This window comes from Caballeronia catudaia, assembly GCF_001544755.2.
Classification (GTDB): Bacteria; Pseudomonadota; Gammaproteobacteria; order Burkholderiales; family Burkholderiaceae; genus Caballeronia; species Caballeronia catudaia.
The window spans coordinates 113,217-170,373 of the sequence record NZ_FCOF02000005.1; the positions used below are offsets into that span (position 1 = coordinate 113,217).

53 protein-coding genes (2 of these 53 only partly in view) are annotated in these 57,157 nt (G+C 64.3%); 20 read left to right on the forward strand and 33 right to left on the reverse strand.

The window, feature by feature from the left end; genetic code table 11:
- Window positions 1-173, forward strand: the 3' end of a protein-coding gene (locus AWB75_RS07415; RefSeq protein ID WP_061123434.1) for an NAD(P)-dependent oxidoreductase. The gene continues 442 nt to the left of window position 1, outside the view; only the last 173 of its 615 coding nucleotides appear in the window; its start codon lies beyond the left edge, outside the window; it ends in the stop codon at window positions 171-173.
- 68 nt (window positions 174-241) lie between these two features.
- Here the strand turns inward: AWB75_RS07415 and AWB75_RS07420 are convergent, their stop codons facing one another.
- The 5 genes from AWB75_RS07420 to AWB75_RS07440 all read right to left on the reverse strand — a co-directional run bounded on the left by AWB75_RS07420 (window position 242) and on the right by AWB75_RS07440 (window position 5,666).
- Window positions 242-706, reverse strand: a complete 465-nt coding sequence (locus tag AWB75_RS07420; RefSeq protein WP_235012014.1) for a DUF3331 domain-containing protein — start codon at window positions 704-706, stop codon at window positions 242-244.
- Window positions 707-1,268: 562 nt separating this feature from the next.
- Window positions 1,269-2,108, reverse strand: a complete 840-nt coding sequence (locus AWB75_RS07425) for an ABC transporter permease (protein ID WP_061123436.1) — start codon at window positions 2,106-2,108, stop codon at window positions 1,269-1,271.
- Window positions 2,109-2,114: 6 nt separating this feature from the next.
- Window positions 2,115-3,386 (reverse strand): ABC transporter permease, encoded by a 1,272-nt coding sequence (locus tag AWB75_RS07430; RefSeq protein ID WP_200822941.1) that lies wholly within the window; start codon window positions 3,384-3,386, stop codon window positions 2,115-2,117.
- Between the two features lie 63 nt (window positions 3,387-3,449).
- Window positions 3,450-4,484: an ABC transporter substrate-binding protein gene (locus tag AWB75_RS07435; protein WP_061123437.1), complete on the reverse strand. Its 1,035-nt coding sequence runs from the start codon at window positions 4,482-4,484 to the stop codon at window positions 3,450-3,452.
- Between the two features lie 69 nt (window positions 4,485-4,553).
- Window positions 4,554-5,666, reverse strand: a complete 1,113-nt coding sequence (locus AWB75_RS07440; RefSeq protein WP_061123438.1) for an ABC transporter ATP-binding protein — start codon at window positions 5,664-5,666, stop codon at window positions 4,554-4,556.
- 173 nt (window positions 5,667-5,839) lie between these two features.
- Here AWB75_RS07440 and pdxR point away from each other — a divergent pair, with 173 nt between their 5' ends.
- A complete protein-coding gene (pdxR, locus tag AWB75_RS07445) occupies window positions 5,840-7,333 on the forward strand; it encodes a MocR-like pyridoxine biosynthesis transcription factor PdxR (RefSeq protein WP_061123439.1) in 1,494 nt (497 codons plus the stop codon).
- A gap of 170 nt (window positions 7,334-7,503) precedes the next feature.
- Here the strand turns inward: pdxR and AWB75_RS07450 are convergent, their stop codons facing one another.
- Window positions 7,504-8,088, reverse strand: coding sequence for a TetR/AcrR family transcriptional regulator (locus AWB75_RS07450; RefSeq protein ID WP_061123440.1), 585 nt, complete (start codon window positions 8,086-8,088; stop codon window positions 7,504-7,506).
- A gap of 88 nt (window positions 8,089-8,176) precedes the next feature.
- On the opposite strand from AWB75_RS07450, the gene AWB75_RS07455 reads away from it, so the two are divergent.
- Entirely contained in the window at window positions 8,177-8,644 is a 468-nt protein-coding gene (locus tag AWB75_RS07455; protein WP_061123441.1) for a nuclear transport factor 2 family protein, read from the forward strand.
- A 40-nt stretch (window positions 8,645-8,684) separates the two neighbouring features.
- Here AWB75_RS07455 and AWB75_RS07460 read toward each other — a convergent pair whose 3' ends face one another.
- Together AWB75_RS07460 and AWB75_RS07465 are read right to left on the reverse strand one after the other, a co-directional pair.
- The gene (locus tag AWB75_RS07460) at window positions 8,685-8,864 is read right to left on the reverse strand and encodes a CsbD family protein (RefSeq protein WP_061123442.1); all 180 of its coding nucleotides are present in this window, start codon (window positions 8,862-8,864) and stop codon (window positions 8,685-8,687) included.
- A gap of 74 nt (window positions 8,865-8,938) precedes the next feature.
- A complete protein-coding gene (locus AWB75_RS07465; protein ID WP_061123443.1) occupies window positions 8,939-9,961 on the reverse strand; it encodes a transporter in 1,023 nt (340 codons plus the stop codon).
- Window positions 9,962-10,227: 266 nt separating this feature from the next.
- Here AWB75_RS07465 and AWB75_RS07470 point away from each other — a divergent pair, with 266 nt between their 5' ends.
- The 3 genes from AWB75_RS07470 (at window position 10,228) to AWB75_RS07480 (ending at window position 11,649) form a co-directional block, all read left to right on the forward strand.
- Window positions 10,228-10,569 (forward strand): hypothetical protein, encoded by a 342-nt coding sequence (locus AWB75_RS07470; RefSeq protein ID WP_061123588.1) that lies wholly within the window; start codon window positions 10,228-10,230, stop codon window positions 10,567-10,569.
- Between the two features lie 65 nt (window positions 10,570-10,634).
- On the forward strand, window positions 10,635-11,066 hold the full coding sequence (locus AWB75_RS07475; RefSeq protein ID WP_061123444.1) for a response regulator: 432 nt from the start codon (window positions 10,635-10,637) through the stop codon (window positions 11,064-11,066).
- Window positions 11,067-11,373: 307 nt separating this feature from the next.
- Entirely contained in the window at window positions 11,374-11,649 is a 276-nt protein-coding gene (locus tag AWB75_RS07480; RefSeq protein ID WP_061123445.1) for a hypothetical protein, read from the forward strand.
- Between the two features lie 108 nt (window positions 11,650-11,757).
- On the opposite strand, the gene AWB75_RS07485 is transcribed toward AWB75_RS07480, so the two are convergent.
- Window positions 11,758-12,768, reverse strand: coding sequence for a chemotaxis protein (locus AWB75_RS07485; RefSeq protein ID WP_061123446.1), 1,011 nt, complete (start codon window positions 12,766-12,768; stop codon window positions 11,758-11,760).
- Window positions 12,769-13,075: 307 nt separating this feature from the next.
- Between AWB75_RS07485 and AWB75_RS07490 the strand changes: the two genes are divergently transcribed.
- From AWB75_RS07490 to AWB75_RS07500, 3 genes are all read left to right on the forward strand, one after another.
- On the forward strand, window positions 13,076-13,516 hold the full coding sequence (locus AWB75_RS07490) for a CBS domain-containing protein (RefSeq protein ID WP_061123447.1): 441 nt from the start codon (window positions 13,076-13,078) through the stop codon (window positions 13,514-13,516).
- A 143-nt stretch (window positions 13,517-13,659) separates the two neighbouring features.
- Window positions 13,660-14,664, forward strand: a complete 1,005-nt coding sequence (locus tag AWB75_RS07495; RefSeq protein ID WP_087086526.1) for a diacylglycerol/lipid kinase family protein — start codon at window positions 13,660-13,662, stop codon at window positions 14,662-14,664.
- Window positions 14,661-15,506 carry a metallophosphoesterase family protein gene (locus AWB75_RS07500; protein ID WP_061123449.1) on the forward strand — a complete coding sequence of 282 codons (846 nt, stop codon included), beginning with the start codon at window positions 14,661-14,663 and terminating at the stop codon, window positions 15,504-15,506. The genes AWB75_RS07495 and AWB75_RS07500 overlap by 4 nt, the downstream gene beginning before the upstream one ends.
- Here AWB75_RS07500 and AWB75_RS07505 read toward each other — a convergent pair.
- Window positions 15,490-15,885 carry a PPC domain-containing DNA-binding protein gene (locus tag AWB75_RS07505; RefSeq protein WP_061123450.1) on the reverse strand — a complete coding sequence of 132 codons (396 nt, stop codon included), beginning with the start codon at window positions 15,883-15,885 and terminating at the stop codon, window positions 15,490-15,492. The two genes, AWB75_RS07500 and AWB75_RS07505, sit on opposite strands and share 17 nt — an antisense overlap.
- A gap of 101 nt (window positions 15,886-15,986) precedes the next feature.
- Here AWB75_RS07505 and AWB75_RS07510 point away from each other — a divergent pair, with 101 nt between their 5' ends.
- Complete coding sequence (locus AWB75_RS07510) at window positions 15,987-16,376, forward strand: MAPEG family protein (RefSeq protein ID WP_061123451.1); 390 nt, start codon at window positions 15,987-15,989, stop codon at window positions 16,374-16,376.
- Between the two features lie 16 nt (window positions 16,377-16,392).
- A complete protein-coding gene (locus AWB75_RS07515) occupies window positions 16,393-17,067 on the forward strand; it encodes an alpha/beta hydrolase (protein ID WP_061123452.1) in 675 nt (224 codons plus the stop codon).
- Here AWB75_RS07515 and AWB75_RS07520 read toward each other — a convergent pair.
- The 19 genes from AWB75_RS07520 to AWB75_RS07605 all read right to left on the reverse strand — a co-directional run bounded on the left by AWB75_RS07520 (window position 17,056) and on the right by AWB75_RS07605 (window position 40,676).
- Window positions 17,056-18,021 (reverse strand): nucleoside hydrolase, encoded by a 966-nt coding sequence (locus AWB75_RS07520; protein WP_061123589.1) that lies wholly within the window; start codon window positions 18,019-18,021, stop codon window positions 17,056-17,058. The two genes, AWB75_RS07515 and AWB75_RS07520, sit on opposite strands and share 12 nt — an antisense overlap.
- Complete coding sequence (locus AWB75_RS07525) at window positions 18,018-20,030, reverse strand: hybrid sensor histidine kinase/response regulator (RefSeq protein ID WP_061123590.1); 2,013 nt, start codon at window positions 20,028-20,030, stop codon at window positions 18,018-18,020. Before AWB75_RS07525 ends, AWB75_RS07520 begins: the two co-directional genes overlap by 4 nt.
- 253 nt (window positions 20,031-20,283) lie before the next feature.
- Window positions 20,284-20,442, reverse strand: coding sequence for a hypothetical protein (locus AWB75_RS37635; RefSeq protein WP_157696177.1), 159 nt, complete (start codon window positions 20,440-20,442; stop codon window positions 20,284-20,286).
- Between the two features lie 147 nt (window positions 20,443-20,589).
- On the reverse strand, window positions 20,590-23,385 hold the full coding sequence (locus tag AWB75_RS07530; RefSeq protein ID WP_061123453.1) for an Hsp70 family protein: 2,796 nt from the start codon (window positions 23,383-23,385) through the stop codon (window positions 20,590-20,592).
- The gene (locus tag AWB75_RS07535) at window positions 23,386-25,272 is read right to left on the reverse strand and encodes an Hsp70 family protein (RefSeq protein ID WP_200822942.1); all 1,887 of its coding nucleotides are present in this window, start codon (window positions 25,270-25,272) and stop codon (window positions 23,386-23,388) included.
- Entirely contained in the window at window positions 25,269-25,877 is a 609-nt protein-coding gene (locus tag AWB75_RS07540) for a DUF2760 domain-containing protein (RefSeq protein WP_061123592.1), read from the reverse strand. Before AWB75_RS07540 ends, AWB75_RS07535 begins: the two co-directional genes overlap by 4 nt.
- Before the next feature lie 271 nt (window positions 25,878-26,148).
- Window positions 26,149-26,634 carry an adenosine-specific kinase gene (locus AWB75_RS07545; protein ID WP_061123454.1) on the reverse strand — a complete coding sequence of 162 codons (486 nt, stop codon included), beginning with the start codon at window positions 26,632-26,634 and terminating at the stop codon, window positions 26,149-26,151.
- A 45-nt stretch (window positions 26,635-26,679) separates the two neighbouring features.
- Entirely contained in the window at window positions 26,680-27,801 is a 1,122-nt protein-coding gene (locus AWB75_RS07550; protein WP_061123455.1) for a CmpA/NrtA family ABC transporter substrate-binding protein, read from the reverse strand.
- A gap of 15 nt (window positions 27,802-27,816) precedes the next feature.
- A complete protein-coding gene (locus AWB75_RS07555) occupies window positions 27,817-28,428 on the reverse strand; it encodes an ANTAR domain-containing response regulator (protein ID WP_407642133.1) in 612 nt (203 codons plus the stop codon).
- Window positions 28,400-29,167, reverse strand: coding sequence for a uroporphyrinogen-III C-methyltransferase (gene cobA / locus AWB75_RS07560; RefSeq protein WP_061123457.1), 768 nt, complete (start codon window positions 29,165-29,167; stop codon window positions 28,400-28,402). The genes AWB75_RS07555 and cobA overlap by 29 nt, the downstream gene beginning before the upstream one ends.
- A gap of 261 nt (window positions 29,168-29,428) precedes the next feature.
- Window positions 29,429-30,544 (reverse strand): aspartate-semialdehyde dehydrogenase, encoded by a 1,116-nt coding sequence (asd, locus tag AWB75_RS07565; RefSeq protein WP_061123458.1) that lies wholly within the window; start codon window positions 30,542-30,544, stop codon window positions 29,429-29,431.
- Window positions 30,545-30,608: 64 nt separating this feature from the next.
- Window positions 30,609-31,856 carry an ATP-grasp domain-containing protein gene (locus AWB75_RS07570; protein WP_061123459.1) on the reverse strand — a complete coding sequence of 416 codons (1,248 nt, stop codon included), beginning with the start codon at window positions 31,854-31,856 and terminating at the stop codon, window positions 30,609-30,611.
- Window positions 31,857-31,892: 36 nt separating this feature from the next.
- Window positions 31,893-32,669, reverse strand: coding sequence for a thioesterase II family protein (locus tag AWB75_RS07575; protein ID WP_061123460.1), 777 nt, complete (start codon window positions 32,667-32,669; stop codon window positions 31,893-31,895).
- A gap of 8 nt (window positions 32,670-32,677) precedes the next feature.
- The gene (locus AWB75_RS07580) at window positions 32,678-33,961 is read right to left on the reverse strand and encodes an MFS transporter (protein WP_061123461.1); all 1,284 of its coding nucleotides are present in this window, start codon (window positions 33,959-33,961) and stop codon (window positions 32,678-32,680) included.
- A 112-nt stretch (window positions 33,962-34,073) separates the two neighbouring features.
- Window positions 34,074-34,838, reverse strand: coding sequence for an FkbM family methyltransferase (locus AWB75_RS07585; RefSeq protein ID WP_061123462.1), 765 nt, complete (start codon window positions 34,836-34,838; stop codon window positions 34,074-34,076).
- Window positions 34,839-34,865: 27 nt separating this feature from the next.
- Window positions 34,866-36,671, reverse strand: a complete 1,806-nt coding sequence (locus AWB75_RS07590) for a non-ribosomal peptide synthetase (protein WP_061123463.1) — start codon at window positions 36,669-36,671, stop codon at window positions 34,866-34,868.
- 195 nt (window positions 36,672-36,866) lie between these two features.
- The gene (locus tag AWB75_RS07595) at window positions 36,867-38,456 is read right to left on the reverse strand and encodes an MBL fold metallo-hydrolase (protein ID WP_235012015.1); all 1,590 of its coding nucleotides are present in this window, start codon (window positions 38,454-38,456) and stop codon (window positions 36,867-36,869) included.
- Window positions 38,456-39,751, reverse strand: coding sequence for a diaminopimelate decarboxylase (locus tag AWB75_RS07600; protein ID WP_061123464.1), 1,296 nt, complete (start codon window positions 39,749-39,751; stop codon window positions 38,456-38,458). The genes AWB75_RS07595 and AWB75_RS07600 overlap by 1 nt, the downstream gene beginning before the upstream one ends.
- Before the next feature lie 73 nt (window positions 39,752-39,824).
- Window positions 39,825-40,676, reverse strand: a complete 852-nt coding sequence (locus tag AWB75_RS07605; RefSeq protein WP_200822943.1) for a fatty acid desaturase family protein — start codon at window positions 40,674-40,676, stop codon at window positions 39,825-39,827.
- Window positions 40,677-41,389: 713 nt separating this feature from the next.
- On the opposite strand from AWB75_RS07605, the gene AWB75_RS07610 reads away from it, so the two are divergent.
- From AWB75_RS07610 to AWB75_RS07650, 9 genes are all read left to right on the forward strand, one after another.
- Entirely contained in the window at window positions 41,390-42,715 is a 1,326-nt protein-coding gene (locus AWB75_RS07610) for an MFS transporter (RefSeq protein ID WP_061123466.1), read from the forward strand.
- Between the two features lie 12 nt (window positions 42,716-42,727).
- Window positions 42,728-45,268 (forward strand): nitrite reductase large subunit NirB, encoded by a 2,541-nt coding sequence (gene nirB, locus AWB75_RS07615; RefSeq protein ID WP_061123467.1) that lies wholly within the window; start codon window positions 42,728-42,730, stop codon window positions 45,266-45,268.
- Window positions 45,269-45,285: 17 nt separating this feature from the next.
- Complete coding sequence (nirD, locus tag AWB75_RS07620; protein ID WP_061123468.1) at window positions 45,286-45,630, forward strand: nitrite reductase small subunit NirD; 345 nt, start codon at window positions 45,286-45,288, stop codon at window positions 45,628-45,630.
- Window positions 45,627-46,901, forward strand: coding sequence for an NAD(P)/FAD-dependent oxidoreductase (locus AWB75_RS07625; protein ID WP_061123469.1), 1,275 nt, complete (start codon window positions 45,627-45,629; stop codon window positions 46,899-46,901). The genes nirD and AWB75_RS07625 overlap by 4 nt, the downstream gene beginning before the upstream one ends.
- Window positions 46,898-49,636: a nitrate reductase gene (locus AWB75_RS07630; protein WP_407642134.1), complete on the forward strand. Its 2,739-nt coding sequence runs from the start codon at window positions 46,898-46,900 to the stop codon at window positions 49,634-49,636. The genes AWB75_RS07625 and AWB75_RS07630 overlap by 4 nt, the downstream gene beginning before the upstream one ends.
- A gap of 662 nt (window positions 49,637-50,298) precedes the next feature.
- The gene (locus tag AWB75_RS07635) at window positions 50,299-50,649 is read left to right on the forward strand and encodes a hypothetical protein (RefSeq protein ID WP_061123470.1); all 351 of its coding nucleotides are present in this window, start codon (window positions 50,299-50,301) and stop codon (window positions 50,647-50,649) included.
- 123 nt (window positions 50,650-50,772) lie between these two features.
- Window positions 50,773-51,120 (forward strand): hypothetical protein, encoded by a 348-nt coding sequence (locus tag AWB75_RS07640; protein ID WP_061123471.1) that lies wholly within the window; start codon window positions 50,773-50,775, stop codon window positions 51,118-51,120.
- Window positions 51,121-51,264: 144 nt separating this feature from the next.
- Window positions 51,265-52,278, forward strand: a complete 1,014-nt coding sequence (locus AWB75_RS07645) for a hypothetical protein (RefSeq protein ID WP_061123472.1) — start codon at window positions 51,265-51,267, stop codon at window positions 52,276-52,278.
- A 168-nt stretch (window positions 52,279-52,446) separates the two neighbouring features.
- The gene (locus AWB75_RS07650; protein WP_061123473.1) at window positions 52,447-53,073 is read left to right on the forward strand and encodes a hypothetical protein; all 627 of its coding nucleotides are present in this window, start codon (window positions 52,447-52,449) and stop codon (window positions 53,071-53,073) included.
- 10 nt (window positions 53,074-53,083) lie between these two features.
- Here AWB75_RS07650 and AWB75_RS07655 read toward each other — a convergent pair whose 3' ends face one another.
- From AWB75_RS07655 to AWB75_RS07670, 4 genes are all read right to left on the reverse strand, one after another.
- Complete coding sequence (locus tag AWB75_RS07655) at window positions 53,084-54,589, reverse strand: heavy metal sensor histidine kinase (protein WP_087086518.1); 1,506 nt, start codon at window positions 54,587-54,589, stop codon at window positions 53,084-53,086.
- Window positions 54,586-55,299 (reverse strand): heavy metal response regulator transcription factor, encoded by a 714-nt coding sequence (locus AWB75_RS07660; protein ID WP_061123475.1) that lies wholly within the window; start codon window positions 55,297-55,299, stop codon window positions 54,586-54,588. The genes AWB75_RS07655 and AWB75_RS07660 overlap by 4 nt, the downstream gene beginning before the upstream one ends.
- 146 nt (window positions 55,300-55,445) lie before the next feature.
- Window positions 55,446-56,894: an efflux transporter outer membrane subunit gene (locus AWB75_RS07665; RefSeq protein ID WP_061123476.1), complete on the reverse strand. Its 1,449-nt coding sequence runs from the start codon at window positions 56,892-56,894 to the stop codon at window positions 55,446-55,448.
- Window positions 56,891-57,157: the 3' portion of an efflux RND transporter periplasmic adaptor subunit gene (locus tag AWB75_RS07670; RefSeq protein WP_061123477.1), read on the reverse strand. The gene runs 951 nt beyond the window's last position; the window shows 267 of its 1,218 coding nt (coding positions 952-1,218); the start codon falls outside the window, past its right edge; its stop codon occupies window positions 56,891-56,893. Before AWB75_RS07670 ends, AWB75_RS07665 begins: the two co-directional genes overlap by 4 nt.

The following is a 57,157-nucleotide window of genomic DNA, read 5'->3' on the forward strand; positions in this document are numbered from 1 at the left end:
CGGCCGAATTCGTGCCGGGCGCGCGCACGCAGCGGTTCCGGCTCGGCGTGGACGAGTTGCTTGTCGACGGCGGCGGGCGTAGCTGGATCTCGTTCGAAGACTACGCGATCGCCTTCCTCGACGAGTTCGGCCGCGGCGCCCACATCAGGCAGCGGATCACGATCGGATACTGAGCGCGACAGAGCCCACCGGCATCGCGAACCGAGGCCGGGGTGCGTCGCCGCTCCGCTCGGGCGAAAGCTCAGCCGTGCACGTCTGCTTCCACTTCCTCGCTGCTCCTGGGCATCGCGGCGGCGAGGATCATCGCGGAGGCGTTCTGCGGCTTCGGATCGCGCTGCGACGGTCGATAGACCTGATCGCCGCGATGAATGGGCATCCCCGAGAGCGAGCACACGCCCTCGGACGTCGCCGTGGTCGCGCGCCAGCCCTGATAACCGTAATGGCACGTTCCGGGATCGGACCAGTAGACGAGCGCCGTCGCGCTGCTCGGACGCTCGATCACGCGCACGATCGCTTGCGGGAACGGAACGCGATCATCGGAATGCGGATGCGTGCGATTCCAGTCGCGCGTCAGGCGTTCGAGAAACGCGCTTTCGGCGCGCGCGGTTTTCTGGGATGGGGCAGTGCGGGCGATATCCTTCGGCATCGCCTCGAGCTGGTGAACCGTCTGTGACCACGGGTCCGCTCTTTTCGAAAAAGCTGTCATGGCATTGTTCCAGGCTTGACTCGACCTAGAACGTACGCCATTAAGCACATTCCGATAAATACTGCATCAGTGAATACACTATCCCGCTGTTACGAATAATCGGTTGGACGCCTTTGTGAGCCTTGCGTGGCGGGCGGGTGGCTCTTTGCACGGCCCTGATCGTTTGCTTGGCTGGCGGGCGTTCCGGGCAGTTCGTGGGGTTAATGTCGGACCGGATGTGAGGGCTTCGCGCGGTGTCCGTTTCGTACGAGACCGCGATCAGTCAACCTCAACGACCGGAACGCGCCAGGCAGGTCGTCGACGCACACGACGGCCCCACTCGGAACGAGGCTGGACAAGGGCTGAGAACGGTCCGCGCAATCGATCGAGGCCGCGTCTCAGGCCACCTCCACGCACTGTCGCATGCGATGGAGCGACTGGCCCGCGCGCGAGAGATCGTATCGGACGATAGCGCGCCAGAACCAAGTGCGTCAGTCCAGCCGCCGATTCAGGTGATGGCCCCACGCCGAGGCCTGCTGAGCAAGCTCTCCGCCCGGTTCGAGCACCCGCCCGCGGTCCAGTCTTACCCCGCCACCGCACGCGCCGCCGCACGGCCACGCAGCCATTCGAGCGCCAGCAGCAAGCTCGTCGAAAACACGATGAGGATCGTCGCAAGCGCGGCAATCGTCGGGCTGATGTTTTCGCGAATGCCGGTAAACATTTGCCGCGGCAACGTCGTCTGATCGGCGCCGGCGAGAAAGAGCGTGACCACGACTTCATCGAACGAGGTGGCGAACGCGAACAGCGCGCCCGAAATCACGCCCGGCGCGATGACCGGCAGCGTCACGCGAAAGAAAGTCGTAAGCGGGCTCGCGCCGAGCGATTGACTTGCGCGCACGAGGTTGGTGTTGAAGTTCTGCAGCGTCGCGCCGACGGTCGTCACGACGAACGGCACGCCGAGCGCCGCGTGCGCGAGAATCAGCCCGAAATACGTATTCGCAATCCCGAGCGGCGCAAAAAACAGATACATGCCGACGCCGACGACGATCACCGGCACGATCATCGGCGAGATGAGCACGGCCATCAGAGCGCTCTTGCCGATGAAATTGGCCTTCGTCAGCCCGACGGCGGCGAGCGTGCCGAGGATCGTCGCGACGATGGTTGCGGAAGGCGCAACGATGAAGCTGTTCTTTGCAGCCATGCGCCATTCCTGCGACATGACGAGGTTGTGATACCAGCGCATCGACCAGCCCGGAATCGGATAGACGAGAAACGTGCTCGACGAGAACGAGAGCGGCACGATGGCGAGCACCGGCAGGATCAGATACAGGAGCGTCAGCACGCAGAGAATGCGCAACGCGAAATAGCAGATGCGCTCGATACCCGACGTATGCGGCGCGAACAGCGGTTTGGCGAGTTTCATATTTCCTTACCCCAGACTCACGTTCGAGCGCGTGAAGCGTCCGTAGACCACGTACAGCAGCAGCGTGGCGGCGAGCAGCAGTGCGCCGAGCGCGCAGGCCATGCCCCAGTTGATCGTCACGTTGGTGAAGTAGGCGATGTAATAACTGACCATCTGATCGTTCGGCCCGCCGAGCAGCGCCGGCGTGATGTAGTAGCCAATCGCGAGGATGAACACGAGCAGCACGCCCGCACCGATGCCCGGATAGGTCTGCGGCACGTACACGCGCCAGAACGCGGCGAACGGATGGCTGCCGAGCGACACGGCTGCGCGCTGATACGTCGGCGGCACGGATTTCATCACGCTGTAGAGCGGCAGGATCATGAACGGCAGCAGGATGTGCGTCATCGAGATATAGACGCCCACGCGGTTGAACAGCAGCGCGAGCGGCGAGCCGATCAGCCCCGCGCCGATCAGCGCCGTGTTCACGAGCCCTTCGCTCTGCAACAGCACGATCCACGCGGCGACGCGCACCAGAATCGAGGTCCAGAACGGAATCAGCACGAGCACCATCACGAGATTGGCGCGCCGTTCGGACAGCGTCGAAATCCAGTAGGCGAGCGGATAGCCGAGCAAGAGCGCGAACAGCGTCACGCCCACGCCGATCACGAACGTGCGGGAAAAGACGTTCAGATAGATGGACTGATCCGGACCGGCATGGACGATATTGCCGAAGCCGTCCTGCTTGTGATCGAGCGACGCGAGGATGTAGAACGGCGAATAACGGCCCGCATTTTTCGCAATCGCTTGCCAGTAAGCGGGATCGTTCCAGCGGTCGTCGATCTCGAGAATCTTCGCCTTGATTTGGGCCGCGGGCAGCGGCTTGCCGTCGTCGCCCGCCATCGGCATCGCGCGTGCGGTTTTCGCGACGAGCGAACGGTAGCCCGGAATTTCGGTGTTCAGTCGGCGAGCGAGCGCGCCCATTGATTCGCCTTCCGCCATTGCCGTGAGATCTTGCGCGAGCGCGGCATAGGCTTCGTCCGATGGCGGCGCCTTGCGGTCCCATTTTGCAAGCGCGGCGCCCGTGTGCGGCAGCGCGTTCGCCACTTCGGGATTTTCGATCGCGCGCGTGAGCAGCGCGCCGATCGGCACCACGAAAATCAGAAACAGAAAAATGGCGAGCGGTGCGATGAGCGCGAGCGCCATCGCGCGCTTTTTCGCATCGGCGATCTTCAGTTCGCGCTTCAGACGCGCGCTCGATTCGCGCGAGTCTTCCGCCGCGATCGTCATGGTGTTCACGCTGGTGTCTCCTTCCTTGCGGTCGCGCTTTTCAAGAAGCGCGACCGTCACCCTGCAAAGTGCTTACTTCGATGCCCAGGCGGTGAAGCGCTGTTCGAGCTCGTCGCCGTGGTCGGTCCAGAACGCCATGTCCTGCAGCACGGCGTTTTTGGCGTTGTCCGGCGAGTTCGGCATGTCGGCCTTGGTCTTCGCGTCGAGCGCGGAGATCGCGGCCTTGTTCACCGGGCCGTACGCGATGTGCTGCGCATAGACTTCCTGCGGCTTCTGCGACACCGAATACGCGATGAACTGCGTCGCCACGTCCTTGTTCGGCGAGCCCTTCGGAATCGCCCAGTAGTCGAGATCGTAGATGCTGCCGTTCCACACGACCTTCAGGTTCTTGCCTTCCTTGCGCGCCGCGTCGATGCGGCCGTTGTAGGCGGTCGACATCACGACATCGCCCGCGACGAGGAATTGCGGCGGCTGCGCGCCCGCTTCCCACCATTGGATCGACGGCTTGAGTTCGTCGAGCTTCTTGAACGCGCGGTCCGCGCCGGCCTTCGTGCCCAGCACCTTGTAGACGTCCTTCGGCGCGACGCCGTCGGCCATCAGCGCGAATTCGAGGTTGTAGCGCGCGCCCTTGCGCATGCCGCGCTTGCCCGGGAATTTCTTCGTGTCCCAGAAATCGGCCCAGCTTGCCGGGGCGGCCTTGAGCTTGTCGGCGTTATAGGCGAGCGCCGTCGACCACACGAAGAAGCCGACGCCGCACGTCGCCGGCGATTCGGGCACGAGGTCCGACTTCTTCGCGATCTTCGACCAGTCGAGCTTTTCATAGAGACCTTCGTCGCAGCCGCGGCCGAGATCGCCCGATTCGACTTCGACGACGTCCCAGTTCACGTGCTTCGCTTCGACCATCGCCTTGACCTTGGCCTGCTCGCCGTTGTACTCGACGGCGGTGACCTTGTTCTTGGTCGATTGCTCGAACGGCTGATTGAACGCGACTTTCTGCGCGTCGCCATTCGCGCCGCCGAAGTTGACGACGGTGATTTCCGCCGCGAGCGACGCCGCCGATGCGCATGCGAGCGCGGCCGCCATGGAACACAGTGCGAACTTCTTCATGATGGTTTCCTCTCTTCTTTGACTTGGTTTTGTCAGTGGACCTGCTGCCGATAAAGATGAACGCGTGTTTCAGGCGAATACACGCAGATGCTCGGGCGCGAACTCGAGCGCGATAGGCGCGCCGGGCGTGAAACCGTCGAGCGCCGCCGTGCCGAGCGGCACCTTGACGAAGCACTCGTCCTGTTCGCGCACGCCGCAGCGCATGCGTACGTGATCGCCGAAATAGATGAGGCTTCGGGCTTCGCCGGCGAGCGCATTGCGTCCGTCCCCGTTCGCCTGACCATTCGCGTGACCGTTCGCCGCCGTGAGCTTCATGCGCTCGGGCCGGATGCACGCGATGGCCGGCGCGCCCGGTTGCGCCTTCGCGACGTTGAGGCCGGACAGCCGCGTGCCGTCGGCGAGGCGGATCGCACAGTAATCGCCCTGCGCGTCTTCGATGGTGCCGCGCAGCCGGTTGCTGTCGCCGATGAAGTTCGCGACGAATTCGTTGCAAGGCGCTTCGTAGAGGTGACCGACGGTGTCGAGCTGCTGCACGATGCCCTTGTCGAACACCGCGACGCGGTCGGACATGGTGAGCGCTTCGCCCTGATCGTGCGTCACGTAGACGAAGGTGACGCCGAGCTTCTCGTGCAGCGCCTTGAGCTCGATCTGCATGTGCTCGCGCAACTGCTTGTCGAGCGCGCCGAGCGGCTCGTCCATCAGCACGAGCTTCGGTTCGAAGACGAGCGCGCGGGCGAGCGCGATGCGCTGCTGCTGACCGCCCGAAAGCTGCGCCGGATACCGCTTCGCGAAGCTTTCCATGCGCACCATCTTGAGCGCGTCGTTGACGCGGTGCGCGCGCTCTTCGGCGGACATCTTGCGTACCGTCAGCGGATAGTCCACGTTCTGCTGCACCGACAGATGCGGAAAGAGCGCGTAATTCTGGAACACCATGCCGATGTCGCGCTTATGCGGCGGCACCTTGTTGAGCAGCTTGCCATCGAGCCAGATCTCGCCGCCGGTCGGAAACTCGAAGCCCGCGAGCATCATGAGGCAGGTCGTCTTGCCGGAGCCTGACGGCCCGAGCAGCGTGAGGAATTCGCCCTGATAGATATCGAGATCGAGCGATTTGACGACAAGCGTTTCCCCATCGTAAGTCTTTCGCACGCCGCGAAAACTGACGATGACCTGATCGGATTTCATCTTCCGTGTCTCCTTCGGAAAGATCTTGAACCTTCCGAGAGTCTCACGGAACGCTCGGAAATTTTTTCCACTGATTGGGCTAACTATATCCTGAAAGGGTTCTAGAATGGGGAACCATTTCAATAATCAGGATGGAGCCACTCGATCCGGGTGGTTCCCGCCGGGAGCACTTCATGGATACCGTCATCCTGGCCGACTGGCTGCACGCGCGGCTCGATCGCACGGCCGCCGAGCCGATGTACCGGCAAGTGCTGGAACTGATGCAGCAGGCCATCCTGACGGGCCAGCTCGCGCCGGGCACGAAGCTGCCGAGTTCGCGCACGCTTGCGATCGACCTCGGGATCGCGCGCAATACCGTGCTGCACGTCTACGATCAGCTCACGGCCGAGGGCTATGTGGTGTCGACCACCGGCAGCGGTACTTACGTCGCCGACACCGCGCCCCGCGACGGCGCCGCCAGGCAGGCGAAAGCCGAAGAAACGAAGACGCCGTGCATGATCTCGCGCCGCGGCGAGCGCCTGATCGCGCAGGCGGGCGTGTCGCCGAAACAGTGGGGCGCATTCATGCCCGGCGTGCCGGATGTCGCCGAATTTCCGGCGCGCACCTGGAGCCGCCTGCAGGCGCGGCTCTGGAAGCGGGCGAGCCCCGATCTGCTTACGTATGCGCCCGGCAGCGGTTATCGGCCGCTGCGCCGCGCGTTGTCGGACTACCTGCGCGTCGCGCGCTCGGTGAAGTGCCAGCCGGACCAGATCATCATCACGACGGGCATTCATCAGTCGATCGACCTGACCGTGCGCCTGCTCACCGATTTCGGCGACCGCGCGTGGGTCGAGGAGCCGTGCTACTGGGGCGTGCGCAGTGTGCTGCAATCGTCGGGCTTGACGCTCGTGCCCGTTCCCGTCGACGAAGAGGGGCTCAATCCGGCCGCACGCGACATGGCCGCGCCGCCGCGCATCGCGCTGGTGACGCCGTCGCATCAATATCCGCTCGGCATGGTGATGAGTCTCGCGCGACGCCGCGCGCTGCTGGAATTCGCGCGCCAGCACAAGGTATGGATCATCGAGGACGATTACGACAGCGAATTCCGCTACGGCAGCCGGCCCCTGTCATCGCTGCAAGGTCTCGACGATGCCGGACAGGTCATCTATGTGGGCAGTCTCGGCAAGATGCTGTATCCCGGCTTGCGCATGGGCTATATGGTCGTGCCCGAACATCTCGTCGACACGTTTCGCGTCGGCGTGGCGGAGCTTTATCGCGAAGGACAGTTGATGCAGCAGGCCGTGCTGACCGAGTTCATTCTCGACGGGCATCTCACATCGCACGTGCGGCGCATGCGCGGGCTTTACGGCGAGCGCCGCGAGTTGCTGATCAACGCGATTCGCGCGCGTTTCGGCGATGCGCTCGCCGTGCGAGGCGACGAAGCCGGTCTGCACTTCGTGCTGGAACTGCCTCCTTTTGCCGATGACCGCGCGGTCGCCGCCGACGCGCTCGCAGCGAACGTGGTGACTCGGCCGCTCGTCAACTACTACATGGATCGCACCAACGCGCGGCCGGGATTGATGCTCGGCTACGCATGCGTGCCGAACGACGAGATCGCGCCCAATTTCGCAAAGCTCGCCGATGTGATCGAACGTGCGCTCTTACCTATGGCCGAGCCACAGTCGTAAACCCGATCTGTCGATTCAACCGTGGCGATTGAAAACCTCGATTTCACTTATGGACATTTATGTCGCACTCTTAAATTCCCTCTCGGGTTGTGTCCTCCCCGGCTCAACCTTTTGCACCGGCCTCGCGCCGGTGCTTTCTTTTATGGCCTGGAAAAGCATGTGTCCTGCGTCTATCGAGGTTCGGCCGCGCCGCGCTTGATGGCCCGCACCACGCGCGCGAGCGCCTTCAACGCGTCGGCGGGCGAATCCGCGAATTGCGCCGCGACGATCGCGCCATCCACCGCCAGTGCGAGCGCCTGTGCATCCGCCTTCGCCGTGCGCGACGCCGGCATGAGTGCGCGGATCGCCGCGGTCATGTCGCGTTTGTGACGCCGCGAGATGTCGACCGCTTGCGGCAGCGTCGCGCCCACTTCCACGACCGAATTGATGAACGCGCAACCGCGATAGCTCTCGCTGCCGAGCCATTCCGCGAGCGCCGGCACGAGCGCGTTGAGCGTGCCGCCGTGGCGCGCCAATGCATCGCGGAACCACGTCATCCAGTTATCGTGGCGGAAGTCCAGAAACGCGACGATGAGATCGTCCTTGCTCGGAAAATATCGATAGAACGTTTTCTTCGCGACACCCGATTCGGCGATCACGCGGTCGACGCCCGTGGCGCGGATGCCGTCGCGATAGAAGAGATCGTGGGCGGTGTGCAGGATGCGTGCGTCCGGCGCGGGGTCCGCGGCATTGGGAAGTGCAGTCGATGTAATCATGCGGTAGATTGTAGACAGGTTTGTCTACCTGCGCTAGAGTGCGCTCGGTAGACAGACCTGTCTACCAATTCTCCCGAAGAGGACACTCATGGAATCCAAGCCGCCGTTCCCGCCGTTCGATGAAGAATCCGCCACGCTGAAAGTCCGTCTCGCCGAAGATGCGTGGAATACGCGTGAACCCGAGCGCGTATCGCTCGCCTATAGCGTGGACACACAGTGGCGCAATCGCGCGGAGTTCGCAAACGGGCGCGAGGAAGTGGTCGCGTTCCTGCGGCGCAAGTGGTCGCGCGAACTCGACTATCGGCTGATCAAGGAGCTATGGGCGTACAAGGAAAATCGCATTGCCGTGCGCTTCGCGTACGAATGGCATGACGATGCCGGCAACTGGTATCGCAGCTACGGCAATGAGAACTGGCAATTCAACGAAGCAGGGCTGATGACGCATCGGCATGCATCGATAAACGATCTGCCGATCAAGGAAGCAGACCGCAAATATCACTGGCCACTGGGCCGCCGGCCCGACGATCATCCGAGCCTGAGCGATCTGGCCTTCTGATGTTTGTGCGTGCCGGCAGGCGGCATGAGCGGCGCAGCGGCTATTTCTTGACGCGCCTGACGGCGTCGGCAGCCGCGCCGAGTTTCGCCTGCATTTTGCCCGCCATTTTTTCGGCCGCCCCGCGTATTTGCGTGCCACGGCTGCCGGTGACCTTGCCAACGGCTTCGCGGACGATGCCTTTCATCTGACGCGCCGTGCCTTCGATGCGGTTCTTGTCCATGATGTCCTCCGGAGGGTGTGATCCTCATCGGCAGAAACGCATCGAATGTGCCCGATTCATGCTACCGATTCATGTCATATATCGCGCCGGCGGCGGAACGCCCACCATCCGGCGAGCGCGGTGAAAGTGGCGACGATCGCGACGAGCAGCCAGAACCCGTGATGATTCTCCGCGAACGGAATGCCGCCCACGTTCATGCCGAAAAAGCCCGCGACGATGTTGATCGGCAACGCGAGCACGGTCACGAGCGTCAGCGTGAACAGCGTGCGGTTGCTTTGCTCGCCGAGGCGCGTCGAGACTTCTTCCTGCAGCAGCTTGATGCGTTCGACGAGCCCCGCGAGATCGTTGAGCACGAGCGAAAACTCTTCGGTCGCATCGCGCAGATCCTGAATGTCGTGGGAATGCAGCCAGCGCGGCGGCCGCGCCAGCAGCCGGAACACCGAACCGGGTTCCGGCGCGAGCAGACGCTGCAGCCGCACGAGCACGCGCCGCAAGCCGCCGAGATCGGTGCGCATGGTGGCGCCGCGCATCGACAGAAAGCGATCCTCGATGCCGTCGACCTCGACGCTCGTGCGCCGCACGATATGCACGAGCAGATCGGCCTGATCGCGCAGCAGATGTGCGAGCAGTTCGGCGGGCGAGCGAAACAGTTCGCCGCGCTTGACCGACTCGCGCAGCGAATCGACGGAACGCAGAGGCCTCAGGCGCGCCGTCACGATCAGCTTCTGATGCGTGTATACCCACAGCGTCGCGATCTCCGAGGGCGTCAGCTCGAAGTTGAACATCACGTCGTTGATGACGGCGAAGAGCGCGCCTTCCTGATGCTCGAGGCGCGTCGAGTGCGAGCCTTCGTTGAGCGTGTCGAAGAATGCGTCGGGCAGATCGAGGCGGCCGCGCATCCAGCGCTCGCACGAGCTGTTCGCGAGATCGAAGTGCAGCCAGACGAACTCCTTGGACGTGTCGTCGCGCGCGAGCCATCGACTCGCGGTTTCGGCGTCGATCGGCTCGCCGGGATGATCGACATGAAAGCGATAGCCACAGACGAGGCCGGAGAAATCAGAGCCGTAGGGCGGTCTTTGCAGGGTAGCGGGATTCATGCGGGCATTCTGTTGGCATTCTGGTAGATCGGCATATCCGCGGACGGCGCGAAGGCCGATACTCCGGACATTCCCGCGCCACGCGCTAGTGTGCCATCGGTCGCGCCCCGAATCGCGATCGTAACGCGTGAACGGGATCGAAACGATGGACCGGAACGCCGCTGCGCGCGCAAATATGACTGTCATATTGTCGGCGTATCATCGCGCCACGCATGACGGGCGCACCAGCGCCGGCGAACGCTCGGCTCCAACATGGGGAGAAGGCAGTGGAAGACCGTGACGATCTGGATGGAGCGACGCAAACCACGGCGGGAGGGCTCATCCGGCTCACGTCGGTGATCGCCGGGCTCGCCCGCGAAGGTGCGATCGATACGCGCTTCGGCGCGAAGCTCTTCAAGCGAATCGACAAGGAAGCGCGGCGCGTCGCCAACTGCGCCGTGCGGCTCGAAGAGGCGGAACAGGCGGCGCTCGTCGGCGCGCTCGGCGAGCTCGATCTCGCGTTGCGTCAGCGCGACGCGGCATCGCTCGTCGAAGCGAATGCGCGCCTGCGCGAGAGCGAAGTGGCGTCGGCCAAGCGCCGCAAGAGCAAGAAAGACAGCGACGCCTGAACGCGAGGGCAGCGGGCAGGCGCGAAACGTGCTGCGGTGCGAGCATGTGCTCTCGTCCAATGCCCATGTCCGTCACTCTGCATTCCCCTCATTGCGCGCTGTGGACGCACCGTCGCGTCAACGTCAACCGCGAGCAGTGGCGCATTCTGATCGTCGACGACAACGCCTATAGCGCCGAAGCGCTCTCGGCTGCGCTCGCCTCCGACGGCTGCGACACGCGCGTCGCCCTGTCAGGCGTCGATGCGCTGCATGCGATCGATGTCTGGGTGCCGCATGTCGTCATCCTCGACATCACGATGCCCGAGCACGACGGCTACGCGACCGCGCGCGTGCTGCGTCGAATCGGCCGCACGCGCGACGCGGTGATCATCGCGTTCACGGCGCTCGGCGAGGAAGCCGTGCGCAAAGAGGGTCTTCATTCAGGATTCGACGGCTATTGTCAAAAGGGCAATCCGCCTACGGCACTCGTGGGCTTGATCGGGCGTCTCGTCCATTGAAAGCACGGATACCACTCGCGAAACGCATGCGCGTTCGCTAGATAATTGTTCCGCCCCCGCAAGCCAACCCGCACGCGCCGATCGCGCGGCGCATCCCGCAACGCCTTCCCCAGCAAGCTAGAGTAGAAAATCAGCACGATCGTGCGGCCAGCGATTGTTAGCGCACGACGAAAAGTGAATTGAAATTTATGGAGATAAAAAAGCAATAGTAGGGGTATACACTGCGCTTCATCGACGTAGCAGACAGTTTCTCGCAAGACCGCTGCGGCGCTTTCTGATTGAACGTCAACCGTCTTTGGAGCACACCATGAAACGCAACCTTCTCGCTACTCTCCTGATCGCCGCTTCCGCCACGCTCGCCGCGCCCGCTTTCGCGAGCGGCTACGGCCCGGCCCCGTTCTACCGTCCGGCTGGCGGCGCGCCGTCGTCGCAGCAAGGCCCGAGCGCACAGACGGTCGCCGCCGAAGAAAACGCCCACGCCGTGAACACGACCGCTTTCGGCGGCTCGCGTGACAGCGTCGCTCAATCGGGCAACCGCACGCAATCGGCCAACAAGTCGCAATCGGTCTTCTTCGGTCAATAACCGGTTCGGCTTGCCCGGCTCATCCGCCGGGCGCATCGGCTGAAAGACTGCTTCGGCGTCCGCTGGCACAGGCTCAAAAGGTCCGTGTCACCGGGCGCCGATCGTTTTTCAGGCTGCGTGTGCCAGCGCGCCGCGCATCACGTTCGCGAGCTCCGACGCCTCGAACTTCGACACATACGCATTCGCGCCGACCTTGCGCACATGCTGCTCGTTCGCCGATCCCGACAGCGACGAGTGAATCACCACCGGAATGTGCATCAGCCCCGTTTCCGCCTTGATGCGGCGCGTGAGCGTGAAGCCGTCCATTTCGGGCATTTCCAGGTCCGTGAGCACGAGCGCGATGTGGTCCGCGACTTCGGTGCCTTCCTTCTGCGCTTTCTTCAGCGCCGACTCCAGCACGTCCCACGCTTCCTTACCGGTCTTGGTCATCACGAAAGGCACGCCCATCGCGGTCAGGCTTTGCTCGATGAGCGCCCGCGCGACGCCCGAATCGTCCGCCGCCAGCACGCGCGCGCCTGGCTTCAGTTGCAGGCGGCCGGTGTTCGCCTCGGTGATATCGGCTTGCCGCGACGGCAGCACGTCGCGCACGATGCGCTCGACATCGAGCACCTGCGCGAGGCGCGAGCCGTCGACGTTGCCGTCCAGACGCGCGAAGCTCGTCACGGTCTTGCCGCCCGAGTGTGATTCCGCCGAGAGCACCTGATTCCATTCGAGCCGCACGATATCGTCGACTTCCTCGACCGCGAAGCCTTGCGTCGTGCGCGCGAATTCGGTGACGAGCAGAATCTTCGGACCGTTCTTCGGCCGGCAACCGGTGATGCGCGCGAGATCGATCACCGGAATGATCTGCCCGCGGATATCCGCGACGCCGAGAATCTCTTCGTTCGATCCGGCGACCGCCGTGATCGTCGGCATGGCGAGAATTTCGCGCACCTTGAACACGTTGATGCCGTAGAGCTCGCGGACCGGAGTTAGCGCTTTAGCACTTACTCCGGCCTCGCGCAGAGCGCTGCGCTGTTCAGAGCCCGGCGCCTCGCCGAGCCTGAACAGGAGCAATTCGAACATGTTGCTGCCCGCGAGCCGCACGCGCTGCTCGATATCCTGTTGTGAACTGCTCACCTCGTTCTCCCTCTAAGCGGTGCGTCGCGCCGCGTTGCTTTGGTGTATTGCTGCCTTAAGCGATAACTTTCCGCCGAATGCCTGATTAGCGGCATTTATCGGCGAAACTGAAGGCGTGCAGAATGACGTGAGCTTGACGAAACGCGGCCCGCGCCGCACTTGCGCGCGGCGCCGTTGATCTATACTTTTTTCGAATGGTCGGGTTAATGCCGATGAAGGCATCGGGCGCGAGGCCTTACGCTCGATGCTGCAGCACAACCCGTCGCCCAGGCGCAACAACGTTTCCCGCATACAACGGAGGCGCTCGATGGCAACAGTCGCACAGGTACTGAATTCGAAACCCGACCAGACGGTCTTTACCGTTCCCGCCACGGCGTCGGTCTTCGATGCAATCAAGCTGATGGCCGACAAGCATATCGGCGCGGTGATCGTCACCGAAGGCGACGAGATCGTGGGGATCATGACCGAGCGTGACTATGCGCGCAAAGTCGTGCTGATGGACCGCGCGTCGAAACAGACGCCCGTGCGCGACATCATGACCTCGCACGTGCGCTACGTGCGCCCCGATCAAACCACCGACGATTGCATGGCGCTCATGACCGACAAGCGCATGCGCCACCTGCCGGTGATCGACGGCGGCAAGCTCGTCGGCATGATCTCCATCGGCGATCTGGTGAAGAACATCATCTCCGAACAGCAGTTCACCATCCAGCAACTGGAGTACTACATTCGCGGCGAGCACACGTAAGCCTCGGCGAGGCATGCGGCGCGTCCGGCTGGCGTTCTCGACGTTCTGATTGTAAGCCTTTCGTTATAATCGGCAGGCCCGTGCATGCGCGCGGGCCCGGCCCGGCGTGCGTCCGCACGCGGGCAACCGAAGGAGCGCCGCCGATGACTCCGACAGCCACATCCGCCTCATCCGCTGTGCCCGCCGAAACTGGACGGACGCTCGCCGCTGACGCGCCATTCTTCATCGTGATGAATGCGGGCTCGGGCCGCCGCCAGTCCGACGCGACGCGCACCGTGCTCGAGCGCGAGCTCGGCGCGGCGGGTAGGCGCTTCGACCTGCGTATCGTGGACGATCCGCGCAAGCTCGCTAGCGTCGCGCGCGAAGCGGCCGCGGCGGCGTGCGCGCAGGAAGGCGTACTCGTCGGCGCGGGCGGCGACGGCACGCTCTGCGCCGTCGCGCAGGCCGCGCACGAGGCGGGCTGCCCGTTCGCGGTGCTGCCGCGCGGGACGTTCAACTATTTCAGCCGGGATCACGGCATTCCCGCCGATCCCGAACAATCGACGAAACTCCTGCTCGACGCGCGCGCCTGGCCGGTGCAAGTGGGCTTCGTCAATGAGCGCATGTTTCTCGTCAACGCAAGTCTCGGGCTGTATCCGCGGTTGCTGGAAGACCGCGAAATCTACAAGCGGCAGTTCGGCCGCAGCCGGATCGTCGCGCTGTGGTCGGCGTTGTCCACGCTGCTGAAGCCGCATCGGCACCTGCGCCTGCATATCGAGCACGAGGGCAGCACGACCGAGATTCGCTCGTCGACGCTCTTCGTCGGCAACAACCGGCTGCAGATGGAACAGATCGGCATGCCGGACGAGGCGCGCGCGCTGGAACGGGGCTTGCTCGTGGCGATTGCGCCGCGTCCCGTGGGACGCCTCATGCATCTGTGGCTGTCGCTGCATGGCGCGGCGGGACGGCTGTCCGATTCGGAACACGTCGTGAGCTTCACGTTCGGGCGCATCACGGTGATGCATCCGTCGAAGAAGTGGAAAAGGATCAAGATAGCGACCGATGGCGAGGTTGCGAGGCTGCCCATGCCGCTAGAATTCCGCGTTTCCGACAAGCCGCTTCTCCTGCTCAAACCCGAGCCGGCGGTGGCGGAAGCGAATCGTTCATGACCGTACTGCTGCAGATTTCCGATACACACTTCGGCACCGAACGCCCGCAGGTCGTCGCGGCGCTGTTGCGTCTCGCCGAAGCGCTCGCGCCCGATCTCGTCGTGCTCTCGGGCGACATCACGCAGCGCGCGCGCAAGTCCCAGTTCGCGGCGGCGCGGGCCTTCGTCGATGCGCTCGGCGCGACGCCTGCGCTCGTCGTCCCCGGCAATCACGACATTCCGCTTTTCAATCCGCTTGCGCGGCTTTGCTATCCGTATGCGAATCATCAACGCGTGTTCGGGGCGGATCTGGAGCCGTCGTTCGAATCGCCGGCGCTGCTCGTGCTCGGCGTGAACACGACGCGGGCGTATCGCCACAAGGACGGCGAAGTGTCGATGCAGCAGATCAGGCGCGTCGCCGCCCGTCTGGAGACGGCGAGCGCGGCGCAATTGCGCGTGGTGATCACGCATCAGCCGGTGGCCGTCACGCGCGCGCAGGACGAGAAAAACCTCCTGCACGGCCGCGAGCGCGCGGTGCAGCGCTGGGCGCGCGCGGGCGCGGACCTGATTCTCGGCGGCCATATTCATCTTCCTTACGTACTGCCGCTGCACGATACCTTCGCGGGCCTCGCGCGCCGCATGTGGGCGGTGCAGGCGGGCACGGCGCTGTCGTCGCGCACGCGCGGGAGCATCGACAATTCGGTGAACGTGATCCGCCATGACGCGCATGCGGGCGGCGCGCGGCAAACCACGGTCGAGCGCTGGGATTTTTCGGAGACGAGCGGGGCGTTCGAGCAGATCGCGCGGCACGAACTGGCGCTCGATGGCGCCACGCCGCGCGTGGCCGTCACGTCGCCCGGATGACGAGTTCGGTGAAGCCCGTGGCGGCGTCGTGCTCACGCGCGTAACGCTCGCCGGGCAGATTCGCGACGATGATTTCCGCCGTCGTGCGCACGATGCAGCCCGGTGCGACGTGACCGCCGATGACACGGCCATCGGCATCGGAGACGCTCATGTGCAGATGCGGCCCCTGTGCGGACAAGGTGCCCGCGAGCGTCAGGATTTCGAGGTCGCCGCGCAGTTCGGATGCGTCGTCGCGGCCCGCGTAGCGAATCCGCGCGACGCTCAGGCTGCCGATGCCCTGAAGCACGTAGCCCGCGGAAAGCCCGCGCGCACGGAAAGCGTGATCGAGCGCGGCGCGCAGATCGTCGCCGGGTGAGAGGCGGAGGGTGATCGCAAGCATGGAATAAGGGCAGGAGGCGGATTGTCCAAAGACTACACGCTCACGGCGCGTGGTGGCATCATGGGCGCGGCCCGACGAGTGCAACGTTTCATGGAGATACCATGAGTTTCGAACTGACGATGCTGGCCTGGACGCTCGTGCTCGCGCTGGTGCAAGTGTTGCTGCCAGCGGTCGTGCGCAATCGCGAAGTCGGCCTCAAATATCAGGCCGGTCCGCGCGATGCCGCTACGCCGCCGCCCGGCAGGCTCTCCGGCCGGCTGATGCGCGCGCAGGCCAATCTGTTCGAGACGCTGCCGATTTTCGCCATCGCGGTGCTGATCGTGCATGTGGCGGGACGCGAAAACGCTCTCACGCATGCCGGCGCGTTGACGTATTTCGTCGCGCGCCTTGTCTACGTGCCGCTCTACGCCGCGGGCGTGCCGTTCGTGCGCTCGCTCGTGTGGCTCGCGTCGGTCGTCGGCATCGTGCAGATTCTCGTTCCCATCATCTGAAAAGGAGTGACCGGCAATGACCGATCAACCTTCGACTATCGAGATCGAAACCGCGCCGAATCCCGAATTCGCCGTGATCCTGATGCACGGCCTCGGCGCCGACGCCAACGACTTCGTGCCGCTCGTGCCCGAATTGCGTCTCGCCGATGCGCCCGCCATCCGCTTCGTATTTCCGAACGCGCCCGAGATCGCCGTCACAGCGAACAACGGCTACGTGATGCGCGCGTGGTACGACATCCTGTCCTTCGAGGGCATTAACCGGCGCGTGGACGAGGCGGGCATCGAGGCTTCCGTGGCGCGCGTGCGTGCGCTCATCGAGGCGCAGAACGCGCGCGGCATTCCGAGCGAGCGCATCTTCATCGCGGGATTTTCGCAGGGCGGCGCGATGACGTATCACGCGGGCCTCACGCATCCGGAGAAGCTCGCGGGGTTGATCGTGCTGTCGGGCTACATTCCGTCCGAAGGGCTCGTCGATGAATCGCTCTCCGACGCGAATCGCTCGATTTCGATCTTCGCCGCGCACGGCACGTTCGACGATGTGCTCAACGTGAGCCTCGGCGAGCAGGCGGTGGAGTTCGCGCGTCAGCAGGGCTGCGATGTCGAGTGGCATACGTATCCGATGCAGCATTCGGTGTGCATGGAGGAAGTCGAGGCGCTGCGCAACTGGCTCGGCGCGCGCTTAGCGGGCTAGCGTTCGCGCGAACAGATCGAGCACCGCGTCCGCATCCACGCCGATGCACGCATCGCAGGCGGGCCGCGTGTCCCAGTCCGGCGCGGGCGTGTCCGTGCGCATCGATGCGGGCTTTTGTATCGTGAGGCCGGCCGCGATGCCATCGGTCAGCACGCGCACCGGGCCGCTGCGCGTCGTGTAAAGCGCGCGCGCGACGACGAACGCCGCCGCCGAATAGTCGTGCGCGTAGATGCCCCGGCTTATGCCGTCGCTCGCATGGAAACGCTCGTAAAAGCGCGACACGTCCCACACGAAACGGCCCGCGTCGCCCGCGCTGTCGCGCAGCGAGGCCAGAAACGCGGTCGTCATCACGGTTTCGTGCGTAACGTCCAGTCCGACGATGGACACGTTCCACGGCGCGCCGAACACGATATCGGCGGCGTCCGGGTCGGCGTGCATGTTCGCTTCGGCGGCGGGCGTCGCGTTGCCGAGCGTGCCGTTGATGCCGAACGCGCCGCCCATCACGACGACTTCGCGCACGAGCGCCGCGATGTCCGGCGCTTCCTGCAAGGCGAGCGCGAGATTGGTCATCGGCCCGACCGCGAGCAGGGTGATTTCACCGGGATGCGCCCGCACCGCGTCGATCATGAAGCGATGCGCCGCGCGTCCGTCTTCGGGCTTGTCGACATGGCCGATCCGCTCGATATCGCCGAGCGCGTCGTTGCCGTGGATGTGCGAAATCGGTTCCGGCGCCGGGCACTTCAACGGCGCCGCCGCGCCGCGCGCGACCGGCACGTGCGGCGCGAAGCGCGACGCGAGATAGAGCGCGTTCCGGGTCGTCGTGTCGATATCGGCATTGCCGAACACGCTCGTGATGCCAACGAGCTCGATCTCCGGATGCCGCGCCAGAAACACGAGCGCGATGGCGTCGTCGATGCCCGGATCGGTGTCGTAGATGATCCGGTGCTTCGTCATGCCGTCGCCACCGCGCACTCTCCCGCGATCAGCGTCACCATTTCACGCCGCAATTCGGCAGGGCTCACCGGCTTCGACAGCACGTCGTGGTCGCACGCGAGCGGCACGATCGTCGCGGACGGCTCGCCCGTCACGACGAGGCAAGGGCAGGGCCGCCCGAGCTTGCGCGCGCTCAGCATGGCGACTTCGCGCGCGGTCTTGAAGTCGCGCAGCCGGTAATCGGTGATGATGAGATCGGGGAAGCGCTCGATGGTCGCGAGAATCTCCTCGTATTCCTCGAAGGTCGCGGCGGAGTCGTAGAGCACGCCCCATTGCGAAAGCAGCGCTTCGGTCGACGCGCGCACGAGGCCGTCGTCCTCCACGAGCAGCACGTAGCGCCCGCTGAGTTGCGCGGCCTCGGCCGCTTCCGAACGCGCGGGCGCACGGCCGGACGGCTGGTCCGGCGACGGCCCGCACAGCGGCATTTCCAGCGAGAAGCGGGAGCCGCGCCCTTCGGTGGACTTCAGCTCGATGCGGTGCTGATCCAGCATCGACATCACCGCATTGACGATCGACAGCCCCAGCCCGAGGCCCTTGTCGCGATCCTGCTCGGGATTGTCGACCTGAAAGAACGGCTGGAAGATCGCGTCGAAATAATCGGCCGGAATGCCGATGCCGTTGTCCAGCACGTCGATGCGCGCGCGCGTCGGCGAGCGCACCACGCCGATGATCACCGTCGGCTTCGACGTCTTGCTCGTGTCCGCGTACTTGATCCCGTTCGACACGAGATTGGCGACCGCGCGACCGAGCCAGTGCGCATCGCTCCTCACGCAGACGACGTCCTCCTTCGGCAGCCGCAGCCGCAATTCGACGCCGCGGCTCATCGCGAACGGGCGCAACTGCTCGGCAGCTTCCTCGACGATGCTGCGCACGTCGAACACGTGATAGCGCGGCACGACGCGCCCCGATTCCAGCCGCGACAGATCGAGCACGGCGTTCAGCAGGCGCGCGAGGATCACGGATGAGCGTCCGCATTCGTTGATGAGCCGCTCGGCCTGCTCGAACTCGCCGTTGCGGATGGCCTCGGCGGCCGCCTGCAGGAAGAGATTGAGCGCGTGCATCGGCTGGCGCAGGTCATGGGTCGCGGCGGCGAGAAAGTTGGACTTTTCACGGCTCGCGGTCTGCGCGGCGATCATCTGCTGCTCGCGCAGCGCGAGCAGTGCGTTGGTTTTGTTCTCCTGATCCTTCTTCGACACTTCCAGTTCGCGGTTCTTGCGCCCGAGCGAGACGTTCGCGGTGCGCAGTTCGTCGTTGAGCGACGCGAGCGCGCGCTCCGAGCTATAGCGTTCGCGCGACACGCGTTCGGCGTGCGTGCAGACGCCGTGCCCCACGACCACGACGTTGAACATATAGAAGACGCCGGCAAAGAAGTCTTCCGTGTTGAGCAGATGAATGGTGACCTGCAGCAGGACGATCGACGCCAGCGTGATGATCCCGGCGGTCAGCGCGACGCGCGAGCGCAGGTAGAAGAAGCTGAACTGAAAGAACAGCGCGAGACACAGGCCGATGAAGTGCTGCGTGTAGTTGTAAGGCGCGGGGGTGATCGCAACCATCGCGAGGATCAGGCACAGGAGGCCGTAGATGCCCGTGAGAATGATGCGTTGCGAGCTCGCGTGCGAGCGGAACGACGGCCGCAGCACCAGCACGCCGACGAAAAACAGCAGCGCGATGCCCGCGAAGCGCACAGCGAGGATGGTCGGAAGGCGTGAGTCGAGCGCCTGGTTGCCGCGCGCGAAGCTGAAATCCCACCAGAGAAAGCATGTCCAGATGGCCAGCGCGAGCAGCGTCGATGCGCGCCGGAAGGCGCAGAAGCGCTGGCTGTGGTCTTCGAGAAACTCCGCTTCCAGCGCGGCGTCGGAGAAGGGCGCCGGAATCGAGAGATTGCGCACCAGGCTCGTGCCGGCCTCGCGGGCGGCCGCGAACAGAATCCCTGGGGTGCGTGCACCGGCGGCGCGTTGGGGTACGGCCATCTTCATGCTCGCTTGCGGATACGGGATATCTACTTTAGGCCAATGCGGTCATACCAATACGCCTTTTTTTAGCAATCCGCCGTTGTAGCCGGAAATTATTGCGTCTATTCGGCGTGTTTCCGGCGACAGGCGGCGAGGCGGAAGGGGAAGGAGAAGGAGAGGAAGCCGAACGGCGAGCGTCTCGTATTCGCTCGCCGATTCGAAGGACAGCCGTTTCGAATGCCCCCCGCACGATGACGAGGGCGGCGTTGCTTCAGGATTTCGGTTTGGCCTTGGTGGTGCGCTTCGTGACCTGCATTTCCTTCGCGCCTGCAGCCTTCGCGGGCGATGCCTTGCTGCCGGCCGTTTTCTTGCGGCTCGACATTTCCGTTTCAGCGGGCTGGCTCGCTTGAGCCTTGCGTGGGGATGGCATGCTGACCTCCTTCAGTGCGTGTCCATATCGACACACTGATAACCATAGGATGCAGCCAGCCCGTATTCAAGACGCGTGCGGCCTGCTCGCAACGCATCGGCCATAAAAACTTCTTAGAGCGAAGCATTTCGATGCATGTCGATGGCTTCAGCCGATGAGCTTCAGCCCCGCCGGCAGCGTTTCGCCGAACACGCGGCCAACGTCCGCGCGATCGAGTTCGACGGTCTCGCGCACCATCGCGATCCACGCCGCTGCCGCGCCTATCGTCTCGAGGCGCTGGACGACGGCGGCGCGCGCATCGTCGGGAAGGTCGCGCGAGCGGTCGCCGGTCATGCGGGCGATCTGCACGGCGGCGAACGCGGCGGGATCGATCTTCTTCCAGTCGAGCGCGAGGATCGCATCGAGCCAGGCGACGGCGATGTCCGGCGGCACGACGCCGTGCGCGCTGCCGTAGAAGGGCGCACGCGCGCCGATGCGCCCGAGCGCCCACCAGCTCTGCACGTTCTCGGAAGGCTTTTTGAGGCGCGTGAGCAGCCACTCGCCGACCTCGATCTTGCGTTCGACCGGCACGCGCTCCAGCGACGCCGCGAGCCGCACCATGTCTTCGTAGCCCGCGCGCGCCGCGCCCGCGGCCTTGCGATAGCGGCTGGTTCCCGGCGGCTGGAGCACGAACGCCATGTCGTCCAGAAGCCGCAATTGCGCCGCTTCGGGCAGGCCGCCCGCCGCGCGCCGCCAGAGCGTCCACCATTCGGACCAGATCTGGCTTTCGCCGCTGTACTGGATGCCCTGATCGAAAAGCGTCCACAACTGCTCGACGCGCCACTCGTCGAGCGGATGGCCGAAGCCCGGCCGCATGCAGTAGCCCGCGAGATTGAGCCACAGGCGCTCGTGATCGGCGCTGCGGCGGCGTTTCTTCGCACGTTCGAAAAGCGCGCCGAAGAGCTCGCGCAAGAGCGCGATGTCCCACGTGTCGCGCGCGCCGAGCGTCTGTTCGAGTTGCGCGCGCAGGCGTTTGACTTCCTTCGGACCAACGTCCTGCGACTTCGCGCCGAACGTGCGGTCGATCAGTTCGATGGCTTTGGGCAGCGCCGGATGCGTTTCAGGCACGGCGTCGGCGCTGTCGGGCGCTTCCCGACGCAACTGGAACTCCAGCAGCCAGCGCTGCTTCGGATCGTCGACGGCGATGCAATGCATTTCCAGCGTGCCGATTTCCGTGAGCGACGTCGTGAGTTGCACGGGCGTTTCGCGGGCCTTGCCCTTGTCGGCGGCGCGCGGATCGACGACGGTCGCGATCGGCGGCAAGCGCACGAAATCGCCCGATGCCGCCGCGAGGTCCGCGAGCTCGCCCGCCTTGTGCGCGGTCTCGGCCACCGATGACGCCAGGTGAAAGCGCACCGGCGCGCCGAGCGTGAGCGCGAAGGTGCGGTCGGCGAGATGGATCGCCTGGCCTTCCTCGGTGCCGCGCGGCAGCACGCAGACGCCGCGCGCCGCGTTCGCGTCGTCTTCGAGCAGGAGGAAGAAGCTGCGCGCCGAGCCGCCGCCGATCTTCGGCGCATGGCCCGCGCGCGCGAGCGCATAGGCGACGGCTCCGCGCGCGACGGCGACATCGGGATTGCCGTTCGCGAGCACGTTGACGGCTTCGCCGCGCCATCCGGACAGCGTATCGGCGATGCGGCGCGCGAGCGGATCGGCGCGGAACACGCCGCCGTTCAGCAGCAAGGTGTCCGGAATGGCGAGCGTTTCGGCGCTCGCGTCGAGCAGGCCGAGCGCCTTTCGCGCTTCGCCCGCGTGCTGGCCGAGAAACGCCGCGATATGCCGCGTGATGGCCGCATCGCTCGCATAAGGCAGCCCGAATTCGACGATGCCTCCACGCGCGCGCGTCGGCCGGTCGCTCGCGGACACCATCGGAAAGAAGCCTTCGACGATGATCTGCTCGATTTCATCGCGCCTGACCTCGGTCGAGCGCGCGCCGCCGATGAGCTTCGACCCCGCGCCGAGCAGCGTGATCGACGTGGAAGCGGGCGCGTTTTCCCCGAGCAATTGCTCCTTCGCGGCGCGGCAGCGCTCCACCAGTTGCGACAGACGCGCGGCGGACAGGCGCGTCTCGCCGCCCGCGAGCCGCTTTTCGACGAGATGCGCGAGCGCGAGATCCATGTTGTCGCCGCCGAGCATCAGATGGTTGCCCACGCCGATGCGCGTCAGTTCGGGTTCGCCATCCTTCATCGCCACTTGAATGAGCGTGAGGTCGGTCGTGCCGCCGCCGACATCGACGATCAGCACGAGACGCGTCGCGGCGAGCTCACGTCCAAGCGTCGCGCGATGATGAAACAGCCAGTCGTAGAACGCGGCCTGCGGTTCTTCGAGCAGCCGCAGCGTTTCCAGTCCCGCCATGCGCGCGGCTTCGAGCGTGAGGGCGCGCGCGCCTTCGTCGAAGGAAGCGGGCACGGTCAGCACGACGTCCTGCGCGTCGAGCGGCGCGTCCGGAAAGCGCTCGTTCCACGCGGCGTGCACGTGCGCCAGATAGCTCGCGCTGGCGATCACGGGCGAGATTTTTTCGACGTCGTCGCCCGCGCCCCACGGGAGAATCGGCGCGAGACGATCGACGGCCGCATGCGACAACCAGCTCTTCGCGCTCGACACGAGCCGTCCGGGGACCTGCGCGCCGAGCGTCCTCGCGAAGCGGCCAATGACGGCGGGCGCTTCCATCTCGCCCCACGGCAGTTGCAGATCGTCGGATTTCAGCTCGCCCGGCGCGAAGTGATAGCGCAGCGACGGCAGGAGCGGCAGCGCGGCGACCTCGCCCGCGCCGACGAGCTGCTCGATCTCGAACACGCGGATATCGTTCGAGCCGGTTTGCGCATAAGCGACGACGGTATTGCTCGTCCCCAGATCGATGCCGACGCTATACCGCGCGCCCGCCGCCTTCTTCTTGCGCGTGGACACTTACAGGCCCATGCCCTGATCCGCACTGACGCCGCCGCGCACGTCGAATTCGACCTTCCAGCGTTCGGACGAGCCGCGCGGAATCGCTTCGAGTTCGAGCGTGCCCGCTTCGGTCACGCGCGCATGCAGCTTGACGGGCACGACTTCGCCCGGCGTGCGGCCTTCGGGCGGCAGCGACGCCTCGATCTCTTCGAGCTCCTGCAACTCGTCCGGCTGCCAGTATTCGAGCAGCGTGCCGACCTGATCCTGACGCCGCACCGACGAGCCGAAGAAGCGGAAATGCACCGGCTCGCCGACGACGAGCCCGAATTCCTGCGCGGGCAATGCGGCGTCGGTGCCTTCCTCCATGCCGAACGGCGCGACGCACAGCGCCTGCACCGGCGGCTCCAGTCCGGGGACGGCGGGCATCGCCGATTCGACCGCGACGTAGTACGCGCGCGCCGTGCCGCCACGGATGCGCACGCCTTTGCCGCGCCGCACGTAGCCGTAATAGGCCGCGCCGCGCGCGACGGCGAGATCGAGATCCGCGCCTTCGAGCAGACGCGCGGGCGGCGCGTTCTCGGCGGCGAGCCACTCGTTCAGCGTCGTCATCACGCGCTCGACGAGCAGCGGCGACTTGAACACGCCGCCGTTGAACAGCACGACGGTCGGATGCAGCAGCGTCGCGCCTTGCGGTGCCTGATGCTGAAGGCCTTCGACTTCCGCGAGCGCATTCACCTGACGTCCGAGGAACGCGGCGAGATGGCGCGTGACGGCGGCATCCTGCGCGTACGGCAAACCGAGTTGCGTCAAGCCGACGCGCGCGCGTGAAACTGGCCGCGCCGCTGCATCGACTTGCGGGAAAAAGCCTTCGAGCAGAATCTGCGTGAGTTCCGCGCGCGTGAGTTCGGTGCGCAGCGATCCGCCGATCAGCTTCGAGCCACGGCTGGGCACGACGAGCGGCACGGCTTCGGTGGAAGGATCGGAAAGCAGCGTTTCCTTGGCCGCGCGGCACGCGTAGGTGAGGGCGCGCAACTGCCACGGATCGGGCTGCGTGCCGGCCGCCGCGAGCTTGCGCGCGACGGTGTGCGCGAGCGCGAGATCCATGTTGTCGCCACCGAGCAGGATATGTTCGCCGACCGCGACGCGATGCAGTTCCAGATTCCCTTCGCGTTCGACGACCGCGATCAGCGACAAGTCGGTCGTGCCGCCGCCGACATCGACGACGAGAATAACATCGCCCACTTTGACTTGCTTGCGCCAGCCGCCGCCCGACTTCTGAATCCAGCTATAGAGCGCGGCCTGCGGCTCTTCGAGCAGCGTCATGCGCGTATAGCCGGCCGCCGCCGCCGCTTCGGCGGTGAGTTCGCGCGCGGCGGGATCGAAGGAGGCGGGAATCGTCACGGTGACGTCCTGCTGGTCGAACGGCGCATCCGGATGCGCGTGGTTCCACGCCTCGCGCAAGTGCGTCAGATAGCGCACCGAGCTTTCCATCGGCGACACGCGCTCGACTTCCTCGGGCGCATCGGATGGCAGAATCGCCGCGCGGCGATCGACGCCCGGATGGCACAACCAGCTTTTCGCGCTGGAGACGAGCCGGATCGGCGTGCCCGCGCCACGCGTGCGCGCCAGTTCGCCGACGATGAACGTGCGCTCCTGCGTCCACGGCAGCGTCAGATCGCCGGGAGCGAGCTCGTTTTCATGCGGCAGATAGAGGAACGAAGGCAGCAGATCACGCTCTTCGGCGGCGCCGGGCGCGGTCAGTTGCGCGACGGGCAGCACGCCTTGCGCGGTCTTTTCGCCGTCGCTCGCGCTCATGTCGACATAGGAGAGCGCGCAATGCGTCGTGCCGAGATCCACGCCGATCGAATAGCGCGCCGGGTTGTCGTTCGAGTTGATTTCGCTCACAGTTCCACCTCCGCCGGCGCGACGATGCTCGCATCATGGGACGGCGCGAGCTTCGGCAGGCGCGTGTCCTCGACCTTCCATCCGCGATGGCTGATGCTGCCCGAAAAGGGCGGCTTGCCTACGACATTGCCCGTCAGCCGCACCGCGGCCGCGTCGAAACCTTCCTGCAGCGTGACGCGGGTGCCTTCGGCTTCGCCGCGCACCGGCTTGATCGAGAAATGCTCGCGCAGCACCGCGCGGCAGCCGTCGTGCACGAGGCGGGCGGCCGCGCCGATATCGGCGTCGCTGTATTTGGCGATGTCCTCTTCGACGAAATCGATGAAACGCGCGTCGCGCTGCAAAAGACCGAGCAGTTGCAGCGCGGCGACCGGGCTCGCTTCCTTCAGCGCCGATGGCGCGGGCTGCACGGGCGCGGCGGCGGGCTTCGGCGGTTGCGGCGCGACGGGCGCGGCTTCGGGCGAAACGTCAGGGGCGGCTTCGGGCGCGAGCGGCGCTTCGCGCAGCCGCTGCACGCGGCCCGCGAACGCCGCATTGCCCAGAATGCCGAAGAAGGCGCCGAAGGCGATGCCTATCCTGCCGAAAAAGCCTGGATTCATGTCGGTCATGTGATGCTCCTGTTGGCCGCGCGAGGACGACACTATCCTCGGGCGGCGCGGGTGGCCGGTGTTCGATGCCGTATCGGCGGGTGTGATGCCGGGATTCTGCTGACGCGTCCGCGCGGCGGCTCGGGGCGGCGGCGGGGCACGAAAGTAAACGCCAACGGCGTTTATACCGTATCCCGATATTTTCCATGATGTCGCGCCCCGAATCGAAAAAAGCGCCATAACGGGGAGCGCGCGGGCGTCATTCTCGTGATTTGCCCGCTCAAGTCAAGGTTCAGGCCTTATAGCCGATCTTGCGCAGAAGGTCTTTGCGCCACTGCACGTCTTCGGCCGTCTCGACGCCGAGCGGCGGCAGCCCGTCGATCACGCCGACGATCCCGCGCCCCTGATCCGTCTGCGCGACGAGCACCTGCGTCGGATTGGCGGTCGCGCAAAAGATGCGGCAGACCTCGGGCACCGCCTTGACGGTATTGAGCACGTTCACCGGAAAAAAGCCGTCGCCGAGCACGATGATGAAGCTATGCCCCGCGCCGATGTGCTGCGCATTGCGCGCGGCCATCTCGACGAGCGCGTCGTCCGTCCCCGATGTACGCACGAGCCGCTTGCCCGACGCCTCGCAGAACGCGAGCCCGAAGCGGATGCCCGGCACCGCGCCGACGAGCGCCTCGTGCAGATCCTCGACCGTCTTGATGAAATGCGACTGGCCGAGGATGAAGTTGGTGTCCTCCGGCTTGTCGATGGCGATGGCGAGCATTTCCATGGCGAATCTCCGGTGCGCGCTGGAGATTCAATGGTAGGCGCTTTTCTACGCCCTGATTTCGAATCCCGCGAGATACGCCGCCACATCGCCGCCATCCCAGACGCGGCCATCGCAGAATGTCGCCGCGCACCGCTCGCCGGGCACGGCCACGCCCGCCGCCAGCGCCGCTTCGCGATAAAGCGCGGTCTGATTGACCGCCTGCGCGACGGCGGCATCGTCGAGATCACCGGCGAGCATGCCCCAGCGCCGATACTGCGCGATGAACCACAGCCCGTCCGAAATACGCGGATAGTTGACCGCGCCGTCATCGAAGAAACGCACTGGCAGCGCGCGCGCATTGCCGCCATCGGGCGCGGCAAGACGCGGCTCGATCAGCGCGCGCGGCACGTCGAGCAGTTCCGCCGATGCCAGCGCTTGCGCGATTTGCGCGCGATGTGCGCCAGCATCGAGCCATGCGCAGGCGTCGAGCATCGTGCGTACGAGCGCGCGCGCCGTGTTCGGATTGAGCGCGGCGAAATCGCGCCGGCACGCGAGCACCTTTTCCGGATGATCCGGCCAGATCTCGCTCGTGTAGGCGACCGTCCCGCCCGCGCCGCGCGCCTCGGCCACCGCGTGCCACGGTTCGCCCGCGCAGAAGCCGTCGAGCCCGCCTTCGACCATCGCATCGGCCATGCGGGGCGGCGGAATCACGACGCTCTGCACGTCGCGCAACGGATGCACGCCGTGGGCCGCGAGCCAGTAATACAGCCACATTGCGTGCGTGCCGGTCGGGAAGGTCTGCGCGATGACAAGCTTGCGGCCGAGCGACGAGAGCGCGTCTTTCACGCTCGCGCCGTTTTGAATCGCATCGGCGAGCGGGCGCGACAGTGTGATCGCCTGACCGTTGCGATTGAGGACCATCAGCACGGCCATGTCCGCCTGCGGCCCGCCGATGCCCAGTTGCACGCCGTAGACGAGCCCGTAAAGCGCATGCGCGGCGTCGATTTCGCCGGAGAGCAGCTTGTCGCGCACGGCGGCCCACGAAGGCTGTCGGCACAGTTCGATCGTGATGCCGTGACGCGCGCCGAGTTCGCGCAATGCGGCGACGGCGAGCGGCGCGGCATCGGACAGGGCGACGAAGCCGAGCCGCAGATGCGTGCGCTCGGGTTGGGAAGAAGTGATGTTCATAAGATCTCGGGGAAGCTAGAGCAGATCGGCCATCGCGAGCAGTTGCCGCGCGATTTCCGCGACCTTCACGCCCTGATCCATCGCGCGCTTGCGCAGCGCTGCGTACGCGTCCTGTTCGGACATGCCGCGCTTGTCCATCAACAGCCGTTTCGCACGGTCGATGACCTTGCGCTGTTCCAGCTCGTTCTCCACTTGCGCGAGGCGTTGCCGCAACTGTTCTTCATGCGCGAAGCGCGCGAGCGCCACTTCGATGATCGGCGCGAGCCGCGCGCTCGCCAGCCCTTCGACGGAATACGCGGTCACGCCCGCGCCGACCGCCGCGCGGATGAACTGCTGGTCGGCGTCGTTGCTGAACATCAGCACGGGGCGCGGCGCGGCCTTGTTCATCACGGCGAGCTGTTCGAGCGTGTCGCGCGAAGGCGATTCGGTATCGATGATGACGACATCGGGCTTCCGGCTCTCGACCGCCTCGTGCAGCGCCGATGGCGCGGCGACTTCGGCGAGCATGTCGTAGCCCATGCGCGCGAGTTGCTCGCGCAAATCGCCGATGGGCTTGTCGGTATCGGTGACGAGAAGAACGCGCAGCCTGCGCGCCGCTTCACGCGGCATGGGCAAGACCTGTGGCATGCGTTGCGAATTCGGCCGCCTCGCCGATCGCCCCGCCGATGAGAATGACCGCCGGACTGCCGAGACCGGCGGCCGTGGCGTCTTCAGCGAGCCGGTCGAGCGTCGTGACGAGCCGCTTTTCCATCGACGATCCCGCGTTCTGCACGACCGCCGCCGGCGTGCTCGCGGGCATTGCGGCGAGCAGCGATGCCGTGAGGCTCGCGATGCGGCTCATGCCCATATAGATCGCGAGCGTGGTGCCGGTCGCGGCGAGCGCGGCCCAGTCCGGCTGACTGTGGTCCCGCATGTGCGCGGTGACGAAGGTCACGCCCTGGCAATGATCGCGATGCGTGAGCGAGATGCCGAGTCCCGCCGCCGCCGCGAATCCCGACGACACGCCGTTGACGATCTCGACCGCGATATCCGCATCGCGCAACGCGGCGATCTCTTCGCCCGCGCGTCCGAAGAGCAGCGCGTCGCCGCCCTTCACGCGCACCACATGCAACCCCCTCTTCGCGTAGCGCTGCATGAGGCGCTCGATGAAGGCCTGTGGCGTCGACTTGCAGCCGCCGCGCTTGCCCACGCGAATCACGCGCGCTTGCGGCGCGAGCGTGACGATGTCCGCGTTGGCGAGATCGTCGACGAGCAGGATGTCGGCGGCGGCGAGCGCCTTCGCGGCGCGCAAGGTGAGCAGGTCGAGGTCGCCTGGGCCAGCGCTCAACAAGGTGACTTTGCCTGCTGGAAGCATCGTGTTGTTCATGGTCTCGTGCGTCGTGAGACAGAAAGCGAAACGGCGTCTGCCCGGTTCGTGCGGGAAGACGCCGTTGTCGAGGGAAGCCTGCTGGCCGGTTCACTGACGTCGTTGCCAGCGCAGCATCTTCATGCAAGTAGCGGGCCAGCATATGAACGAGCCGCGCAGCGGCGCGATGCGGGCGGCAAGCACTATCGATGTGCGAAGCCCGGCCAAGAATCGCACCGATTCAGTGCGAGCGCACCCGCTTGATCGGAAGAGCAGGCCGGCTCAGTGCCGGTCGACGACGATGTTCAGCGCCCGGCGCAAGGGTTCGGCGGCCCCCCAAAGCAGTTGGTCTCCCGTGGTCAACACGGAATAGACGCCTTCGCCCACGCTCATCGGACGCAAGCGTCCGACCGCGACGCGCAGCGAGCCGCTCACGGCTGCCGGGCTGAGCCTGCCGATCGAATCGGCCTTGTTGTTGGGAACGAGGTCGACCCAGTCGTGTGCTTCGCGGATCAGTTTCTCCATGGCGTCCTGACCGATGTCTTCCTTGAGCTTGAGCGTGATCGAGGCGGAATGGCTTTGCAGCGCCGCGATACGCACGCACAGTCCGTCGACGCGGATCGAGCCGGGCGGCAGGCCGAGAATCTTGTTTGTCTCGACTTCGCCCTTCCATTCCTCGCGGCTCACGCCATTGCCCAGATCCGAATCGATCCACGGAATGATGCTGCCGGCGAGCGGCGCGCCGAACTCCTTCTGCGCAAACGACGGCTGATGCTGCGCGGCGCGCGCCTTTTCGAGCAGCGTCGCGACCGGCGTGGACGGGTCGCGCAGTTCGGTCGCGACGTGGCTGGAGAGGCTCGCCATCTGCGTCAGCAACTCCCGCACGTATTTGGCGCCAGCGCCCGACGCGGCCTGATACGTCATGATGCTCATCCAGTCGACGAGGCCGGCCTTGAAGAGCCCGGTCAGGCCGATCAGCGACAGCGTGATCGAACAATTGCCGCCGATGAGATTGCGTATGCCCTGGTCCAGTCCGGCGTCGATCTGCTCGCGATTGACGGGGTCCAGCACGATGAGCGAATCATCGTCCATTCGCTTCGCGGATGCCGCGTCGATCCAGTAGCCGCGCCAGCCCGACGCGCGCAGCGCCGGATAGATCGACTTCGTATAGTCGCCGCCCTGACACGTGACGATGATGTCCATCTCGCCGAGACGCTCGACCGACGCGGCGTCCAGTAGTGTATGGGCGTTGCCTTCCAGGTCCCGGTGTGTCGCGCCGGATGCCGACGCGCTGAAATAGAACGGCGTGATGCGCCGAAAGTCGCGCTCCTCGTGCATGCGCTTCATCAGCACGGAGCCGACCATGCCTCGCCAACCGATCAAACCTGTTTTCGTCATGTGAGTTTCCTTTTTTGAGGGCACGGCTTGCGCCGACGATGATGCAAGCAATGCGGTTATGCGGCTACCAGCCACGCTCGTCGCGTTCGAGAATGGCTGCACTATCTTGTTCGATGATGCTGGCGTCATGGCCCGCGCAAATCACGATCGCCATGACATCGGAGAGCGAAGCCGGTTCATGGGCCCTGATATGGCCGGGCCTGCACAACGGGTCGATCCGGCTGACACTCGTGTAGCCGCGCAAGGATTCGCGCAGGTCGGGAAAGGGCGTATGGTTCGAGCCGAACAGGGTCAACGCCCGGGCGTAACGGCGCTCGTCGCGCGCTTCGAATCTGTTGCGAAGTGGTTCGCCCGCCAGCGCGGCGGCAAGCAGTTCGGGTTGAGTCGGCAGTTCGCAGCACTGCGCGTTCAGATTCGTCGCGCCGCGCAAGCCGCCGATGCGCGGGTTGAGCTCGATCAGCACCGGACCGTCGGCGTCGAGAAACAGCTCGCTGTGCGCAAAGCCGTTGCGATAGCCGAGCGCATTCAGGCAATCGGTGAGATAGCGCCTGATCCTGTCATGGACGGCAGGCTCCTGAACCACTTCGAAATACCGGTAAAGCGGCATGCCCGCGACATTCGCCTTGCGATATCGTTGAATCGAGGAAATGTAGTGCTTGCCTTCGAGCGAAAAGGAATCGACGAAGTACTCGTCGCCTTCGATCAGCTCGGACACGATGAAGCGGTCGAGCGGGTCGCCTTCGCAGAACACGGTGAGATCCTGGCGCAACGCGTCCAGCCGCGCGCCGGAGAAATAGGCGCCCAATGCCTCCGACGAGCTTATCGCCGACGCGCCCTTCGAACCCACGCCCTTGAGCGGCTTCAGAAAGAACGGATAGCCGAAGCCCGCTTGTTCGTGCGCTGTACGCACGCTGCGCTCGTCGGGCATCGCGAGCGCCTGCCTGATGAAACGCAGTCCGGCCGTTTCGAGCCGGCGCTGAACCCGTGCCTTGTCGCTTCGTGAACATGAAGACGACACGTCGTTGCCCCGCCCGGGCGTAAGCAGGGAAGCGAGTTCGTCGGTGAGCCGCACCGTGCTCTCGCTGCCGTTGAGGACAAAATCGAATTCGTCATCGCCGAGCAATGCGACGATGGCCGCGGCATCCGGCCGGCAGAATATCTGCCGGTCGAAATGTTCCGGATCCGGCTTCGTGTACGCGTCATACCCTTGTTCGCCGCGCGTGAAGATGGCGGTTGCGCTGATCTTCAACGCCTTCAGGGCGGCGGAGAGATACTTGGCCGACGATAGCGGATTGACGAGCAGAATATGCATGATGGAAGGTCTGGATGCGTGCGGCTCAGGAGGCAATCAAGTTTCGGATTCAGGCATGGACAGCATGTAGCGCGCGATCGTCCGGGTGAGGATCGACCGGCCCGGCGTTTCCACATACATGTGCTCGCCTTCGATTTCGATCGATGTGAATCCTGCTTTGGACGAGCGCCGCCATTCGCGGACGGCGGCGGCGCTCGCGGACGGATCACGCGTCGCGCTGAACGCGACGATCGGAATATCCAGCACGGACCACCGGGCGTCTGCCGCGGAATCGAAATAGAGACTCAAATCGCTTTCGTAAGCGGCCGAAGCGATTTGAACGAACTCCGCCATTTCATCGTCCGCGTCGGCTGAGTGCGCGAAGTGTGGCCCGAACCGCGCGAGCATCGCCCGGGCAAATGCGTAGCGGGCCGCCGCACGTGCTTCAGCAACGATGTTGGGACTGATGGCCGAGATGAACAGTCGATCGGGCGGTCTCAGACCACGCTCCGTCAGCAAAGCGGCGGTCTGATAGGCGAGAAAGCCGCCGAGACTGTGGCCGAAGAGCGAGTAGGGACGGTCGAGCCTGTGCTGAAGCGCGTCGGCGGCTTCCTCGACGACTTCGGACAGTGAGGTGCGGGGAGACTCGGCAATGCGATCCTCTCGGCCGGCGCGCTGCATCGCACAGATTTCGATGCCGGGCGCAAAGTCGTCCAGCCATCGGTGCACCGACCATGCGCCCGCGCCCGAATAGGGAAAAATCACGAGACGCGGAGAAAGCGAAGAATGCGACGCTTCGCGAATCAGTCTGAAGCAGCGGTCTGGCTCACGCATGACGCGGCTCAATCATGATTCGACGACGGGCGGCGCGGTGGCGCGGCATGCCCGACGCCGGACCTGTCCGCGTCGCGCCGCGAGGCATGACGCGCGCCGAGTAGACAGACGAGTGCGGCAGCCACGAAGGTGGCGAGCAGAGCGGCGTCCACGCGGAACAACGATCGCATCGACAAGCTGTCTCCCCAGCGGCTGACGCCGGCATACACTGCCAGACTCAGGCAGGCGATCAGCATCAATGTCAGGGACTTGACCTTGGCATAGAGCGCCGGCACGACCGTTTGAAGCATGGCCGTGTCGGCGCTGACTCGCATCATGCAGTTCAGCGCGCCCATCATGAACATTGCCGCAGCGGCGAGGACGGGCTCACCGGCCAACGAAAGGAATGTCAGCGTGGCGCTCATCGCCAGCAGTCCGCAGAGCCCCTGTGTGGCGGCGCGCGCGCGCCGGGCGAAGAGCGGCAGCAGCAAGCCGCCCGCGATCGAGCCGAAGCCCCAGAATGCGTCGACCAGTCCGAACGACACCGACGATCCCTTGAGGTCGCGCGCCACGAAAATGGGCATGGCCGTATTGCAGAAATTCATGTTGGCGTACGCCATGATCAGCACCGCGCACGGGATCAGCAAGGCGTTGTTTTTCGCGAGGTAGCGGAAGGTGACCTGGTAGTCTGTCAGCACGCTGCGCGGCGTGTTCGACGCTGGCGATGGCGTGGCCGATGCCCTGTTTCCGATCGAGTAGATCAGCACGCCGGAGAGAACGAGCGCGGCGGCGACCAAGCCGAGCGTGCCATACGCGCCGATCAAAACCACCAGTGCGCCGCCCGCGCTGGCGCCCGTCGTGACACCTACCTGCATGCTCATGTTGGTGACGATATTCGCCTGCAGCAGACGCTCGTGCGGCACCATATCGCGGACCATCCCGCCGATGGCGGGCTGGAAGAAACAATCGCAGGTCGCAGAACAGAAGAGCGCGGCATAGATCACCGGGATAGCCATGCCCGGAAACTGAATGGCGACAGCGGCGCAAAGCCAGGCGACGCCGCGCAAGAAATCGGCCGCGGCGCAAATGGCGCGTGGCGATCGCCGGTCCACGAACGCGCCGATCCACGTCGAACCCAGAATCCCGGGCAGCGTCGATACGATCATGGCGACGCCCACCGACCACGCCGACCCCGTCGACGTATAGAGATGCCACGAGATCGCGATGAACTGGACGCCGCCGGAAAACGATGCGAGGAACGCCGCGCTGGCATATTTGTAATAGTCACGTCCGAGCGGTGGGAGGCGAATCATAGGGGAAGCATTGTTGAACGTGTATTGCCAGCGTGTCTTGCGCGATCGATCTGATGAGTATAACAAACTAAGCATTTCGAATGATCTGCAATGCAATGCGATGCATGCGTGGCTACAGCCGCGTCGCGAAAACGTCGAAAATGCCGGTGCCTTCGAGAAGCGCGTTCTGGCTCACGTCGGCCTCGAAGCCGTGCGCCGCGAGAACCTGCATGATCGGATCGAGCCGGCCGTCCTGCGCGTGCACTTCCAGGGCGATTCGTTCGATCAACGGCCAGTGTTCTGCCCCGATGCCTTCGAGAACGTCGCGTTCGCTCTTTTCGACATCGACCTTCAGAAGCCCGACGCGTTCGATCCGATGCGCCTCGATCACGTCCGAGAGCGTCACGAGCGTACACGTCGATTCGGCGGTATCGAACTTCCTGTCAAGGAGAACATCGATGCTTTCCCGATCGACGCCGATATTGCGCAGATACCGCGCCGCGACCGCCCTGTCTGCCTCGGCGTCGCTGTACAAACCCGACATGACGCTGTTGGCCGGGTAGTAACTGAATGCCGTCGAGCCGCGCGTGGCTGCCGCCGCCGCTTCGATGATCGTGGCGTCGACGTGATGTCTCACGATGTTCTCCCTTAACGCGGAGATCGCGAGCGGCAGCGGTTCGACGCAGAAGAAGCGCAAGCCCGGACAAAATCCGTGCAGAAACAGCGTGGTCAAGCCGATATTCGCGCCGACGTCGAACACGACATCACCTGCCTTCAGACCCGACGCGGCGCGTGCATAGCATCGATCGACGAAAATCTCCTGGTAAAGCGCGCGGGCTTCGCCCGGATCATGGAAGTCGAAATCGACTGGAAGATTCAGTTCACGGCTGCTTTTCATGGGCGAAATCGTCATAGGGCGCGGACGTCATTCGGCGTCCGAGCGTTGCCTGAGCAACGCGGCGAGCGCCTCGATCGTTCTATGTTCGAACACTTCCGCCACGGTGAGCCGGTAGTCCGGCTTGAGGCGCGCGACGACCTTGACGGCAAGGAGCGAGTGCCCGCCAAGGGAAAAGAAGTCACGATCACGATCGATGTCGGCGACACCGAGCACGTCTCGCCAGACGTCGGTCAAGCGGCGCTCCAAAGCGTCGATCGAATCGCTGTCGCTGTCGCTGCCGGGCCGGACGGTGACCGTGTCGTGAGACACCGGCAGCGCAAGAAGGGCCTTACGGTCAGCCTTTCCGTTCGTGGTCAAAGGCATGGCCGGCATGATGACGAAATGCGCCGGCACCATCGTCTCCGGCAGCATCTGCCGCAACGACGTCCTGCATCGTTCGTGGAAGGACTGAAACCCGGATTTTTCCGCGATGGGTTCTCGCAGCGTGATGTAGGCGACCAGACGTTCATCGTCGCTGCCGAAATGGCGGACCAGGACGACAGCGTCTCGAACGGCCGCGAAGGCGGCGACCTGAGCTTCGATTTCACCGAGCTCGATTCGCATGCCGCGCAGCTTGACCTGCTGATCGACCCGGCCGAGGAACATCAACGATCCGTCACGGCGCAGGCGCACCAGGTCGCCGGTTCGATAAAGTGTTCCGCTGGCGGAGAACGGATCGGGAACGAAGCTGTCGGCGGCTTTCACAGGCTGATTGATGTAGCCGATACCCGGCGCGACGCCGCCGATGTAAAGCTCGCCGGACTCGCCTTCGGGCGCGATGCGGCCTCGTTCGTCGAGTATGTAGAGCGCGACGTTCGCCATCGGTTGTCCGATGGGGATTTCACGGTCCTTGGGCGTGCGCGTGCAGCTCCACCAGGTGACGGCAAGCGATGCTTCGGTCGGGCCGTAGAGGTTGTAGACCCGCACGTCGAGCCGCGCGAAGATCTGATCCAGCAACGCCGCCGTGAGCGTTTCGCCCGCGCAGGTCACGACGCGCAGGCTGTCGCACGCGCCAGGCTCCAGTTCGGACATGAACACGGACATCATCGAAGGGACGAAATCGGCGTGCGTCACCCGATGACGGTCGATGAGATCGATCAGGTAAGGTATGTCGCGCGCGCCGCCTTGCTTCGCGATGACCAGATCGGCGCCGCACAGCAATGGCGCAAAAATTTCCCAGATGCACACGTCGAAGGAAATGGGCGTCTTGAACAGCACGCTCGCGCCGATGCCGAGTTCGTAGGCCTCGATGCCCCACAGCAGACGGTTGCGGATGCCCGCGTGTGTCAGGATCGCGCCTTTCGGCATGCCGGTCGATCCAGAGGTGTACATCACGTAAATCACGTCGCTCGTCAGGCACGCGATGCGGGGATTGTCTTCCGCATAGCCCGCAATGGCGTCGGCCGAAGCATCGATGTTCAGCATGCGCCCGGTCCGGTCCGGACATAGCGCTTCGGTCGCGTCATTGCATAGCAACAGCTTCGCAGCGCAATCGCGCGCGACGAACTCAAGACGCTCGCGCGGAAGAGCCGGATCGAGCGGCACGAAGGCCGCGCCGGTCTTCAGGACGGCAAGAAGCGCGACGATGAGTTCGACGCAAGGCTCGAAGCACACCGCAACGAGATCCCCGCGACCGACGCCGTGATCCAGCAGCCACCGCGCCATCTGATTGGCGCGCGAGTTGATCTGCGCATGACTGACCGCCGCATCGAGAAAGCGGACCTGTCCCGCGCGAGGGTTGCGACGCAGGCTGTCTTCGAAAATTTCGTGAACGACGCCGGGATGAGGGAACATCCGTGTGGGTCCGGTGCATGCCGAATGCCCGGCGCGAAACGTCGAGGATGTTGCGTCGTTGGCCGCGGGCAACGCGGTGTCCGATTCTTGGTGCATGAGTGAACTAGCCAATGTGTTTGCGTGAAGGAATGGCAAGCGGGAACGACAGGCAGAACCTCGAGCGGAACAGCGAGCCGATTCATGTGACGCGGCCGATCACGAAAGGAAAAACTCTGCGGATCCGTACAGGCGTTCGGCGGGTATGCCGTTCGCACGACACTGCTCGATGAGTTTTCCGGACTCGACGATCGGCGGCGAATGCGGCGAATACCTGATGCTCATCACATGATTGAGCCAGGGTTCCTGCCCCATGGCGTACACGTACAAGCGTCCGGGGCGCAGAAAGTGGATCATTCGCGACACCATGGCGGCGTCCGAACCGCTCAGCGTTCTTTCCTCATCCTTCGCGCGTTCGAGCGGCAGCGCCATGAGCGGCCCGTAAAGCCAGGACAGCGGAGCGCCATCGCACTCCATGCCGATGAACAACGCATCCACGGCGCCGACCAGTGGCGCAAGCCTCTGATAGATCATTGGCTCGATATTGCGGGAATCCGCGCCCAGGAGAATCTTCTTGCCGTTAAGCGTGACGAGATAGGCAGTCTTGCTGTCGATCCGAAGGTCGCTATGTTCGCCGAGGAAAGGCAGCGGAAGAATCGAGCCGCCCTGCAAAGTCAATTCTTCGAGCATGTCGACGGAGCGGACATCGGCGAAACCAATCGTGCGCAGCATCAGGCTCAGCGATGGATCTTGCAATGTTCCGGGACTCGTGTTCGGCACCAGTATCGTTCCGACCCGATGACGAAGCTGAAGCAGCGTCTCCAGCATCACGTGGTCCTGGTGATTGTGCGTGATCAGAACGTAGTCGATGAACTCGGGAAGGTCGAGGTAGGTGTAGCGCAGCAACGCGGACGGATAGTCGTAGCTCACGACCGGATCGACGAGCACGCTCAAGCTTTCTGTTTCGATGAGCACGCAAGCATGTCCGAAATAGCGCACTCGGACGGATTTGCCAGAATGCCGTGCGGCGCGTCGCGGTGCGTGATCGGTGAAGAGCTTGCCGATGATCGCATCGGCCGATCCGGTGTCGCCGAACAGGCTCAGCACCTCGTCCACATCGGCGGCGGCCGTGCGCATCGAGAAGAGTTTGTCGATCAGTTTCGAGCGAAACGGAGCTTGCGCGAACAGGGTGCGAGAATCGTCGAGTCTCGGCGTGCTGAGCACGAACTTTCGCGCGTCGTGGTCGGTCGGAGAAAATGCCAGGCTCTGCAACGATTCGTCGTAGCACTCGGCGCGGTACATCAGGGCTTCGAGATATCTGACCGAGGCGCGATGATGACCGTCGTAGACGAGTTCGACGAGACCCTTGAGCGCGCCTGACACGCGTGCGTAAAGAGGCTCCAGCGAGCCGCCGCCGCCATGTCTGTCGAGCAGCGCGTTCAGGGCTTCGATGGCCGAAGCCAGTTCGATCTGTCTTGCGCATCGGATCCGGGTCGTTTCCAGGAGTTCGTGCACTTCGTCGGTGCGCGCGCCGTCATAGTCGAGAAACGGTCCGCCAAGCAGATTTGGATCCGACACGGCGTCGGCATGCACGGCCGGTTCCAGCACGTAGGATTCCATGATCGGCACATGACGCCTGACGATATTGAGCGCGCATGGAGCGGGCGAGATGAGGTGAGGCCACGCGTACCAGCGGGCGACGAGCGGCTCCATCTGCACGGATGGCTTGAGATAGCGCAGCCTGGACACTATCCGCGCTCCGCGATGGCGGCGATCGGCAGGTCGATCTCATTCTGCGTCATCTGTTCGAGGCTTTGTCTTCGGCGAATGACTTCGAACTTGCCGGGCGCAAGCCTGAGCACCTCGGGCGCTTCCGGATAGGAGTTGAAATTTTTGACGCTCATGCTCGCTGCATAACCGCCCGCTCGTTCCACGACGACGAAGTCGCCTGGTCTCGCGCATCCCATCGATTGCGGAAGTATGTCTTCCGCGTCACCCGGCATCGGTGTCAGCGTGTCGCCGGCGATGCAGCAGTGCCCGCTCACGACGTAGTGCTCGGGGCCGCCTCTCGGCGCGTCGTCCAAAGGCACGGTGACGAGTGGATGCACGGCGCCGTAATACGAAGGCCGCATGAGTTCGCTGAGCCCGCTGTCGAGCTTCAAAAAGGTGTAGCCGGCAGGCCCGGTGTCGACCTTGTCGATGACGCGTGTGACGAGCGAACCCGCCAGCGCCGCGAGTGCGGTGCCGGGTTCGAGCTCCAGCAGGAGCTTTCGACCATGAGAGGCCGCGAACGCCGTGAGCCGTTGAGCGATGCGGGCTGCCATCGCCCGGTGATCGTATTGCGGATCATCGCGTAACGCCGCGATGCGATAGCCGCCTCCAAGATCGAGTGTGGTGACGCCCGGGATTCGCGCGGCCAGGGCGAGCGCGAGGCCGACCGTGTCTTCGAGCACGGACGATTCATGACCCGAGCCGATATGAAAATGCAATCGTTCGATCGACAGCCGGTGTGCCGCCGCGATCTCGAGAGCACGGTCGACCTGCTCGATCCAGATGCCGAAGCTCGAGTGGGCGCCGCCGCTCGTCAGCTTTCTCACGAGTCCGGAGCCGAAACCCGGATTGATGCGCATGGAGACGGCCGCGCCGGGAAATGCCCGGCCATACGCGTCGAGCTGGGCGAGCGAGCCCGCATCGAAGCGCATGCCCTCGCGGCAAAGTTCCTCCCAGCCCGACGACGCTTCCTGAGCGGTCATCAGAATCTTGTCGGCGGCGATTCCCGCGCCGATCACGCGGCGCGCTTCCCAGACCGAACTCACATCGAAGTGAGCGCCCAGTCGATCGAATATCTTCAGGATCGAGCGATTCGGATTGGCCTTGACGGAATAGCGAATGACGAGGCCGTTGGCATGGGGCAGGTCGGCGAAGTAGCGGAATCTCCGTTGCAGGGTTTCAAGGTCGTAGACGAAGCAAGGCGTGCCGAACTGGCCGGCGATCTGCGCCACTTCGTGCGCAGTCAGGAATTTGAGCGACTCGATGTTGTTCAAGGTATGGCCTCTTGATGTGGCGAGCGTCGATGCAAAACGATGCGACGCGGTACAAGACGGTGTGGCGGCGAGCTCAGCGATCCATGCAGGCCTGATTCAAGTCCTGCCTGATGCGGCCCGACAGAATGTCCCTGTATAGCGACCAGTAAGAAGGTTCGACCACGGCGATGCGGCCTTCGATCAGCTCGTGTAGAGCCTTCACGTTGCACATCGGCACGCCGTGATGAAAATGATGCGCCGTGTGGAGATCATTGCCGTTGACATACCAGTGCACGAGCCGCGACGTGCGTATTGTTCGCGTATTGGAAAGCACGTCGGGTTGCGTCATCGTGTTCAGCCCGAAATGCTCGGGCATCTCGATCATGAAGTGAACGCCTTCCGATATAAGGAGTGCGGGAACCCACCAGGCGAGCACGAACAGCATCGCGAGACGCGTGGAGTAAAAGGAACCTGCGACGGCCGCGACGAGCAACACGAAATAGAACACGTACTCCTGCTTGATTTCCCTGCCGGCCTTGGCCTTGTCGACGCCGGGCACCGGCTTGCCGATGAATGCGCATAGCAGGACGCGCGCAACGCGCTTGTAGCGGCTCAAGTCGAAGAACGCGCGCGTGAAGCCCGCGATGGAGTCGAGATTGGAGAAGCGGTAATTGAAATGCTCCAGATTACGCGGCGTGCCCAGATACGCGTGATGCCGAAGATGGTCGTATCGATAATGCGCATTCGAACTGATCATGAACACGCCGCAAGCGATCCCGAACGCCCGGTTCAATGAAGGTGATCGAAAGGCATGTCCATGCATGCACTCGTGTTGCAGCTCGATGAGATGCGCGAACAACAGGCCGTTCACGACGATCGCGAGAATCGTCGTCGCAGGGTTGATGTCGAGAACGATGAGGGTCGTCGCACCGGCGATCAATCCCATTGCGAGTGCGAACTTCAGCAGAAACGTGAAGGGCTTTCGCTCGAATAGCGCTGGCGGCAATGTGCGCCGGTTGTCCCTTCCAGAAATGTGAGCAAGGGGAACATCGCTATCGTTATCGAGCCTGTCGTCGACGGGATCCTCGCTCGTGAGTGGAAAGATATGTGGCGCGCCTGATCTCATTATATTTTTCCTCGGATCGATGTCTGCTTTTGCTATTTAAGCAGGGGTACTTATTAAATGCCTGAGAGAGCTTATTTCGACGATGCCCCTGCGCCCTATTGGGGAATGACCTAGCAAAGATTTCAGACAGTTCGTATTCCGGCGGCGGCCGGAAACGAAGCGGCGCAGTGATTGCCCGCACGTCAGGCGCGCTTGCCGATCGAGTCATGAGCGCCTCGGTCGCTGCACGGCATCAGTGCTGCGTCGCACCATCGCTGTGCCCGGCTGCATCGAAACATGACGCTCATCGCGTGTGCATTGGCGGTGCATGCATCCCAAGAGCCTTACACAGCAACGCTTTCCAGCCGATACCACGCGCGTGGCATAGCCCTTGCCTTATGACTTGCCATCGGATCAACGGCGATCCGCACTGAATACAGCGCCCGGCAGGTTGCAGCCATGCGGGCATCGGACAACGGCGTCCCCTGCATTCGGCCAACCGGTCGAATGCGCGGGACGCCTTTCTTTTTGGCGGCTACACGATGAACACAGCGATGGACAAAGCCACCCGGATCGATCTCTTCAGCATGCGCGGGGCACCGATGCGCGCCTTCCATCTCACGTGGATGGCGTTCTTCGTGTGCTTCTTCGCATGGTTCGCCTGCGCGCCGCTGATGCCGCTCATCAAGCGCGAATACGGTCTCACGGCCGATCAGGTCGCGAACATCAACATCGCGGCCGTGGCGGTGACGATCCTCGTGCGCCTCGTCGTCGGCCCGATGTGCGATCGCTTCGGCCCGCGCAAGGTGTATAGCGCGCTGTTGCTCGCGGGCTCGGCGCCGGTGCTCGGCGCGGCGCTCTCTACGGGCTACGACAGCTTCCTGTGGTGCCGTCTCGCGATCGGCGCGATCGGCGCGAGCTTCGTCATCACGCAGTACCACACGTCGGTGATGTTCGCGCCGAATGTCGTCGGCACCGCGAACGCGACGACCGCCGGCTGGGGCAACGCAGGCGCCGGCGCGGCGCAGGCCACCATCCCGCTGCTCGTCGCGGCGGCGATCGCGCTGGGCGCGGGCGAGGCGTCGGCATGGCGCGCCGCGTTGATCGTGCCGGGCCTCGCGATGCCGGTCATGGCCTACTTCTACTGGCGCTATACGCAGGACTGCCCGCAAGGCGATTTCGCGACGCTGCGCCGTGCGGGCATCGCGATCGACGGCGGCAAGAAGGGTGGCTGGCAGAGCTTCGTGACGGCGTGCGCGAACTATCGCGTGTGGATGCTCTTCGTGACGTATGGCGCGTGCTTCGGCGTGGAAGTGTTCATCCACAACATCGCGGCGGTGTACTACGTCGATCACTTCAATCTCACGCTCGGCCAGGCCGGCCTGGCGGCGGGCAGCTTCGGCCTGCTCGCGCTGTTCGCCCGCGCGCTCGGCGGCTGGCTCTCCGATAAAGCCGCCGCGAAGAAAGGCCTCGATATCCGCGCGACGCTGCTTTTCGCGCTGATCGCGGGCGAAGGCATCGGGCTCTATACGTTCGCGCATGCGCCGGGCGTCGTGCTCGCCATTGTCGCGATGCTCGTGTTCGGGCTCTTCACGCACATGGCGTGCGGCGCGACCTACGCGCTCGTTCCCTTCATTGATCGCAAGGCGCTCGGCGGCGTGGCGGGCGTGATCGGCGCGGGCGGCAACGTCGGCGCGGTCGCGGCGGGCTTCCTGATGAAAGGCCTCGGCAACGCGCAGGCGACGCTCTCGATGCTCGGCGTGATCGTCGCGGGCACGGCGCTGTGCGCGCTCGCGGTGCGCTTCTCTCCGGAACACAAGGCGCGCGAAGCCGCACTGCGCGAAAGCGCGCTCGCAGCCAACAACGCTATCGCAAACTAGAAAGGTCACGTCATGAAAATCGTCGTCATCGGTCACGGCATGGTCGGCCACAAGTTCCTCGAATGTCTCGCCGAAAGCGGCCAGCACGCACTCGACGTGACGGTGCTCTGCGAAGAACCGCGCGCCGCGTACGATCGCGTGCATCTCACCGAGTTCTTCTCGGGCAAGTCGGCGGACGATCTTTCGCTCGTGCAGGAAGGCTTTTTCGAGCAATCGGGCTACGTGCTGAAGCTGAATGCGCGCGCCGTCTCGATCGATCGTGCCGCGCGCACCGTGACTGCATCGAACGGCGATGTGCTTCCGTACGACAGGCTCATTCTCGCCACGGGCTCTTATCCGTTCGTGCCGCCGCTCGAGGGCAAGGAACGCGATGGCTGCTTCGTGTATCGCACGATCGAGGATCTCGAAGCGATGCAGGCCTTCGGCGCGCGTGCGAAGACGGGCACGGTGGTCGGCGGCGGCCTGCTCGGTCTCGAAGCGGCGAAGGCGTTGCGCGACATGGGGCTCGAAACGCACGTGGTCGAATTCGCGCCGCGCCTGATGGCCGTGCAGGTCGATGAAGGCGGCGGACGCATGCTGCGCGGCAAGATCGAAGAGCTCGGCGTGACGGTGCATACGGGCAAGAACACGCTGGCTATCGTCGATGGCGAAGGCGCGGTCAATCGCATGAATTTCGCCGACGACACGCATCTCGACACCGACATGATCGTGTTCTCCGCGGGCATTCGTCCGCGTGACGATATCGCGCGCGCGGCGGGACTCGACATCGGCGCGCGCGGGGGCATCGTGATCGACGATGCATGCCGCACGAGCGATCACGATATCTTCGCGATCGGCGAATGCGCGCTGTGGAAAGGGCAGTTGTTCGGTCTGGTTGCGCCGGGTTACGACATGGCGCGCATCGTCGCGAAGCAGATCATCGGCGAGGAAGCCGCGTTCGCGGGCGCGGACATGAGCACGAAGCTCAAGCTGATGGGCGTCGATGTGGCGAGCATCGGCGATGCACACGGCAAGACGCCGGGCAGCCGCACGTATCAATACAGCGACGAGCGCAAGCAGGTCTACAAGAAGCTCGTCGTGTCCGATTGCGGCAAGTTCCTGCACGGCGCCGTGATGGTCGGCGATGCGACGGAATACGGCACGCTCTTGCAAATGATGTTGAACAAGATCGAATTGCCCGAAGCGCCCGAGTTCCTGATCCTCCCGTCGAGCGACGGCAAAACGAAGCCCGCTTTGGGCGTCGAAGCCTTGCCCGAAGCCGCGCAAATCTGTTCGTGCAACAACGTGAGCAAGGCGGAAATCTGCGCGGCGGTATGCGCGGGCGCGACGAGCATCGGCGCGATCAAGTCGTCGTGCAAGGCGGGCGCGTCGTGCGGCGGCTGCGTCCCGCTCGTTACGCAAGTGATGAAGTCGGAGATGAAGCGCCAGGGTCTCGCGGTCAACAATCATATCTGCGAGCACTTTCCGTATTCGCGTCAGGAGCTTTATCACATCGCGCGCGTGGAAGGGCATCGCACGTTCGGCGCGCTGCTCGCGAAGCACGGCAAGGGACGCGGCTGCGACATCTGCAAGCCCGCGGTCGCGAACATTCTCGCTTCGTGCTGGAACGAATTCGTGCTGAAGAAAGAGCACGCGAGCCTGCAGGATTCGAACGATTACTACCTGGCCAACATTCAACGCGACGGCACGTATAGCGTCGTGCCGCGCATGCCGGGCGGCGAAGTGACGCCCGACGGTCTGATCGCGGTTGGCCAGGTCGCGAAGAAATACGGGCTCTATACGAAGATTACAGGCGGACAGCGTGTCGACATGTTCGGCGCGCGCGTCGAGCAATTGCCGTTCATCTGGGAAGAGCTGATCGCGGCGGGCTTCGAATCGGGTCATGCCTACGGCAAGGCGCTGCGCACGGTGAAATCGTGCGTCGGGTCGACGTGGTGCCGCTATGGCGTCGGCGATTCGGTCGGACTCGCGATCGAGCTCGAAAACCGCTACAAGGGCCTGCGCACGCCCCACAAGATCAAGTTCGGCGTGTCGGGCTGCACGCGCGAATGCGCGGAAGCGCAAGGCAAGGATGTCGGCGTGATCGCGACGGAGAACGGCTGGAATCTCTACGTATGCGGCAACGGCGGCATGAAGCCGCGCCACGCCGAACTCATTGCATCCGATCTCGATCACGACACGCTCGTGCGTTATATCGACCGCTTCCTGATGTTCTACGTGCGCACGGCGGATCGTCTGCAACGCACGAGCGTGTGGCGCGACAACCTCGAGGGCGGCCTCGACTATCTGATCGATGTAGTCATCAACGACAAGCTCGAGATCGCCGCCGAGCTCGAATCGGAGATGCAGCTCGTCGTCGATACGTACGAAGACGAATGGAAGAAAGCCGTCACCGATCCGCACACCCGCAAGCGCTTCCGTCACTTCGTCAACAGCGATGCCGGCGATGCGAACGTGACCTTCATCGAAGAGCGCGGCCAGATTCGCCCCGCGACGCTGGAAGAAAGAAAGTCGAAGCTCGCCGATATTCCCGTCACCGTCGAAACCGTCTGAAGCCCAGGAGAAACATCATGAACGACCGCATCGAACAGGACTGGACCGCCGTTTGTGAAATCGACGACATCGTGCCCGACACGGGCGTGTGCGCGCTCGTGAAGGGCACGCAGGTCGCGGTGTTTCATCTCGCGGGCGAAGACGCGGCCCTGTACGCGATCGACAACTACGATCCGCATTCGCAGGCTGCGGTGCTGTCGCGCGGCATCGTCGGCAGTATGGGCGAGCGCATCGTCGTCGCATCGCCGATCTACAAGCAGCACTTCGATCTGCGCACGGGCGAATGCCTCGAAGCGCCGGAGTTTTCGGTGAACGCGTATCGCGTGAGGGTCGCGGGCGGCAAGGTCTGGGTCGCCGCATGAAGACCGAATATGCGGTTGCGGGCATCGCCTCTTTGAACGGCGCGCCGTTTGCGCGTCAGCGGCTGGTCGTCGTCGGCAACGGCATGGCGGGCATGCGCACGGTCGAAGAGCTGTTGAAGATCGCGCCCGAGCTCTACGACATCACCGTGTTCGGCGCGGAGCCGTACGGCAACTACAACCGCATTCTGTTGTCGCCGGTGCTCGCGGGCGAGAAGCGCGTCGACGACATCATTCTCAACACGCGCGAGTGGTACGACGCGAACGGCATCACGCTGCATGCGGGCGACGCCGTGACCGGGATCGATCGCGTGCGGCGCATCGTGCGCTCGGCGAAGGGCGTCGAGGCGCGTTACGACCGCCTGTTGATCGCAACCGGTTCGAAGCCTTTCATCATTCCGGTGCCCGGCTGCGATCTGCCCGGCGTGATCGCATTCCGCGACATTCAGGATGTCGAAACGATGCTCGGCGCGGCGCGCGATCATCGTCATGCGGTGATCATCGGCGGCGGGCTGCTCGGGCTCGAAGCGGCCAACGGCTTGCAGCGGCAAGGCATGTCGGTGACCGTCGTGCATGCCACCGACAGCCTGATGGATCGTCAGCTCGACGCGACCGCGGCCGCGTTGCTCAGGCGCTCGCTCGAAGCGAAGGGCCTGCGCTTCGCGATGGCCGCGCAGACCACCGAAATCATCGGCGATGACCGCGTGCGTGCCGTGCGTTTCGCCGATGGCACGCGGATCGACGCGGACCTCGTCGTGATGACGGCGGGCGTGCGGCCGAACATCGCGCTGGCGCAGGCATCGGGTCTGCATTGCGAGCGCGCGATCGTCGTCGACGACACGCTGCAGACCTTCGATCCGCGCGTCTATGCGGTGGGCGAATGCGTGCAGCATCGTTCTGCGACCTTCGGTCTCGTCGCGCCGATCTGGGATCAGGCGCGCGTGGCGGGCGCGCATCTCGCGGGCGCGGGGCATCGTCGTTATGTGCAGCGCGCGACCGCGACGAAGCTCAAGGTCACCGGCGTCGATCTGTATTCGGCGGGCGATTTCATCGGCGGCGACGGCAGCGAGGATCTCGTGCTGCGCGATCCGCGCCGCGGGGTCTACAAGCGGCTCGTGCTGCAGGCGGGACGTCTGATCGGCGCGGTGCTGTATGGCGACGTGAAAGACGGCGGCTGGTACTTCGATCTGATTCAGGCACGCGCGGATGTCTCGCATGTGCGCGGGAAACTGCTGTTCGGCAAAGCGCTTTGCGAAAGTGAGATTTCCAATTGAGCATTCCCATCGTTCCGCTGGTTCCCCTGGTTCCAGTCAAAACCACGTGTCCTTATTGCGGCGTCGGCTGCGGTGTCAGTGCGACGCCCAAGAGCGCGACGCAAGTCGATATCGCCGGCGATGAAACGCATCCGTCGAACTTCGGGCGTCTGTGCGTGAAGGGCTCGGCGCTCGGCGAAACGGTCGGACTCGAAGGCCGTCTGCTCACGCCGAAACTGCGCGACGAGACGACCGGCACGCTCACCGACGTTTCCTGGGACGACGCCATCGGCACGGTCGCGAGCGGCTTTGCGCGCATCATCGAAGAGCATGGCCCGGATGCGGTCGCGCTATACGTGTCCGGCCAACTGCTGACCGAGGATTACTACGTCGCCAACAAGCTGATGAAGGGCTACATCGGCAGCGCGAACATTGATACGAATTCGCGGCTGTGCATGTCGTCGTCGGTGGCGGGACACAAGCGCGCGTTCGGCGAAGATATCGTGCCGATGAGCTATGAGGATCTCGAACTCGCGGATCTCATCGTGCTCGTCGGCTCGAACACGGCATGGTGTCATCCGATCCTGTTTCAGCGCATCGTGAAGATGAAGGAGACGCGTCCCGATGCGAAGATCGTCGTGATCGATCCGCGTCATACGGCGACGTGCGAAATGGCCGATCTGCATCTGCCGCTCAAACCCGGCAGCGATGTGCGCCTCTTCAACGGCCTGCTTGCCTTTCTCGCGGAACATGGCGCGACGGATGCCTCATTCGTCGATGCGCACACCAACGGCTTCGACGCGGCGCTCGCCGCTGCAGAGCCTTCGGATCTCGCGCAAACCGCAAAGGACTGCAAGCTCGATCAACACGATCTGATGACGTTCTATCGCCTGTTCGCGCGCACCGAACGCGTCGTGACCGTGTATTCGCAAGGCGTGAACCAGTCGAGCGCGGGCACGGACAAGGTCAACAGCATCATCAATTGTCATCTGCTGACGGGACGTATCGGCAAGCCGGGCATGGGGCCGTTCTCGTTCACCGGGCAGCCGAACGCGATGGGCGGCCGCGAAGTCGGCGGTCTCGCCAACACGCTCGCTTCGCATCTGGAACTCGGCGATCCGCTGCATGGCGAGATCGTGCAGACGTTCTGGTCTTCGCCGGTCATCGCGCAGCGTGCGGGTTTGAAAGCCGTCGAACTGTTCGATGCGATTGATGCGGGCCGTGTGAAGGCGGTGTGGATCATGGGCACGAATCCGGTCGTGAGCCTGCCCGACGGCGATCGCGTGAAGCGCGCGCTCCAGACGTGCGAGCTCGTGGTGGCATCGGACATCATCGAGAAGACGGATACGAACGCGTTCGCCGATGTGCTGCTGCCCGCGCTCGGCTGGGGCGAAAAGAACGGCACGGTGACGAACTCGGAGCGGCGCATTTCGCGTCAGCGCGCGTTCATTCCGGCGCCGGGCGCGGCGCGCGCGGACTGGCGCATCATCTGCGATGTCGCGCGGCGCATGGGCTTCGATGGCTTCGATTTCGCGGGACCGCACGAGATTTTCGACGAGCATGCGCGGCTGTCCTCCTATCGCAACGATGCTTCGAAAGGTGCGTATCGCGCGTTCAACGTGAGCGGTCTCGCCGGCATGAGCCGCGCGCAATACGATGCGCTGAAGCCCGTGCAATGGCCGTTGCTTAGCCCTGGCGAAGAAGGCGCGGCACGCCTCTTCGAAGACGGCCGCTTCAGTCATGCGGACGGCCGCGCGCGCTTCATCGCGACGGCTCCACGCGCGCCGGTCAACGCGCCCGATGAAGATCATCCGCTCGTGCTCAACACGGGCCGTGTGCGCGACCAATGGCACACGATGACGCGCACGGGCCGCTCCGCGAAGCTTGCCGGGCATATCAGCGAGTCGTTCATCGACATGCATCCGCAAGACGCGCTCGCATGCGGCGTGCGCGAGGGCGAGCTCGCGCGCGTGGCGAGCCGCTGGGGTTCGATGGTCGCGCGCGTGCAGCACGGCGGCGGCATGCCGCGCGGCAGCGTCTTCGTGCCGATTCACTGGAACGATCAGGTCGCCTCCGATGCGCGCGTCGGCGCGGTGGTGAATCCTGTCGTCGATCCGGTTTCGGGCGAGCCGGAATTCAAGCACACGCCAGTGTCGGTGGAGAAATTTCACGTCACGTGGCATGGCTTTTCGCTTTCACGCAGCACGCCCGATCTCGATCGCGTCACGCACTGGACGCGCGTGCATTGCGCGCGTTTCGAGCGCTACGAGATGGCGGGCCGCAATCGTTTCGATGCGGCGCATGGCGATCATCACGACTGGGCGCGCGCGCTCTTTCATATCGACGATCATCACGCGGACTGGATCGAATACGAGGACAAGAGCGCAGGCGTGTATCGCGCGGCGCATCTGGTGGACGATCGCATCGAAAGCTGCGTGTTCATCTCGGAGCGGCCCGATCTGCCCGCACGTGCATGGCTCGCGAGTCTCTTCGGGAAAGACCGTCTCGACGACGACGACCGCGCGAGCCTCCTGCTCGGCCAGCCGGCGGCCAAGGGCGAAGACACCGGACCGACCGTGTGCTCGTGCTTCGGCGTCGGACGCAATACGATCTGCAACGCGATTCGCGACAAGGGGCTGAAGAGCGCCGCCGAGATCACGTCGTGCCTGAAGGCGGGCGGCAATTGCGGATCGTGCGTGCCCGAGTTGAAGAAGCTCATCGTCGAGACGGAAATGGCACGGTTGAGCACGGTCTGATTGCCGGACCGCTTGCGTGGTCTGACGCACGAACGCGGGCGCATGTCGTCCGCGTTTTTGCTTTTCAGCGTATCGCAGCGCGCGCACGGACCTTGGAAACCCGCGAAAACAGGGCGTTTCCGGCCGGCCGGCCTATTGGTATGAGTGGTCGCCCACCAAATTCCTAACGATTTGGTGTGACATGAAATTTAGTGTTGGCTGCCCCACGCCTGACACATTTCAACTTCCGTACAGTCTCTTCGAAACACAGGCACTTAAAAAAACCAGGCGCCTGAAACAACATAAAAACGTGTTACGGGGATTGCGATGAAGAACAACGCAAAGCAAATTGACACAGCGGAAGGCCGACGCGCCGCGATCCGCTCGACGGGAACCACGAGCCCGTCCCAGACCAGCCTCGACCTGTTCGACTCATTGCATGGACGACGACTTCGTTCGCTCGAAGCTCGCGCCGTTCCCGCTCTCGCGCTACTTCTGATCTGACTGACCCGCGCTCGCAGCGCGATCTCTTTCAAACGTCCACTGATTTTTCGCACGGGTTCATCGACGCGAGATTCGATCAGACGCTTGAAATAGGAATACTAATGAAATTGCTGTACCCGCTACATATTGGCGCCGATGTAGCTGGAAAAAACCGTGCGCCTTTACTTGGAGACATCACCATGCAACGCAAACTGATCGCAGCCGCAGCCGCTCTCTCGCTCGTTTCCGCCGCAGCTTTCGCAACGGGCACGAACTCCAGCTCCAGCTCGACGTCGGGCGGCACGTCGGCCGCAGCCGTCTATGGCTTCGGTTCGTTCACCGCGACCAACGCCGGCATCGCCAACGGCCACGCATCGGCTACGGCTGGCCAAGGCCACGGCGTGACGGGCAACACGACCAACGCGACGACCGGCCATATCAACACGACGTCGGCGAGCGGCAAGGGTTTCGGTGGTTCGGGCGCAACGGGCGTCTCGGGCGCCGACGCTGCGGCGAACGCCTGGAGCAAGCTCGGCGGCGGCTGGCGTTAAGCACCCCGGTTGCGGAGGGCGGACTTCGCCCGCAACGGGGTTCGCTTATCCGTATCGGTGTGACCGTAGATCGAAGAACAAAAACGAAATCCAATCTTTATGATTCGATAAGGAATGCAAATAATGAAACGCACTCTCATCGCTGCCGCACTGCTCTCGTTCGTCTCCGCCGCCGCTTTCGCAACGGGCACGAACTCCAGCTCCAGCTCGACCTCGGGCGGCTCGACCTCCGCTTCGGTTTCCGGCTTCGGCCACTTCACGGCCAGCAACTACGGCACGGCCAACGGCAACGCGCAGTCGGTCGCCGGCAACGCGTTCGGCGGGACGGGCAACTTCACCAACGCGACGACCAGCCACACCAACACGTCGAACGTCGGCGGTTTCGGTCACGGCACGTCGTCGGCAGGCGGCACCTCGGGCGCGGACGCAGCGGCCAATGCATGGAGCAAGCTCGGCGGCGGCTGGCGTTAAGCCGGACCGTGTGCCACGGCAGGGGCGGCGTCATCACGAGACGCGTGCTTGGGCGACACCGCCTTTGCCGACCTTATAAAAATACTCTAAGCCGTCCGGGGCGTCATGCGCTGTGGCGTTCCCCTTTCCTTCCGGAGAACCAGAATGAACAAGACCACTTTGCAACTGGCATGCGCAGTGTTGTTTTGCGCAGCGCAACTTGCCCACGCTGACACCGCGGCGAATGCCTCGTCGGGCTCCGTATCGGGGTCGACTTCGACCGGCATCGGTCAGGGCGGCGGATCGAGCCTGAACAACATCGGCACGTCGGCGAACTCGACGGCCAACACCAGTTCCAATTCATCGTCGGTCGGCGGCCTCGGCGTGGCGAACGCGAACGGCGGCCGTTCGTCGGCAACCGGCGGCAGCTCGTCGGCGCGAGGCGGCTCGTCGAACGTCAACATCTCGCTGACGATGCCGGCGCTCGCTAATTCGAGCACCGGCGCGAACGGCACGGGCTCCCCCACCGGCACGGATGCGACCGGCAAAGCCGCGACCAGCGGCCCCGGCACGAGCGCATTCGACACGCGCACGACGGTCGATTACAACCAGAGCTCGTACTCGGTGCGCACGACGCCGGCGATTGCCGCGCCCGCACTCACGACGACGCTCTCCGACACCTGCATGGGCTCGGCGAGCTTCGGCCTGTCGATCACGGGCTTCGGCGCGACCGGCGGCACGACGCTCGTCGATCAGGCTTGCGTGCGCCGTCTCGATGCACGCGAATTCCGCGCGATGGGCCTCACCGATGTCGCGCTCGCGCTCCTGTGCCAGAGCGAAGCGAACCGCCGCGCCGTCGAAGCCACGGGCCATCTGTGCCCGGGCACGACCACGCCGCTCGTGAAGTCGGGCGCGGACGCTGTTCTTTCGGATGACGAAAAGTTTCGCGATCCGCTGATCCGCGCGCGCCTCGGCTTGCCGGTGACCGCCGCGAACAATCCGGAAGTCAGCCTGAAGACGCGGGACGATGCAAAGCAGGCTCAGCCGGCGCCCGCGAAACAGGTCGCGCAGCCGACGCCGGTCGCGGCCCGCGCGTACGATAAGCATGAAGCTTCTGATGGCGTCGAAGTGGCGAGCGCGCCCATCGGCGAAAAGATCGAAGTCTCGCTGGTGCAGTGAGGAGCGGTACATCCAATGGCAGCTTGACGCCTTGGAGCAGAAGAGACGCGCCTGAGCAATCGGGCCGTCTCTCCCTTTCAAGGGTTGGCTCTGAAAGACTGGTCCCGGAGAGTCAACCCTCGTTTTCCCGCTTGATTTCCCGCTTGATTTTCCCGCACGAGGCAGGCGATGAAGAGTCAGAAGAAAACAGCGGCCATCGCGCTCGCAGCGGCCGCGATGGTCTCGATGATGCCGATGCGCGCGCACGCCGACGTGAGCGCCGGGCTGATCTGGGCCGCGAATCCGGCGGGCCTGCAGGCGATGCCCGATGCGCAGGCGCTCGCGCTCTTGCCTTCGAGCGCTTATGTGCCGTTGCAGACTTCGGGCGGCAAGTGCCTGCTCGTCGCGCGACGCGGCACGAAGATCGTCGCGGTCGAACTGTCGCCGCTCACGATCGGCACGAAGATCATTGGATGGAAGCCGCAGGAGATCGACATGAGCACGCTCACGTCGAAGTGGGGCTATCAGCCGCCGAAATCGTCGATCGATACGAAGAGCTTCGGCAATCCCGTCACGAACACGATCTCCGCGCAAAGCAAGACCGATACGTCGAAAGGCGGTTCGTACGCACACGCGGGCAGTTGGAGCAACGGCAACGTCGAAGCGCACAGCAGCGCGATTGCATCGGCGAACGGCGAGACGGAAGCCGCCGAATCCGTGACCGTGAACGGCAAGACGTATCGCAAGTACAGTCATTTCAAGCCGGCGACGGCAGACGCGCCGGTCGCGGCATCGGACGAATATTTCTGTCAGTGACGCACGAGCTTCACGTCGCGGCGGATTTCGTTTCGACGACCGGCGGCACCGGCAAGGCGACGCCCTCCGCGGGCCGCGTCTCGCTGCCGAAACGCGCGACCGAGAACGAGAACGTGTTGATGCCGTTCGCGCTCGTCGCGGACACCGTGCCGCGATGCATCTCCGCCACCGCCTTGACGATGGCGAGCCCGAGGCCATGATTTTCGCGGCTGTTCGTACGTGAGCTTTCCGCGCGATAGAAACGGTCGAAGAGATGCGCCATCACATGCGGCTGAATCGGCTCGCCCGGATTGGCCACCGCAATGCGCACACGTCCATGCTCGCGCGTGATCGATACGGCGATCGTCGCGCCGGGCGCGCAATGCTGAATCGCATTCATCACGAGATTCGTCAGCGCGCGTCCGAACAGCGACGTGTTGACGAAGGCGCGCGCATCGCCGCTCGCGGTTGCGCCGACCTGCGCTTCCTCCAGTGGAATCTCGAGAAACTCCAGCGTGCGATTGACTTCCGCCGCGAGCGACACTTCGACGAGCCCCGTCGCGCGCTCGCCCTGATCGGCGCGCGCGAGAAACAGCATGTCGTTGATGATCGCGCGCACGCGCTCGAACTCTTCGAGATTCGATTGCAGCGTATGACGCAGCTCTTCGATCGAGCGATCGCGCGTCAATGCCACTTCCGTCTGACCGATCAATATCGTGACCGGCGTGCGCAACTCGTGCGCGACATCGGCGTTGAAGGATTCGAGCCGGCCGTACGCGTGATCGAGACGCTCCAGCGCGCCATTGAAGGACTTCGCGAGATCTTCCAGCTCCATCGGCAGCGCGCGTGTATTGAGGCGTTGCGAGCGATTGGTCGGACTCAGCTTGGAGGCATCGCGTGTGAGCCGCGTGAGCGGCGCGAGACCAAGACGCGCGACCGAATAGCTCAGCAGCAGGACCGCGATGGTCGACAGCGCCATGAACGCAGCGAGTGCGAGACCGAACGCGCGCATCGTGTGGACGTTGGGCGAGCAGTCGATTGCGACGAAGAGCTGCAAGGGCGGACGGTCCGCGTTGGGCGGGATCGTCAGCGTGGTCATCAGCATGTCGTACGCGCGGTCTTTGGGACGAAAGCGCTCATAGCCGCCCAGCACGCGCTTGATGACGCGGCCCTCCGGCGGCGACCCGTACTCGAAGCGCGGATCGTTGCTCGACACGGCGAAGAGCGTGGAGCCGTCGCGCGGCGTGATGTCCGCGAGCTTCTCTTTCGCGATCTTCCATTTGTCCGGGTTCGACACGTGCGTGACGATGAGCCGTGCGACCTCCGCGCGATTGTCGAGCGAGTCGCGCAAGTGCTGCTCCAGTTGCACGCGCAGCACGAGAAAAAGCCCGGAGCCGACGAGCGAAAACACGAATAGCGCGACGAGCGCGAACATCACGGCGAGACGCCGCGAGATGGAGCGCTGGGTGCGCGGCTCATGTGCCTCACGTGCCTCACGAGCTTCATGCGGCGCCGGCGATGCCCACTGCGTGTTCATGATGGTCTCGCGTCTTCCCTTATTTCGCGCGTGTCGCGGGCTTCGCGCACTTCGAGCACGTAGCCCATGCCGCGCACGGTGTGCAGCAGTTTCGTGCGGAACGGTCCGTCGAGTTTCGCGCGCAGACGCTTGATCGCCGTTTCGACGACGTTCGTGTGGCTTTCGAAATCGACTTCCCAGACGAGTTCGGTGATCGCGGTCTTCGACAGAATGTCGCCGTGACGGCGCGCGAGCACCGAGAGCAACTGAAACTCTTTCGCGGTGAGATCGAGCCGCACGCCATCGCGCGTCGCACGGCGGCCGATCAGATCGACATACAGATCGCCGACGGAAATGAGCGTGGATTCCTGCGCGCGCGTGCGGCGCGCGAGCGCATGCAGGCGCTCGACGAGTTCGAGGAACGAGAAGGGCTTGGTCAGATAGTCGTCCGCGCCCTCGCGCAAGCCGCGCACGCGATCGTTGATGTGATCGCGCGCGGTGAGCATGATGACGGGCGTCGACTTCTGCATGCGCAACGCCTTCAGCACCGCGAAGCCGTCGCGTCGCGGCAACATCACGTCGAGCACGATCACGTCGTAGTCGTATTCGATGGCGAGATGCGTGCCTTCCTCGCCGTCCATGGCGACATCGACGACCCAGCCTTGCTCGGTCAACCCCGAGCGCAGGTAATCCACTACTTTGTGTTCGTCTTCGACTATCAGGACTTTCATGCCTGGCACCTGTGCGCGTTCAGTGTGTGCTTACCGTGTTGTTCAACGATAACTATACGAGCCTCGTGGGCTTCGTGCTTATTCTCGTGCTTGTTTTCGTGCTTGTTTTCGTGCTTGTTTTCGTGCTTGTTTTCGTGGTTACGTTTCTACTGGCTTTGATGCGTCGAATTCGCCGCTTCCTCCGCGTCATTCATGTTCCACCCGCCGCCCAGCGCCTTCACGAGCGCCACCGATGTCGTGCGCTGCTGGCCGCGAATCTGCACATCCTGACGCTGGCTCGTGAGCAATTGCTGCTGCGCGGTGATGACGTCGAGATACGCGACGAGCCCGCCCGAATAACGATCGTTCGCGAGCGACAGTAATCGTTGCGCATCGACGACGGCTGCGTGCGACTGCTTCGCCGCGCCATCCAGCACCGACAATCCAACGATGCCGTCCTGCACTTGCTGGAACGCGCCGAGCACTGTTTGCCGATAACTCGCGACCGCCGCGACATAGCCTTCGTTGGCGAAATCGACGCCAGCCGCGCGCCGCCCGCCATCGAACACGACCTGGCTCGCCATCGTGCCGATGGTCCACAAGAGGCTCGGCGCGGAAATGAGGCTGGCAAACGCGGTGCTTTCCCATCCGATCGTGCCGTTCAGCGTGACGCTCGGGAAGAACGCCGCGCGGGCGACGCCGATCTGCGCATTGGCCGCCGCCATCGCGCGCTCGGCCGATGCGACATCGGGCCTGCGTTGCAGCACGTCGCTGGGCACGCCGAGCGGTATCGACGGAAGCGGGCTGTCATCCAGCGTAGGCGCGATGGCGAATTGCGGCGCGGGCGTGCCGACGAGCGCGGCGATCGCGTGCTCGAATCGCGCGCGCTGATTCACGAGCAGTTGTGCCTGCACGCGAGTCTGATCGAGCAGGGCTTGCTGCTGCAATACATCGAGGCCAGACACCGCGCCGAGATCATGCTGCGCCTTCACGTAATCGAGCGCCTTGTTTTGCAGATCGACGGAGCGGTTCAGCACGTCGATTTCGGCATCGAGCTCGCGCATCGAGAAGTAGTCGCTTGCGAGGTCGGTCGTGAGCACGAGGCGCGCGTTGGCGAGATCGTCGCGCGACTGGTCGGCCGTTGCGTGCGCGGCTTCGACTTCGCGTCGAATGCGGCCGAAGAGATCGAGGTCGTAATCGACGGTCGGCGCGAGCTTCAGATCGTTCTGCACGGTCGAGCTGTTCGGCGTCGCGTAGTTGTTGACGGGCCGGTTCTTCGATATGCGCGAGCGCGAAGCATTGGCGCCGAGATCGACTTCGGGCAGCGCGAGCGCCGACGTTTGCGCGAGCGTTGCGCGGGCCTGCGCGTAATGCGCGCTCGCGGCGGCGAGCGTCTGATTCTGCGCGAGCGCCTGCGTTTCGAGGGCGTTCAGCGTGACGTCGCCGAAGCCTTGCCACCAGTCGAGCGCGAGCGGCGCATGCGAAGGCTCACCGACGCGCCAGTACGAATCCGTCTTCCAGTCCGGCGGCGCGTCGGCCACCGGGCGACGATAGTCAGGCCCGACCGTGCAGGCCGCGAGCATCGCAACGAGCGTGACGCAAAGCGCGGCTTTCATGACGCGGCCTTGCCTTGTTGCGGCGCGATGACGACATGATCGCCGTCCGCGATCGAATCGCTCGGGTTGATGATGACCTTGTCGCTAGCGTCGATGCCGCTCTCGATTTCGAGCGATTGCCCGAGATCCTGCGCGATCACGATCTTGTGCAGATGCACGTGACCGTCCGCATCGACGACGGCGACACGCGGGCCTTCCGCGCGAAACAGCAGCGCGTTGCCCGGCACGAGCAGCCGTGCATGCGCGGTGGCGGGGAGCGCGAC

Bases quoted from the DNA above. Each gene is read 5' to 3' on its own strand.
- AWB75_RS07420 (WP_235012014.1), bottom strand. From the start codon at position 706: ATGACAGCTTTTTCGAAAAGAGCGGACCCGTGGTCACAGACGGTTCAC.
- AWB75_RS07425 (WP_061123436.1), bottom strand. From the start codon at position 2,108: ATGAAACTCGCCAAACCGCTGTTCGCGCCGCATACGTCGGGTATCGAG.
- AWB75_RS07435 (WP_061123437.1), bottom strand. From the start codon at position 4,484: ATGAAGAAGTTCGCACTGTGTTCCATGGCGGCCGCGCTCGCATGCGCA.
- AWB75_RS07440 (WP_061123438.1), bottom strand. From the start codon at position 5,666: ATGAAATCCGATCAGGTCATCGTCAGTTTTCGCGGCGTGCGAAAGACT.
- pdxR (WP_061123439.1), top strand. From the start codon at position 5,840: ATGGATACCGTCATCCTGGCCGACTGGCTGCACGCGCGGCTCGATCGC.
- AWB75_RS07450 (WP_061123440.1), bottom strand. From the start codon at position 8,088: ATGATTACATCGACTGCACTTCCCAATGCCGCGGACCCCGCGCCGGAC.
- AWB75_RS07455 (WP_061123441.1), top strand. From the start codon at position 8,177: ATGGAATCCAAGCCGCCGTTCCCGCCGTTCGATGAAGAATCCGCCACG.
- AWB75_RS07460 (WP_061123442.1), bottom strand. From the start codon at position 8,864: ATGGACAAGAACCGCATCGAAGGCACGGCGCGTCAGATGAAAGGCATC.
- AWB75_RS07465 (WP_061123443.1), bottom strand. From the start codon at position 9,961: ATGAATCCCGCTACCCTGCAAAGACCGCCCTACGGCTCTGATTTCTCC.
- AWB75_RS07475 (WP_061123444.1), top strand. From the start codon at position 10,635: ATGTCCGTCACTCTGCATTCCCCTCATTGCGCGCTGTGGACGCACCGT.
- AWB75_RS07480 (WP_061123445.1), top strand. From the start codon at position 11,374: ATGAAACGCAACCTTCTCGCTACTCTCCTGATCGCCGCTTCCGCCACG.
- AWB75_RS07490 (WP_061123447.1), top strand. From the start codon at position 13,076: ATGGCAACAGTCGCACAGGTACTGAATTCGAAACCCGACCAGACGGTC.
- AWB75_RS07495 (WP_087086526.1), top strand. From the start codon at position 13,660: ATGACTCCGACAGCCACATCCGCCTCATCCGCTGTGCCCGCCGAAACT.
- AWB75_RS07500 (WP_061123449.1), top strand. From the start codon at position 14,661: ATGACCGTACTGCTGCAGATTTCCGATACACACTTCGGCACCGAACGC.
- AWB75_RS07505 (WP_061123450.1), bottom strand. From the start codon at position 15,885: ATGCTTGCGATCACCCTCCGCCTCTCACCCGGCGACGATCTGCGCGCC.
- AWB75_RS07510 (WP_061123451.1), top strand. From the start codon at position 15,987: ATGAGTTTCGAACTGACGATGCTGGCCTGGACGCTCGTGCTCGCGCTG.
- AWB75_RS07515 (WP_061123452.1), top strand. From the start codon at position 16,393: ATGACCGATCAACCTTCGACTATCGAGATCGAAACCGCGCCGAATCCC.
- AWB75_RS07520 (WP_061123589.1), bottom strand. From the start codon at position 18,021: ATGACGAAGCACCGGATCATCTACGACACCGATCCGGGCATCGACGAC.
- AWB75_RS07525 (WP_061123590.1), bottom strand. From the start codon at position 20,030: ATGGCCGTACCCCAACGCGCCGCCGGTGCACGCACCCCAGGGATTCTG.
- AWB75_RS37635 (WP_157696177.1), bottom strand. From the start codon at position 20,442: ATGCCATCCCCACGCAAGGCTCAAGCGAGCCAGCCCGCTGAAACGGAA.
- AWB75_RS07540 (WP_061123592.1), bottom strand. From the start codon at position 25,877: ATGACCGACATGAATCCAGGCTTTTTCGGCAGGATAGGCATCGCCTTC.
- AWB75_RS07545 (WP_061123454.1), bottom strand. From the start codon at position 26,634: ATGGAAATGCTCGCCATCGCCATCGACAAGCCGGAGGACACCAACTTC.
- AWB75_RS07550 (WP_061123455.1), bottom strand. From the start codon at position 27,801: ATGAACATCACTTCTTCCCAACCCGAGCGCACGCATCTGCGGCTCGGC.
- AWB75_RS07555 (WP_407642133.1), bottom strand. From the start codon at position 28,428: ATGCCACAGGTCTTGCCCATGCCGCGTGAAGCGGCGCGCAGGCTGCGC.
- cobA (WP_061123457.1), bottom strand. From the start codon at position 29,167: ATGAACAACACGATGCTTCCAGCAGGCAAAGTCACCTTGTTGAGCGCT.
- asd (WP_061123458.1), bottom strand. From the start codon at position 30,544: ATGACGAAAACAGGTTTGATCGGTTGGCGAGGCATGGTCGGCTCCGTG.
- AWB75_RS07570 (WP_061123459.1), bottom strand. From the start codon at position 31,856: ATGCATATTCTGCTCGTCAATCCGCTATCGTCGGCCAAGTATCTCTCC.
- AWB75_RS07575 (WP_061123460.1), bottom strand. From the start codon at position 32,669: ATGCGTGAGCCAGACCGCTGCTTCAGACTGATTCGCGAAGCGTCGCAT.
- AWB75_RS07580 (WP_061123461.1), bottom strand. From the start codon at position 33,961: ATGATTCGCCTCCCACCGCTCGGACGTGACTATTACAAATATGCCAGC.
- AWB75_RS07585 (WP_061123462.1), bottom strand. From the start codon at position 34,838: ATGAAAAGCAGCCGTGAACTGAATCTTCCAGTCGATTTCGACTTCCAT.
- AWB75_RS07590 (WP_061123463.1), bottom strand. From the start codon at position 36,671: ATGTTCCCTCATCCCGGCGTCGTTCACGAAATTTTCGAAGACAGCCTG.
- AWB75_RS07605 (WP_200822943.1), bottom strand. From the start codon at position 40,676: ATGGGATTGATCGCCGGTGCGACGACCCTCATCGTTCTCGACATCAAC.
- AWB75_RS07610 (WP_061123466.1), top strand. From the start codon at position 41,390: ATGGACAAAGCCACCCGGATCGATCTCTTCAGCATGCGCGGGGCACCG.
- nirB (WP_061123467.1), top strand. From the start codon at position 42,728: ATGAAAATCGTCGTCATCGGTCACGGCATGGTCGGCCACAAGTTCCTC.
- nirD (WP_061123468.1), top strand. From the start codon at position 45,286: ATGAACGACCGCATCGAACAGGACTGGACCGCCGTTTGTGAAATCGAC.
- AWB75_RS07625 (WP_061123469.1), top strand. From the start codon at position 45,627: ATGAAGACCGAATATGCGGTTGCGGGCATCGCCTCTTTGAACGGCGCG.
- AWB75_RS07635 (WP_061123470.1), top strand. From the start codon at position 50,299: ATGCAACGCAAACTGATCGCAGCCGCAGCCGCTCTCTCGCTCGTTTCC.
- AWB75_RS07640 (WP_061123471.1), top strand. From the start codon at position 50,773: ATGAAACGCACTCTCATCGCTGCCGCACTGCTCTCGTTCGTCTCCGCC.
- AWB75_RS07645 (WP_061123472.1), top strand. From the start codon at position 51,265: ATGAACAAGACCACTTTGCAACTGGCATGCGCAGTGTTGTTTTGCGCA.
- AWB75_RS07650 (WP_061123473.1), top strand. From the start codon at position 52,447: ATGAAGAGTCAGAAGAAAACAGCGGCCATCGCGCTCGCAGCGGCCGCG.
- AWB75_RS07655 (WP_087086518.1), bottom strand. From the start codon at position 54,589: ATGAACACGCAGTGGGCATCGCCGGCGCCGCATGAAGCTCGTGAGGCA.
- AWB75_RS07660 (WP_061123475.1), bottom strand. From the start codon at position 55,299: ATGAAAGTCCTGATAGTCGAAGACGAACACAAAGTAGTGGATTACCTG.
- AWB75_RS07665 (WP_061123476.1), bottom strand. From the start codon at position 56,894: ATGAAAGCCGCGCTTTGCGTCACGCTCGTTGCGATGCTCGCGGCCTGC.